Source organism: Paraburkholderia dilworthii (assembly GCF_000472525.1).
GTDB classification, from domain to species: domain Bacteria; phylum Pseudomonadota; class Gammaproteobacteria; order Burkholderiales; family Burkholderiaceae; genus Paraburkholderia; species Paraburkholderia dilworthii.
The window spans coordinates 1-51,387 of sequence record NZ_AWZT01000047.1; the positions used below are offsets into that span (position 1 = coordinate 1).

Genomic DNA, 51,387 nt, shown 5'->3' on the forward strand with positions numbered 1-51,387 from the left:
GCCTGCTCAGCCTGCTCAGCCTGCTCAGCCTGCTCAGCCTGCTCAGCCTGCTCAGCCTGCTCAGCCTGCTCAGCCGGGCATAGCCGATGCTGGCTTGCTGAGCCTGGCCGCGAGGTTCGTGTGAGTCGCCTGGCGCCTGCGCGCCTACCGGAGCCCGAAATGAGCTTGATCAGCACCATCACACCCTTGCAAGGCCCGCTGAGAACCAGCCGGCTGCACGTCAAGCGGCGAAGCGCGTTGGCGCGCGTCTGCGCCGGGTGGGCATTGATAGTCGCGTGTGCCTGGTTGCCGGACGCGCCAGCTGCCACGGTAACTGCCGGCGCGAACAACACCAGCAACACCAACAACACACGCGATGCCGGCGACGCCACGCGCGCGGCCGTCCACGATGATCTGGCCGCCTATCGTTGCGCCGGCTACAACCCGGTCGCCGACGAGATCAACTATCCCGCCGACGTCGAAGCGGCGCGCGACCGCCTGCAAAGCTCCGGCTGCGAACCTGCCGCGGGCAAACCGGTCGCGCCCGTCAACGGCCCCGCCAGGCAACGCGATGCACAGACCCGATAGGGCATCGCCTCGAAATCGAACTGCGCGAAGCCGGAACGCAAGTGCTGGGATCCCGCCCATCCGTACAGGAAACACACATGAACCGACCGTTCGCCTGCGGCTGCCGCCGCGCTTTCACGTCGTCGATATTCAAGGGCATGTTGATGCTGCCGTTCGCGGGCCTGTTCATGCCCGGCGCACGGGCGCAGCACAAAGCGGAGGTGCCGCCGCCCGGCTCGCAAAGAAGCACGAAGAGCAAGATTCTCGACACCGGTGCCGACGTCTTGCAAAACAAAAAACCGATCGACGCGATGAGCGCCTATCTGAACGGCTTCCATTTTTACGCCGACGACATGGGCCGGCAGGTGGAAGCGCATCACTTCTGCACGCATCTGACGGAGGATTTTCACCAGTGCGTGATTTTCGATTCCAATGAGAGCAACGCGAAGCTGATCGGTATTGAATACATCGTCAGTGAACGCGTATTCAGGGCGCTTGGCGACGACGAGAAGAAGCTGTGGCACAGCCATAACTACGAGGTGAAATCCGGCGAACTGATCGCGCCGCGCGTTCCCGATATCGCCGAACATGCGCTGATGCAGGATCTCGTGACGACTTACGGCAAGACCTGGCATACATGGCAGATCGATCGCGACGCGAGCTTCCCGCTAGGCATCCCGCAACTGATGATGGGCTTCACGCGCGACGGGCAGATCAACGTGCAGATGGTCGAGGACCGCGACAAGCGGTTCCATGCGTCGACTGCCGGGCAAAAGCGCAAGCGCGCGGACATTCCGGAGCCGTCGGTGGTGAGTGGCGCGAATGCCTGGCAAAGCGGAACGTCTGTGCAATTGACGCTGGCCGAAGTGCAGGTGAGGAATCTGCGGCGCTGACGGTTGCCGTGCGGCTTGTCCGCGTTCGGCTGCGTCTGCGGCTTGCGGGCGTCGCGAATGTCGGGCTCACAGCGAGGCTAGCCCAGCGTCCGCGCGTAACGAACGCTAACGGGATTTTCACGTATCGTCGCCGTGCGGCCGTCGCTACAGCGCCTTCCATTTGCGCCGTCGCCCATTAGCGGTCGGGTGTGGACGGTGTGGACACAGCAGCGAGCGTCGACGAAGTGCCGCCATCGGCTGTGGTCGCAAGATCGCCAAGCGCGATGATGCCGACGAGATGCTTGTCCCGATCCACCACCGGCAGCCGGCGAATCTGCGCATCTTCCATTTTTTTGCGGGCGATCTCCACATCTTCGTCCTCGAAACACCAGTTGGCGGGGCCGCTCACGATGTCCTCGATGGGCGACTCGGGCAGCATTCCCGCCGAGATCGCGCGCACGACGATATCGCGATCGGTCACCATGCCGACGAGGTGCTCCCCATCGCAGACGGGCAACGAGCCGACGTTCAGTTCGTCCATCATTTTCGCCGCCTGTTGAATGCTTTGCGATGGGCCGATGGTTGCAGCGTCACGAGTCATTACTTGCGCAACAGAGGTCATGGTTTGCTCCTAAGAATGGTTGAACGGCTGCACCAGTGAAGAGGCAGCATCGCCCATTCCATGAGGCGGTCCCACGGTCGCTCCACGCGGCCGCACGCCTGATATGCATGAATCGTAGTCACGGCGCGCGGTCGCTGCGAACGGCATGAAGCCGGAATGCGCCTTGCTGCTCAATCATGCACATGCAACGCATCCGGGCATCTTGCGTAAGCGTTGAAATTCCAACTCATCCAATGGAGGACCAGATGACGCATGAACGATTCAAGTCCTGTATTTCAGCGTGCGATGCATGCGCGCTCGCATGCGGTCACTGCGCCGGCTCCTGCCTCGCGGAAGGGCGGGCTGACGAGATGGCCGAGTGCATCAAGCTCGATATCGATTGCGCCGAGGCCTGCCATTTCGCGTCGGGCGCGATGGCGCGCGGCAGCAGCGAGGCAGGCACGATCTGCCGGATGTGCGCGGACCTCTGCGATACCTGCGCGCAGGAATGCGAAAAACACGACGCCCAGCACTGCAAGGATTGTGCTGCCGCTTGCCGCGCTTGTGCGAAAGAGTGCCGCGCAATGGCCTCGTCGTGACGTGCGGAGCAAACAAAGCAAAGGTCTACGATGGACGAATCAATATCGGATGACGAAGCGTTTGACAAAGCACGGCAGTACATGGTCGAGAGCCAGATTGCGTCGCGCGGCGTGCGCGATGCGCGGGTGCTCGACGCCATGCGCGAAGTTCCGCGACATCGGTTCGTGCCGCCCGCGTTAGCCGAGTTTGCGTACAGCGACACGCCGTTGCCGTTGGCCGATGGCCAGACCATCTCGCAGCCCGTGATCGTCGCGCGGATGCTGGAAGCGGCCGAGCTAGCGCCGGGCGACCGCGTGCTCGACATCGGCACCGGATCCGGCTATGCCGCGGCCGTCGCCGCGCGGCTCGCCGCGCATGTGGACAGCATCGAGCGTCATCAGGTGCTCGCCGAGCGCGCCCGGCATACGCTGCGCGAGCAGGGCTTCGACAATATCGGCGTGCATCATGCCGATGGTACGCGCGGCTGGCCGGCTTGCGCGCCGTTCAATGCGATCATCGCGGCCGCCGGTGGCCCCGATGTGCCGCCCGCATGGCGCGAGCAACTGGCAGTGGGCGGCAGGTTGGTGATGCCCGTCGGTGAATCGATGGAGACGCAGCGGCTCATCAAGATGACGCGCCGCAGCGACACGCAGTTCGACGAGGAAGATCTCGGCGGCGTGCATTTCGTGCCGCTGATCGGCGAGCAGGGCTGGCCCGATGACTGCGATGCAACATCCGCTGAACGATCCGGCGAATCGCAGCGCCTCATGCCGGCAATGCAATCGCCGCAGCGGCCGCGAACACAGACTAAGCGGCTAGCCCCGCAGCGGCCCCAGTCGCTTGCTGGTCTTATCGCTGCGTCCGCGCGCCCGTTGCCGGAGCCCGAAGACGAAGCCTTCGCCGACGCATTCGATCATCTGCGCGCGAAACGCGTCGTGCTGCTCGGCGAATCCAGCCACGGCACGTCCGAGTTCTACCGGGCGCGCGCGGCAATCACTCGACGCCTCGTCGAGCGGCATGGCTTCACGATCGTCGCGGTGGAAGCGGACTGGCCCGATGCAGCCGTGATCGACGGTTATGTGCGCTCGCGCGAGCCGCGCACGAACGAGCCGCCTTTCCAGCGCTTTCCCGTGTGGATGTGGAGAAACGAAGAGTTCGCGGCGTTCGTGCGCTGGTTGCGCGCGCACAACGAGCACGAGGCCGACGCACGACGCTGCGGTTTTTATGGCCTCGATATGTACAGCCTGTCGGCGTCGATTGCAGCGGTCCTCGATTATCTCGATCGCACGGATCCGGAAGCGGCGAAGATCGCACGCGAACGCTACGGCTGTCTGACGCCGTGGCAGAAGGATCCGCAGGTGTATGGACGCGCGGCGTTTTCAGCAGGTTTCACGACCTGCGAAAACGCGGTGGTGCAGCAGTTACAGGACCTGTTGCGCAAGCGGCTGGAAGAGGCCAACGGCGACACGGACCGCTGGTTCGATGCCACGCAGAATGCGCGTCTCGTTGCATCGGCCGAGCGCTATTACCGCATCATGTACCGCAGTTCGGCGCAAAGCTGGAATCTGCGCGACACGCACATGTTCGAGACGCTCGAAAGCCTGCTCGATTCGCAAGGGCCCGACAGCCGCGCGGTGGTGTGGGCGCATAACTCGCACATCGGTAATGCGGCCGCGACCGAAATGGGCCGCGTGCGCGGCGAGCTGAACGTAGGTCAACTGTGCCGCGAACGTTTCGGCGACGCCGCCGCGTTGATCGGCTTCGGCACGCACTCCGGAACTGTCGCCGCCGCGACGGACTGGGACGGCCCGATGGAAATCAAGGCCGTGCGTCCTTCGCGCGAGGACAGCTACGAGTATCAGTTCCATGCATGTGGCGAACCGCGCTGTCTGGTCGATGTGTCGCGCGGCGCTGATCCGTTGCTGCGCGAGCATTTGCGCGAGGCGCGGCTCGAACGTTTTATCGGCGTGATTTACCGGCCGGAGACGGAACTGCATAGTCACTATGCTGAAGCGGTGCTGCCCGAGCAATTCGATGCCTATGTATGGTTCGACACGACGCGCGCGGTGCAAGCGCTTGCCACGCGCGCGACCGAGCGTGCGCCCGACCTGTATCCGTTTGGCGTTTGAAGTGGGTTTGGCATAGCTGATCGTTTCGCGTGTTTCGCGGCCCGACGCTCAATGCCGTGGATGCGAACCATGACCATGCGAGTGCGCGTCATGCTCATGCGCGTCATGGCCGCTCGTGTGATGCCGATGTTCTCCGTGCGCCATGTCGCGCATCATCTGTACGCCACCCGTGCGGAAAAATACAGCCGCGAGCCCCACGAACACCACGCCGAACACGATGTTGAGCACGGTCGTGTAGTTAAAGGTAATCGCAGCGTCGATAACCGCCGTATGACGCTGCTGCGGCAACCAGCCGAGCAGTTGGAAAAGCGTTTCGACGATGAGCGCGGCCACGACCATCGCAATGTAAAAACTCACCGCCATGAACGCGGTCATTCGCGTGCCGTAGTACTTGCGGTAGATGTTCAGGATCGGAAGGATGATGAGGTCGCCGAAGATGAAAGAGGCGACGCCTCCAAAACTGATGCCGCCTTTCCACAGTACCGCGGCCAACGGCACGTTGCCCACCGAGCAGGTGAACGACGCGACTGCAATCAGCGGTCCGACAAAAGCGCCCCATATCATTGCGAGCGTCGGATGACTGACCAGGAAGAACTTCTGCCAGAAGGTGTCGGGCACCCACGCCGCGAGCGCGCCCGCAACGACGAGACCTGCGCCGATATCGCGCCACAGCATCGCCCAGTTCATCACGTAGCTATGGCTGATTGCTATCCAGCCATCCCGGGAAGCGAGGCGTTCGTGCCAGCTGCCGTGCTGTGCGCTCATCGACATGGCTGCATGTCCCTCCATGCTCCCCGCGACACCTTTATCGGCCTGGTCGATTGCTTGCCGCTTCAGCGAGTCGCGCAGAAACACGCGCAACAGCAGCACGAGTACGACGATCATGATCGGTCCGCCGATGAACTCGGCCGCCGCGAACTGCCACGAAATGAGCACCCACATGAGCACGCCGAGTTCGAGCACGAGGTTGGTCGCGTCGAACTGGAACGCCATCGACGCGGTAAAGTCGCCGCCTTTGCGCACGATGCTGCGCGCCATTGCGACAGCGGCGTACGAGCACGACGACGATGCCGCGCCGAGCAGGCTCGCGAGCGTCAATGAGCGCGGCGACGCGTCTGGAAGGAGCCTCGACATTTCGGACTTCGACACCGTCACTTCGATGATTGCGGAGAACAGGAATCCGAGGCTCAAACCCCAGAATATCTGCCACAGCATGGTGAAGGCCATCCAGAGTGCGTGGCCGAATGCGCTGAGAAGGTGCATTGGAATCTCCCGCATACGCCAGGGTACAAGCGAGCGTAAAACGTATGAGGCTTCATGCTGAACCTTACCGCGGCGGTAAGCTCAAGCGCCTGCGCCGCTGTATGGTGTCTTCGTGCTTGCGCGGCGGCATAACATCATGGTGGACCTCCGTAGCAAAGCCCAGGCCCGCGGCGTTGGCCGACTCGCATCGCGAACCTGACCCGATGAGTTCGAGGTCAAGAAGCACGGCACCTTCATGTATCACCCGCATGCCGGCGAAATGGCGTAGATGGCGATGCGCATGATGGGCACATTGTCGTGCATCCGAAAGACCGTACCGTGATACCGGTGGAGCGCGACTTCGGCCTCGCGGTAAAAATAAATTTGTCAGGCAATGGAATAGCTGCACGCCGGCGATGTTTACGTCAGTAACACCGCTCGTTTCTTCGCAGCTATCAACCACGAGGCCGCTTTGAGTTACACCACGATTCAACCCGCTTGGGTCCGTATCGCACACTGGGTCAACGCGTTAGCCGTCGTGCTGATGATGATGAGCGGCTGGCAGATCTATGACGCATCGCCGATCTTTCCCAGCTTACAGTTTTCCCCCGCTATCACATTGGGCGGTTGGCTCGGCGGAGCCTTGCAATGGCACTTCGCGGTCATGTGGGTGTTGGTCGTCAATTTTCTTGTCTACGTCGGGCTCAATATTGTTTCCGGACGTCTGCGCCGCAAACTGCTGCCGGTGAACATCAGGTCGCTTGCGGCCGATCTCGCGGCTGCGCTGCGCGGCAAGCTGGGGCATGAAGACCTCACGCACTACAACGCGGTGCAGAAGTTTGCGTACCTGATGGTGATTGTCGATATCGCGCTCGTCATCGTGTCGGGGCTCGCCATCTGGAAGTCCGTGCAGTTTCCGCTGCTACGCACGCTAATGGGCGGATACGACAACGCACGAGTCGTGCATTTCGTCGCGATGAGCGTGCTGGTCGCATTCTTTGTCGTGCACATTGCGATGGTCGCACTCGTGCCGCGCTCGCTGCTCGTGATGATTCGGGGACGCTAATCATGACGCTTCGTAACAAGTCCGGAAAGCTCACTGCGTTTGCGCAGTCTCACGCGGAGACTATCGTCAAGGATGCGCGAAACGAACTGAAAAATCCTGCGCGTCGCTTGCTCGGCAAGCGCATTCTCACGCTCGGCGGCATCGCGATGCTGTCGGGTTGCGATCTGTCCAACGACAAATCCGTGAATACGATGCTGCGCAAAATGTCCTCGTTCAACGACGACGTGCAGGCATTGCTCTTCAATCCGAACACGCTCGCGCCGACATATCCCGAGTCGATGATCACGCGGCCATTCCCGTTCAACGCGTTCTACGATATCGACGACGTGCCCGAGGTCGACGCCGCCAGCTACCGGCTGGAGGTGAGCGGCCTCGCGAACGGTAAGCGTGTGTGGACGCTCGACGAGTTGCGTGCGTTGCCACAGGAAAGCCAGATCACGCGCCATATCTGTATCGAAGGATGGAGTGCGATCGGCCGTTGGGACGGCGTGCGCTTTGCCGGGTTCCTGAAGCGCGCGGGCGCCGACATGACGGCGAAATATGTGTCGCTGCATTGCGCGGACAACTACTGGACGAGCATCGACATGCCGACGGCGCTGCATCCGCAGACGCAACTCACGCTTGGCTACGACGGCGGGCCGCTGCCGCCGAAATACGGCTTCCCGATGAAGCTGCGCATGCCGACCAAGCTCGGCTACAAGAATCCCAAACATATCGTCGCGATCAGCGTGACGAACGATTATCCCGGTGGTTACTGGGAGAACCAGGGTTACAACTGGTTCGGCGGTTCCTGATGTTCATTGGCCCGTTAAGGGCTTTGCAGTCCTCTTAACCGTTTTCTCATGGAGCATTCATGTCTATTCGCCTGAAACTCGGCGTCACGCTTGCGGCACTGTCTTTTGCCGGTGCTGCGTTTGCACAGACGCCTGCCGCGAAACCGTCGCGCATCCGTGGCGATATCGTCGCGCTGAGCGGCGACGTGCTGAAGGTGCATCGCCGCAGCGGCGACACGGTGTCGATTGAACTGAAGCCGGCCGTCACGGTATCCGCAGTCAAGTCGATGCAGCTTTCCGACATCAAGCCGGGCTCGTTCGTCGGCACTGCGGCCACCACTGGCACCGACGGCAAGCTGACGGCAACGGAGGTGGTGGTATTCCCGGAAGCCGCGCGCGGCACGGGCGAAGGCCATTATGACTGGGACCTCGGTCCGAACAGCACGATGACCAATGCGAACGTCGACACGGTCGTTCAGGGAACGAGCGGCAGAAACCTGAAGCTGTCGTACAAGGGCGGCAATAACGAAGTGACAGTGCCTCCGAACGTACCGATCGTGACCTTCACGCCGGCCGCGCGCACCGATCTGACGCCGGGCAAGAAGGTGTTCGTCGTGGCAACGGCGGCGTCGCAGGGCACGTATGTCGCTCAGCGCGTGGTCGTGGAAAAGGATGGCGTTGCGCCGCCGATGTAAAGCGCGTTGATGTGTGGAGGGCTGGCCTGTCAGCGTGTCTGTATTTCGCCGATGGGCACGGCCTTCCAACGGGCGACACGTGAAGCTTCCAACAAAGTACCCGATGAATCACCCAGGCAAGCGCAAGACCACGCGCGCGAACAGCGAATCGCGAGTCAAAGCCTGAATTAAAGCCCGACCCGAAGCCCGACTCAAAGCCCGACTCAAAGCCCGAGGCAAACCGCGCCGCCCGCAACCACCACGCAGGCGAGCCAGCGCTTGCCGCTCACCGCTTCGCCGAGAAACACGCGTCCGATCAGCACCGCGAACACTACGCTGGTTTCGCGCAACGCAGAGACTGTGCCCATCGCGCCCGACTGCATCGCCCAGATCACGATGCCATACGCCGCGATCGACACAAGACCGCCTGCGAGCGACGAACCGACCGCCATCGGCGTCGCGCGTATCGGGGCCCATAGCGCGGGCAGACCGCGCATCGCGACGAACAGCACCGGCATCAGCCAGTAGAACAGGAACATCCACGCGGTGTAGGCAAGCGCTTCGCCGCCCGACAGACGCACGCCGACGCCGTCGATCACGGTATAAAGCGCGATCGTCGCGCCGGTGGTCAGCGCGGCCAGCACACCCGCGCGCGACACACGGCCTGCTTCGAGCGCGATGGCAATGATGCCACCCGATATCATCGCGATGCCGACCGCGCGCAGCGGACCGATCGCCTCATGCGCGAACAGCGCCGCGCCAAGCGTGACGAGAAGCGGCGACGAGCCGCGCGCGATCGGGTACGCTTGCGCCAGATCTCCACGCCGATAGGCACGCACGAGGCTCGCGTTATAGCCGATATGCACGAGCCCCGATGCGCCGATATACGGCCATGCCGCGGCGGCCGGCAACGGCGTGAAGGGAATGATGAGCGTGGCGATCGCCGCGATGGCGACGCTCATCCACGTCATCGAGAGGAAGCGGTCCCGGTTGCCGTGCAGCAACGCGTTCCAGCTTGCGTGAAGCAAAGCCGCAAAGAGGACGAGACCGCCGGTATAGCTGAGCATGCGCGATCAGGCCGCGGGCGCGACCGATGCGCCAGCAATCCCATGCCGCGCGAGCGACTCGGCCACGAAGCCGGACGCCTTCATTTCCTCGACGAAGCTGGAAAGCGCGAAGGCCGCCGCTTCGCCGCGGCTTTTCGGTGTGCCCATTGCCTGTTGAATCACCATGAAGCGCTCGTCGAGAAGCCGCAGTCCCGATGTGGTTCGCGCATCGGCTTCGAGTTGCTGCTTCACGCCGGCCGCGACTTCGAGACCCTGTTCGACGAATGTCTGCACGACCGTCGGCGAGGTAGGCGCGCGAACGATCTGCGCAGCCTTCAGTTCGCGGGTGAGGAAGAGGTCATAGGCACTGCCTTTACCGACTGCGACGCGGTTATGCGGCTGGTCGACGTCGTCGTTGGTTCGGACGGGCGACTCGTCGCGCACCAGATAAAAGCCTTCGATCAACACATACGGCGCGGTAAATGCGATGGTTTCGCCACGCAGCGGATCGACGGCAAAAAAACCAAAGTCGGCACGCTCCTCGCTCACCGCCTGCACCGATTTACCCGCTGCATCGAACACCACCAGTTCCAGTTCGACGCCCAGCCTCTGCGCGAACGCGCGCGCGAGGTCGACCGATACGCCGAACGGCTCGCCGGTATGCGGATCGCTGTTGGCGAGAATGGGATTGCCCAGATTGATCGACGCACGCACCTTGCCGGCAGGCGTGAACGCAGAGACAACGGCTTGATCGATGGTCATGGTGTTCTCGTTGCGACCGCGTCTTGCGCGGGTCATATCGGTTGAGGAATCGTTCAGCCTTCGACGCATCTTTCTGGTGCGCGATAGTGCGTCAAGCGCTCCATCTTAGAGGGAATTCGCGGACTTGCCCAGGCGGCGGGTCTGCCATGCCGACCAGGGCGACACCGATTGTGGCTTCAACTCGCGTAAGCTGTTCGCAGACTCCCTCATGGCCGCCCGCCGCCGTGACCAAGCAATTTTCTATGGCGACCACAAGGGCGGAAGTGTCGTGCGTCTACACGGCCGGCGACTACTCGGGCGCTCGCTCGCCGCACTATAACCAGGCCACGCTCGCCATCGACTATCTGCTTTCCAAACGCACAGACACATTTCTGACCGGCGTCTATCAGCGCGCGAGCGGCCCCGGTGCTTTCGCGCAGATCTATACGACGGCTGCATCGAGCAGCAACAGCCAGACTCTCGTTCAGAGGGGATACGGCAACCCTTCTGAGGCGAGGCCGCATGGCTGCCGCAGCGCGGCGCATTGCATGGTGACTCGCGAGCCGCCAGCGGTGACTACGCTGCGGCTTGCGGCTGGATAACGGAGCTGCGCTAGTCCTTTCGTTCAGGTTTGGCGCGCTTGTTTTCGCCGTCATCCTCGTCTGCGTCGCGCCGTTTTTCGTCGCGGACAGCGCGATTGTCGACGAACGGCGAATCGGTGTCGCTGCCGCCTTCACGCAGCGCGATTCGCGCTTCTTTGGCGAGGTTTTGATACTGCCTGCGAAAGCGTGTCAGGTCCTTCTCCTCGAGTTCCTCGAGATCGAGCAGCGCGTTATGCGCGCCTTCGAACGCCCGGATCAGTTCGTCGAGCTTGATCTGCATGGCGGCCGTGTCCCGGTTTTGCGTGTTCTGGATCAGGAAAACCATCACGAACGTGACGATGGTGGTCGACGTGTTGATCACGAGCTGCCATGTGTCGCTGTAGTGAAAGAACGGCCCGGTGATTGCCCATACGATCACGAGCGACACGGCTACCACGAACGTGCCCGGCCGGCCGGTCATAGTGGAAAGATAGCTGGCGAAGTTCGAAAACCATTTGCTGCTCATCGCGATCTCCGTTGTTGGTCTGGTTCATAAGATGATCGCATAGGAGGCGCCGCCGGGTTCACCGTTCTTCGGTGTATCCGGTGCGCATGCACATGCACATGCACATGGTCCCGATGCCGCCTGTCTGCCGGTGATATTCTTTTTCCATTGGAAGCGCTCGCCCGCCGGTTACGGCAGCGATGCTGCCATCGGCAAGGCGACGCATGAAAGCATGGTGTGCGCGAGGCCAAAAAGTGGCAGCCCTGATACCCGCACGCTGCTACAGTGCGTGGACTTGCATTTGCGTACGCGCTCGCGAACTAGCGACGACACTGCGCTTTCCCGCATCGCGTGAACGGAACACGAACAAGGAGGACCGGCAGTCATGAACGATCAGCGAGACATAGCACCGGAGAGTACCGCGGCCCGCGTCGCGCTATGGCGTGCGCTGCATAACGAGGCCGACGCCCCGCCGCATGTTTTCGAAGACTCAGTCGGTCTCGAACTGCTGTCCCCGGGCGACGACTGGCGCGAGCGCGGCGACATGGACCCGCAGTTCACGCGCCCGTTTCGCGCGTCGATCGTGGCGCGCGCGCGTTTCATCGAAGATCTGGTTGTCGAACAGGCCGCGCGCGGCGTCGACCAGTATGTGATTCTTGGCGCCGGCCTCGACAGCTTCGCGCAGCGCAGGCCGGAGATTGCTTCGCGCCTCAAGGTGTTCGAGATCGACCAGCCTGGGCCGCAGGCGTGGAAGCGTCAACGGCTGGTCGAGCTCGGTTACGGCATTGCGCAATGGCTGCGCTTCGTCCCGGTTGACTTCGAGGCAGGCGAAGCATGGCCGGACCGGCTCGCGGCAGAGGGCTTCGACCACGGTAAGCCGGCGATTGTGGTTTCGACGGGCGTCAGCATGTACCTCACGCGCGATGCAAACCTGGCCACACTGCGCGAGGTCGCGGCCTTCGCGCCCGAATCGACGCTCGCCATGACGTTCCTGCTGCCGCTGGAGATGGCGGACCCCGAAGTGCGCCCCGGACTCGAGATGGCGGAGAAGGGCGCGCGGGCAAGCGGCACGCCTTTCCTCAGCTTCTTCACGCCGGCCGATATTCTCGCGCTTGCTCACGAGGCCGGCTTCGCGCAGGCGCGGCATGTCCCGGCGGCCGACCTCACGCGACGCTATTTCGCGGACCGGACCGATGGCTTGCGTCCGCCGAATAATGCCGAGGAGCTACTGGTCGCGAACACTTGATCATTCTTCGTGATTGACGCCGCTCTGCAAACGGATGACTCGCGCGTCATGCAAGCAGCCGGATTGCGAGCCCCGCCGCGCCGCAAACCAGCACCACTGGTATCACGCCGGCCTTGAAGCGAAAGAGCGCAACCGCAGCCGCCAGCCCGATGACGAGCGACGGCCAGTCGAAGCGGCCATGCACGCCCTGTGGCCACAAAACGTGCAACGCAAAGAAGACCGCGAGATTCACAATGACGCCGACCACCGCGGCGGTAATCGCAGTCAGCGGCGCGGTGAATTTCAGATTGCCGTGCGTGGTCTCGATGAACGGCCCGCCGAGCAGGATGAACATGAACGAAGGCAGGAAAGTGAAGAACGTCACGACCGTCGACGCGACGACCGCGGAGAGCAGCACTGCGTCCTGGCCGAATATCGCCCTCGTCCATCCGCCGACAAAGCCGACGAACGCGACCACCATGATGAGCGGTCCGGGTGTCGTCTCCCCGAGCGCGAGACCGTCGATCATCTGGAGCCCCGTCAGCCAGTGCTGATGCTCGACTGCACCCTGGTAGACGTAAGGCAAAACGGCGTACGCGCCGCCGAACGTAAGCAGCGCCGCCTTCGTGAAAAACCAGGCCATTTGCGTGAGTGCGCCATTCGATCCGGAAAGCGCGACGAGCGCACCGATCACCGCCAGCCATATGACGGCGAAGCTTGCCAGCACGATAAAAAAGCGCTTCCAGGTGAAGAGCGCGTGGGCAGGCGTCGGGGCGTCGTCGTCGATCAGTGCGGGGCCGTGAAGTTCGGCAGCGGCGGCGTGCTTGCCGCCAATCGCAAAAGTGCCCGGCACATACTTGCCGCCGACGTAACCGATGATTCCAGCCACGAGGACGATCAACGGAAACGGCACCTGGGCGGCGAAGATCGCGATGAACGCCGCGGCGGCGATCGACCACAGCCACACGTTCGTGAGCGCGCGTGAGCCGATGCGGTACGCCGCGAACACGACGATCGCGGTCACGGCCGGCTTGATTCCGTATAGCACGCCGGCCACGGCTGGAACGCTGCCGAACACCAGATAGACCCATGAAAGGCCCATCAGAATAAAGAGCGACGGCAGCACGAAAAGGCCGCCCGCGATCACGCCGCCCCATGTGCGATGCATGAGCCAGCCGATGTACGTAGCCAGTTGCTGTGCCTCGGGTCCGGGAAGGACCATGCAGTAGTTCAATGCATGCAGAAAGCGCTTTTCGGAGATCCAGCGCTTTCTTTCAACGAGTTCCTGATGCATCAACGCGATCTGCCCGGCCGGACCGCCGAAGCTCATGAAGCCGAGCCTTAGCCAGTACCAGAACGCAGTGGGGAGCGAGACCCGCGCGATGTTGTGTTTCATTGAAATGGTCCGGTTTGGTTTTGTTGGCGGCGGGCTTCGTGGGCTTCGAGATTTGGAGGCGATGGCGGGACGTCGCTGAAGCTTGCGTTAGCGGGTCTTTAACGTTCCGGTCGTTGACGAACCCCGCGCCCCAGGGTCGAGCGTGGCGCCGTGTCGGCGCAGTCTAGCAGCTACGGGATACGGCGCGGTTCGCCTTGCATTGGTGCCGCGAGTTCAAGTGTGCGCGAGTGTCTCGCTGATGCCGCCCAGTACTTTGTCTCGGGCGAAACCATGCTGCTGACGCAAGGCGAACGAGAGGTGATACGTCGCGACACGCCCAGCCGCGTTCGAGTTTGAAGTAGAAGCCGCGCATGAGCTTCACGATCTTCTCAGGCGCGAAGCGCGCGGCACGTTGCTCGAACATCGGTCGACGCAGTACTCACAGTCGTACGCAAAGGAATTGAAGAACAGGATTTTCAGCAGCGACACGCAGCGACTGTCTGCCATGAAGCTGTAGCAAATGCGCGTGCCCATGCCGTCCCGGTGGTGCGCGCCCCCCGGTGCGGCGCTCGCTGCGCGTAGGCGCGCCACTGCTGGCGCACAACGCGTCGTGTCTTGGTGCGCCTGCTTACACCTCGAGTTTTTTCTGCAATTCCACGTTGCCGTCGATACTGTATGAATGTACAGTTGTGCTGTGGGCTATGCGGAGGCGGAAGCGGTTTCTGGCGGGTTTGGCGGCTCGGTTCCGAGGCGTGCTGGTGCCTGTGGACGCCGCCGATGGTTGCTGACGTCTATTGGTAACCGCTGGTAGTCGCTGGTATTGGCCAGCCAGATCAATAGGAAGGGGGATTCGTGTAGATGCCGGCTTTCAGCACGCAGGAGCAAGATGCCTGAACAACTGTGGTTGCCCGGGCTAGAGGCGCCGCCCACGCCAACGGACGGTCTGTTTTTCGCTGTCTTTCCGGACACCAACACGGCGGCCAACATTTCAAAGCTCGCGCAACAGCTTTGCGAGGAGGCGCGCGTCCGCAGTAGGCCGCTCGCCGCTAACCGTTTGCACGTCACGCTGCATCATCTCGGCATTTTCGCGGGCGGGCTGCCGCAGGCTCGCGTGGACGCAGCGATGCAAGCGGCCGGTTCTGTCCGCATGGCGCCGTTTAGCGTCGAATTCGATACGGTGGCGAGCTTTGCTTCGAAACCCCGACCGGGCCCGTTGGTGTTGACAGGCAGTGAAGGCGTCGGCGGTCTGCATCGGCTTCACGATGCGTTGACAGGCGCGCTGCATGACAGTGGCATCGAAAGTCGCGCAGGTTCGGCGGCAATGGCTTATACGCCGCATGTGACGTTGGCTTACGGGCTGCCTTGGGCAGCGGCGCGTCCGGTGGAGCCGGTGTGCTGGAACGTGCGCGGCTTCGCGTTGATACACAGCTTATTGGGGCGTACGCGGCATATCGTGCTCGCGCGCTGGCCGCTCGAAGGTGCCGCGCTCTAGAGGAGCGCGGGCGCGCCGTTCGTTGGCAGCGCAACCGGTTGTGATCGGACGTGCGCCTAGAAGCGTAGGCCAGCCGAGCAAGCACCGGCGAAGCCGCCGCCGCTCCCGCCGGCTCCACCGCAGAAAACTCCGCAACCGGAAAGCAGGGTGCACATGGCCGCGGCTGCGCATGCGGCGCGCAGGGCTGCTGTGTTGAGTGAGGACCTGTCGACGCGGGCACGGCGAGTGGGCCTCGCGGTGAAGAGCGCGCAGGTAAGCGTTGTCGGCTGGGACGCAGCATTGGGTGCAGCGTCGTTGGGGCGTGAATCTTTCGGTGAATGTGTCAGTGAGTGTGTCGTTTTAATTCGCATAATGACTAGCCAGCGCAGCAGGAGCGGACGAGAAGGAGGGGGGCAAAGCGCGCCGGGAAAAGCCTGCAAGCCTAGCTTGCGTCCAGACGGGCCCCCAATACGCAAAATCCGAAAAACCGGGAAGAGGACGGGTCGGGCGGAAGAATCCCTCGTGCGCTCCCTGATAGAATGCTTGGGCCGCAACGTAGTGGATTGCAAATGAGATTGCTTGATGCGTTAGTCGAACAGCGTATTGCCGCAGCCGCCGCGCGCGGTGAGTTCGACGATTTGCCGGGTGCAGGGGCGCCGCTCAGCCTGGAGGACGATGCACTCGTCCCCGAAGAAGTGCGCGTCGCCAACCGGATTCTGAAAAACGCGGGGTTTGTGCCGCCCGCAGTCGAACAGCTACGCGCGTTGTGCGACTTGCAGACGGAGCTGAATGCCGTCAGCGATCAGGCTACGCGCTGCCGTCTCCAGGCTCGCATGCTGGCGCTAGATATGGCGCTCGAATCGCTGCGCGGGGGTCCTTTGATGCTGCCGCGTGAATATTGTCGCCGGATTGCCGAACGACTGTCCGAGCGTGCTTCCCACAAGGATGCGTCCCGGCTGCCAGGCTCCGGTGCTGTGGCGTCCGGCGCGGACGTGGTCGCCGCGGGGACGCGGTGAGCGAGCCCATCATCCGTCGCGGCGCGTCTGATGTGGACGCGGACCGCATCGACGGCACGAGACCAGTGGATATGCTGCCTGCGGCATCCGAGTGCGTTGGCGCCGTCGTCGGTGACTCGGTTGTAGGTGAGCCAGGTTCGGCCGATCCTGATCCAGCCAAGCTCGAAGCAGCCCGTCCCCACCCAGTCAATCCCGACGCAGCCTCGTCCAGTCTTGCGGCGCCCGAACGCATCGCGTCCGCCCCGACCGCGTCCGCCCCAACCGCATCCCCCACAACCGCGTCCCCCCCAGCCGCGCAGGCTCCCGCCGTCTCCGACCGCGACCGCCGATTCATGGCCCTCGCTCAGGCAGCAGCCGAAGAAGCGCGAGCAGCCGGCGAAGTACCCGTCGGCGCAGTGCTCGTGCGTGGCGACGAAGTGATCGCGAAAGGTTTCAATCATCCGATCGGCGCGCATGATCCTTCGGCGCACGCGGAGATGGTCGCATTGCGTGCCGCGGCGCAGACCGTCCAGAACTATCGCTTACCGGGCTGCGAACTGTATGTGACTCTCGAGCCGTGCCTGATGTGCGCCGGCGCCATCATGCACGCGCGCATTGCCCGCGTGGTGTTCGGTGCGCGCGATCCGAAAACGGGCGCGTGCGGCAGCGTCGTCGATGCATTCGCGAACCCCCAGTTGAATCACCACACTGTAGTAACCGGCGGCGTGCTCGAAAGCGAATGCGGCGCCGTGCTCAAGTCGTTCTTTGCCGAGCGGCGGCGCGCGAGTCGCGAAGCGCGGGCGACCGCACGCGCGGCCGTCGGCGCAGACAGAGACCCGCCCGAGCCGCTCTGAGCCGCAACCGCTTACCAACCGCTCCGAACACTACGACGAGACCCTGACGATGACCGTCCACCGCACCTTCGATCTGATTGCGCCGTCCGGCTACCCGCACGACGCCGACGTGCTCAATCGCGCGTTGCAGCGCCTGCACACACAAGGGCATCGCGTGGAAGGAGCGGACGCGGCGCGGCGCCGTTATCAGCGCTTTGGCGGCACCGACGGCGAACGCGCAGCGGACCTGAACCGGCTCGCCGATGCTTCCCGCGCCTTGCCGGACATCGTGCTGGCCGTGCGCGGCGGGTACGGGGCGGCGCGCATCCTGCACGGCCTCGATTACGATGGGCTGCAACGTCGTCTGACCGGCCAACCGGTCGCGCTGGTCGGCCACAGCGACTTCACTGCAATTCAGCTTGCGCTGTTCGCGCGCGCCGGGCTGAAAACGTTCAGCGGCCCGATGTTGATGAGCGACTTCGGCGCGGAGCATGTCAGCGACTTCACCATGCAGCACTTCTGGTCGGTGCTGACAAAGCCGACCGTGACCATCGCGAGGAACGTGCCGCAAACGCATGCGGTAGACGTCAAAGGTACCTTGTGGGGCGGCAACCTGGCGGTTCTCGCGTCGCTCGTCGGCACGCCTTATATGCCGCCGGTGCAGGGCGGAGTGCTGTTCGTCGAAGACGTCAACGAGCAACCGTTTCGCATCGAGCGGATGCTTTATCAACTGCACCTGTCCGGCATTCTGGGGGAGCAGCAGGCGCTCGTTCTCGGCGATTTTTCGGGCGGCAAGCTGTACGACTACGACAACGGCTACGACCTGCAAGCCATGATCGAGCACATGCGGTCCGTAATCGGCATTCCGATCGTGACCGGTTTGCAGTTCGGCCACGTGCCGGACATGCTGACGCTGCCTGTCGGAGCCGACGCGCACCTCGTTGCGGATGCGAACGGCTTCCAGCTGACCTTATCCAACTATCCCTGCTTGCGCTGAACTGCCGGTTAGCGAAGCGGGTTCCAGCCCGCTTTTTCGCCAATTCTTCACGCAACTAACGGCCGGACGTTACGGCATGCCAGTGACGCGCAAAGCCACTGCGCATGCGAGCATTTGTCGACAAAATCGACGCCGCCGGCAACGCCAATCATCATATCGAATCCCACATCGCCCAATAGCGACAAGGGCTTGAGCCGGGCGGCCGGTGTTCATCGCGTGCCTAGTCACAAAGATTGTCGAAGATGCCAACAAAAATTGTTGACAATCTTTATGTCCATCCTATTATGACCTCCATAGACAGACACATATCATGTCCGACACCGAATCCGTCAACGCAAATAGTTCGAGGCCCGAAGCAATTGCCGAGCGCATCCGCGCCGCGATTCTTGAGCATCGGCTGGCGCCGGGTGCGAAGCTGACCGAAGCGCAGTTGTGCGAAGTGTTCGGGGTCAAACGTGGTCCGATCCGGCAAGCGCTGGCGCAACTGGCGACCGATCATCTGGTGGACCTGGAGCCGAACCGCGGCGCATTTGTCGCGAGTCCATCGCTTCAGGAAGTGCATGAGGTGTTCGAAATGCGCCGCATCATCGAGTTGGCGGTCGTCGAAAAGATCTGCAACGGGCACGGCATGCGGCGATTGAAAAGCATCGGCGGCATGATCGGCCGTGAACGCAAGGCGTTCGAGACGCGCGACTTTTCGTCGTGGATTCGTCTGTCCGGCGAATTCCATACGGAGTTGGCTCAGCTCACCGGCAACACGGTGCTATGCGATTGTCTGAACGGACTGGTGGCGCGCTCCACGCTGATCTCGGCGTTGTACGAGTCACTGGGGCGAAGCCCATGTTCGTTCGAGGACCACGAAGCGATTCTCGCCGCGCTCGACGCCGGCAATGCAAAAGAGGCGGCGGCGCTGATGTCGCGCCATTTGCAAAGCGTCGAGTTGAAGATGCTGGAGCGGCCCGCGCGCGGCGCAGCCGATCTGCACGAAGTATTCGGCGCGCTTAACGGCGCCGGTAAAGCGTCATCTAAAGAATCAGCCAAAGAATCATCCAGAAGCAAGTCCGCGCCAAGCTGAGGCAAGCGGCCGGCGTGCGCCCGTTGCTGGTGCGCGCCGCACTGAACTGAGCCGGATTGATCGAGCGTCGCAAGGCGGCCCTGCACGGGCGCTGCCCGCAGGCGCGCGCACGCCCGTCGCTATATGACGGACGTCTAAAGCAGTAACGCATTGCCGGACATTCGCGGAAAGCCGGCAATGCGATAAGCACAAGTACTTCAGTACGGAGACAACCGCGGCGAGGTCATGGCGGGGCTCGAACTTCTTCGCTCCAGACGGACAGGAAGCGCGAGCGAGGCGGCAGAGCCGCAACTGGCATGACCAATGCAATGCCCTTCGATTCGCAATCGACGGTCCCATCACAAGGAGGAATCATGGCTCAGTTCAGCGCAGCGCCCGGCAGTTCCGCAATCCCCCCTTATGCAGACGGTGACGCATCCGGCGATCCGTCGATGCCGGCCGGTTACAGCGAGCGGTTATACAACAAGGACCTCGCGCCGTTGCGTCATCAGACCTGGGGCGCCTACAACATCTTCGCGTTCTGGATGTCGGACGTGCACAGCGTCGGCGGCTATGTGTTCGCCGGCAGTCTGTTCGCGCTCGGGCTGACCAGCTGGCAGGTGCTGATCGCGCTGCTCGTCGGCATCGGGATCGTCAACGTGCTGTGCAACATGATCGCGAAGCCGAGCCAGGCCAACGGCGTGCCGTATCCGGTTGCGTGCCGTGCGACCTTCGGCGTGCTTGGCGCAAACATTCCCGCGGTGATTCGCGGTCTGATCGCGGTGGCGTGGTACGGCATTCAGACCTACCTCGCTTCGAGCGCGCTGGTGATCGTCGTGCTGAAGTTCGTGCCGCAACTGTTGCCGTATGCGGACGTCCATCGCCACGGCTTCATGGGTCTGTCGGCGCTCGGCTGGTCCGGCTTCATGTTGCTGTGGGTGTTGCAGGCACTGGTGTTCTGGCACGGCATGGAGACGATCAAGAAGTTTATCGACTTCGCGGGCCCGGCGGTTTATGTGGTGATGTTCATTCTCGCCGGCTACATGGTGTATCGGGCCGGTTGGCGCAACATCGGCATCAACCTGGGCGGCGTCAAGTATCACGGCATGCAGGTATTGCCCGTGATGATCACGGCAACCTCGCTGGTGGTGTCGTACTTCTCCGGGCCGATGCTGAATTTCGGCGACTTTTCCCGCTACGGCAAGAGCTTTCGCAGCGTGCAGCGCGGCAATTTCTGGGGACTGCCGGTCAACTTTCTCGCGTTCTCGCTCGTGACCGTAATCACGACCGCGGCCACGCTGCCCGTATTCGGCGAACTGATTACAGACCCGGTCGAAACGGTGGGCCGCATCGACTATCCCACGGCGGTGATTCTCGGCGCGCTGACTTTCACGATTGCGACTATCGGCATCAACATCGTCGCGAACTTCGTGTCGCCGGCCTTCGACTTCTCGAACGTCGCGCCGCGGCTCATCAGCTGGCGTGCGGGCGGCATGCTCGCGGCGGTCGCGTCGATCTTCATCACGCCGTGGAATCTGTTCAACAATCCCGCTGTGATTCACTACACGCTGGACGTGCTCGGCAGCTTCATCGGACCTTTATATGGAATCCTGATCGTCGATTATTACCTCGTGAAGCGCCAGAAGGTCGTGCTCGATGATCTGTACACCGTCGCGCCGACGGGTTCGTACTGGTATCGCAACGGCGTCAACTATCGGGCCGTCGCTGCGCTGCTGCCGGCCGCGGTCATCGCCGTGCTGTGCGTAATGGTGCCGTCGCTCGACGGTATGGCGAATTTTTCGTGGTTCATCGGCGCGGGGCTCGGGGCGCTGTTCTATCGCGTGCTCGCACGCTGAGCATCGGCGCCTGGAGACAGCAGTGATTGTGAGCCGCTAATGCAATCGTTATCGCAGCCGTCAATACAGCCGCTATTGCAGCCCTTATTGCAGTTGAAGGAGGAGCCGAGATGCGTATCAAACTGATCAACCCGAACACCACCCAACGCATGACCGACGCAATGGGCCGCTGCGCACGCGAAGTGGCCGCGCCGGGCACGGAGGTGATCGCAGTCAGTCCGACGATGGGGCCGCCGTCCATCGAAGGCTACTACGATGAAGCGCTCGCCACGCCGGGTCTGCTCGCCGAAGTGATGGCAGGCGAGCGCGACGGCTGCGATGGCTACGTGATCGCCTGTTTCGGCGACCCCGGGCTGCATGCGGCGCGTGAGCTCGCGCGCGGGCCGGTGATCGGCATCGCGGAGGCGGCGATGCATGCGGCGAGCGTGCTCGCGCCCGGCTTCTCGGTTGTCACGACGCTGGCTCGTACCTGCGGAATGGCGTGGCATCTCGCCGAACGCTACGGCATGCGGCGCTTCTGCCGTAACGTGCGCGCAACCGACGTCGCGGTGCTCGACCTCGACAAGCCCGGCTCGGCGGCGCGCCGCATCATCCTCGACGAATGCCGGCGCGCGCTTGCCGAGGACGGCTCCGACGCAATCGTGCTCGGCTGCGCCGGCATGGCCGAATTGTGCGCAGAGATCGAGGACGCGCTCGGCGCGCCGGTGATCGAAGGCGTGACGGCGGCCGTCAAATGGACTGAGGCGCTGGTCTCCCTACGTCTTTCGACAGCCAAGCGCGGCGACTATGCGCGGCCGCTGCCAAAGCGCTACGACGGCGCCCTTGAATCGTTCAGTCCGTCCGCGACAGATCCGAATCCTGCGCCGCCGCGTGTCGTCAAGGCGGATTCGCTGCGGGTAAACACCAGCGAATCGGATTCGCACATACATTCAGTCTGACATGCACTATCTGCCCGGGTGTATGGGCGCATCCGGGCGTTTTCGCTACACTGGTCCCACTCGGCGCAGGTTGCCCGACGTGCCTTGCGACGCTGCCGCGGCTGCTGTTGCTGTCGCTGTCACGCGAGGCGGAGGGCCTTCAGCAGTTTTCGCACCGTGCCTTGCGAGCACAACGTAACGTCACCACGCATTCGTCAAACCATGCCACTCGACCCCAACTATCCACGCGATCTGATCGGCTACGGCCGCCACCCAGTGCAGGCGAACTGGCCAGGGCAAGCGCGCGTCGCGGTGCAATTCGTCCTCAACTATGAGGAGGGCGGCGAGAATTGCGTGCTGCACGGCGACCCCGGCTCAGAGCAGTTCCTGTCGGAAATTGTCGGCGCGGCGGCGTATCCGGCGCGTCACATGAGCATGGAGTCGATCTACGAATACGGCTCGCGAGCGGGCGTGTGGCGCATTCTGCGCGAATTCGAGAAACGCGGGCTGCCGCTGACGGTGTTTGGCGTCGGCATGGCGATCGAACGACATCCCGAACTCGCGCGTGCTTTCGTCGAACTGGGCCATGAGATCGCGTGTCACGGCTATCGCTGGATTCACTATCAGGACGTATCGCCGGAAAAAGAAGCGGAGCATATGCGGCTCGGGATGGAGGCGATCGAACGCGTCACGGGCGAGCGGCCGCTTGGCTGGTACACCGGCCGCGACAGTCCCAACACGCATCGCCTGGTCGCCGAATATGGCGGCTTTCTGTACGACTCCGATTACTACGGCGACGACCTGCCGTTCTGGATGGACGTCGAAGTGGCCGGCGGCGCGAAAGTGCCGCAACTGATCGTGCCGTACACGCTCGACACCAACGACATGCGCTTCGCGAGCCCGCAGGGCTTCAACACCGCGGACCACTTCTTCACGTATCTGCGCGACGCGTTCGACGTGCTTTACGAAGAAGGCGGCGAAGCGCCGAAGATGCTGTCGATCGGCATGCATTGCCGGCTGCTCGGACGCCCTGGGCGTTTTCGCGCGCTGCAGCGGTTTCTCGACCATATCGAACAGCACGATCGCGTATGGGTAACCCGGCGCGTCGACATCGCGCGGCACTGGCGCGAACATCATCCCTACCAGCAAAACAACCTCGGGGCTGCGGCATGAAGGCGATGCAATACACACTGGACCAACTCAACACCATTTCGACCGACGCGTTCGTCGCGGCGCTCTCGGGCATCTTCGAGCATTCGCCGTGGGTCGCGGAAATCGCGGCGCGCGAGCGGCCATTTGCGAGCATCGACGAATTGCATCGCAAGATGTCGGACATTGTCGAGACGGCGGGCGAGGAGAAGCAGTTGGCGTTGATCAACGCGCACCCTGAGCTCGCCGGCAAGGCAGCGGTGCGCGGTGAACTCACCGCGGAATCGACACGCGAGCAGAGCGGCGCAGGTCTCGCGCAGTGTACGCAGGAAGAGTTCGACAAGCTGCTCGCGCTGAACGCCGCATATCGCGAGAAGTTCGGTTTTCCGTTCATTCTCGCGGTGCGCGGCTACGATCGTCACGGCATCATCGCGAACTTCGAGGCGCGCGTGAACAACAGCCGCACCGACGAACTGCGAGCGAGCCTCGATCAGATCTACCGTATCGCACGTTTCCGGCTTGAAGACCTGATCGACGCGTGATGAACGCGTGACGAACGGGATCGCCGCCGCGCTTCGAGCTTCGGCTTCGCGTTGCGGCTTCACCGGAAAATTTTCTCGCACTTACAAACATCAAGGAAGACAAAGATGGCACTCCCGATTCTCGACCCCAACGCTCCCGAATTCACGCGCCGCTATGTGAACCTGGCGGACCCGCGCCTGGGTGCGCAGGCGCTCGAGGCGAGCGACGACTTCTTCGCCCCGAAGGAGCGCATGCTGAACCCGGAGCCTGCTGTCTTCATTCCGGGCAAATACGACGAACATGGCAAGTGGATGGACGGCTGGGAAACGCGCCGCAAACGCGTTAGCGGTTACGACTGGTGCATCGTCGAGCTGGCGCGGCCGGGCGTGATCAAGGGACTCGACCTCGACACGAGCCACTTCACGGGTAACTTCCCGCCGGCGGCGTCGGTGGAAGCGGCGCGCGTGGTGGACGGCGTGCCGAACCAGTCGACGCAATGGACCGAAATCGTTGCATCTACCACGCTCCAGGGCAACAGCCATCACTACCTGGAAGTCAGCGACGCCAACGCCTATACGCACTTGCGTGTGAACATTTACCCGGACGGCGGCATCGCGCGTCTGCGCGTGTACGGCCAGCCGCAAGTCGACTGGGCCGGCGCGAGCCGCACCGAGCAGTTCGATCTGGCCGCGATGGAAAACGGCGCGTATCTGGTCGCCGCGAACAACCAGCACTTCGGCGCTGCGTCGACCATTTTGATGCCGGGCCGTGGCGTGAACATGGGGGACGGCTGGGAAACGCGGCGCCGCCGCGAACCCGGCAACGACTGGGCGATCGTCGCGCTCGCACAGCCGGGTGTGATTACGAAGATCGAAGTGGACACCGCGCACTTCAAGGGCAATTATCCGGACCGCTGCTCGATTCAGGCTGCGTACGTAACGGGCGGTACCGACAGTTCGCTGATTACGCAAGCCATGTTCTGGCCAGTGCTGCTCGGCGAGCAGAAGCTGCAAATGGACAAGCAGCACTACTTCGAAGGAGAGATCGCCGCGCTCGGTCCGGTCACGCACGTGCGCTTTAACATCATTCCGGACGGCGGCGTGTCGCGTCTGCGTCTGTGGGGCACGCTCGCATCATGAAGACGCTCGCAATCGAACCGTTGACGAAGGAAGCGTTTGCCGCATTCGGCGACGTGATCGAGCTCGAAGGTGCGAAGCAGGTTCCGATCAACCTCGGCACGACGATCCGCTATCACGATCTGGCGAAAGTGGACGTGACGGACGAGAACGGCCGCGCGCTCGTAAACCTGTTTCGCGGGCAGCCGCGCGTGTTGCCATTCGAGGTAAAGATGCTCGAACGTCATCCGCTCGGTAGCCAGGCTTTTGTGCCGCTAAACGACAAGCCGTATCTGGTGGTGGTCGCGCCGGCGGGCGAGCTCGACGAGTCGAAGATCCGCGCGTTCGTGACGAGCGGCTGGCAAGGCGTCAATTATGCAAAGGGTGTGTGGCACCATCCGCTGATCGCGTTGGGAGAAGTGAGCGACTTTATCGTCGTGGATCGCGGCGGCGAAGGCCTTAACCTCAATGAGCAGAATCTGGCAGAGCCGCTCTGGCTGACTGAAGATGCACTGAGCGCGGTGACGGTCTAAGGTTGTTGCTTCGGCATTGCTGTTCGTTGATGTTCAGGAGCCCACGGCAGGAATGCCGTGGGCTCTTCGCTTTTGGCGACGCGTGCTTGCGTGGCTGCCCTCAACGCAAGTTGGCCGCGCGCCGTTCCAATCGGTCCGCGGATGATAGCTGACATGCTGATATCGTTCGGCTCCTGGGTCGCAGAAGCGCTGCATCGCGGTCGTTCAGCGAGGCGTATGAAATCGGAACTCGTTAACGTAAGTGCGGGCTTGTTGATCGCGCTGTAGTGCTTGCCAACATCGGGTCCCGGCTGTGCGCGCGACGAGCGCAAACCTGCAATTCACGACGCTTTCGGCCGCACTACGAGAACCGCGGAGCCACGGATCCACGGACCCACGCTCAGCATCGCCGGCGCGCTTGTTATTCACGCGGCCGTGATCTCGGCAAACGGCAAACCGCAACCAGCAAGAGATAAAAAGCAGCGAATAAAAAAGCGGGCTTCCCGCTTCCGCGAAAAGCCCGCTTCATGACGCTCGATCACACCGGACTCGACAAACACCAACGCCCGATTACTTCGCCGCGCCACCCTGGAACCAGGCGGCGATCTTCATCCGCTCGTCGTCGGTCATATGAGTGACGTTGCCGAGCGGCATCGCCTTCAGCGTCACCGCTTGCTGGTAAATCCGCTGTGCATTCTGCGAGATTTCATCCGGCGTATCGAGCAGCACGCCGGCGGGCGCGCTGCCCATCATCGTCGGATGCGCAGAGTGGCATGCCACGCAGCGCTGTTGCAGCACCGGCGCGATGTCGGCCACTTTCAGCGTCGGCGCGTTGGCCGCTTGCGCTTGCGGCACCATCGGCTTCGGCATGGTCCAGAAGAGCGCGCCGAACATCAGCGCAATGCCGACGAGCGGCAGATACCACAGCACCTGGCCGCGATGACGCATCACGAAGAATTGACGGATCAGCGCGCCGGCCAGCATGATGACGAGCAGCACGGCCCAGTTATATGGATGCGTGTAGGTCATCGCGTAGTGGTTCGACAGCATCGCGAACACGACGGGCAATGTGAAATACGTGTTGTGCACCGAGCGCTGCTTGCCGCGCTTGCCATAGATCGGATTGGGCGTGTCGCCCTTGAGCATCGCGTCGACCATCTTACGCTGGCCCGGAATGATCACGAAGAACACGTTGGCCGACATGATGGTCGCCAGCATCGCGCCCATGATCAGATACGCCGCGCGGCCCGCGAAGATATGGCATGCAAGCCATGCCGCGATCAGCACATACACGCCGACGCAGATGCCCAGTACCCGATCCTTGTTGCCGAGAATGCGGCACAACGAGTCGTACACGATCCAGCCCGCGGCCAGGAAACCGAGCGCCGACGCGACGGCAACCACCGGGCCCATATCGAGCACATTCTTGTCGATCAGATATGTGGACGGCGAAAACAGATACAGCACCGTGAAAAGGCCGAAGCCCGACAGCCATGTGGTGTACGACGGCCACTTCGACCAGTGCAGATCATCGGGCATTTCGGGCGGCGCGACGGTGTACTTCTGCATGTTGTAGAAGCCGCCGCCGTGCACGTGCCACAGCTCGCCGAACACGCCGCGTTTGCGCTGATTCGGGTCGTGCGGCGGTTTCAAGCTGTTGTCGAGTGCGACGAAATAAAACGACTCGCCGATCCATGCAATCGCGGCGACGACGTGGAACCAGCGAATCGCGAGATTCAACCAGTCGGTGATAAAGCCTTCCATGAAACTCCTCCACTTCTGATTCGTTGCTCGCGCGGCGACGTTCGGTGTCTTTTAAACCCGACCAATGGACGGGAGCAGGCGAAACGTCACCACGCGGACTGCGGGGTGAAAGACGCGGTGCGCTCAGTTCGCACGACGTCGTTTATTGTTGATGTCTTCAGAGATGCGCGCGCGTTCGGTGGACGCCCGTCAACTGCCGCGATACGTGCTGTACGACCACGGCGACACGAGCAACGGCACATGATAGTGCGCACCGGCATCGGCCACGCCGAAGCGCAATACAACACGATCGACGAAACGCGGCTCCGGCACCTTCGTGCCGATCGACGCGAAGTAATCGCCTGCGGCGAACACCAGTTCGTATTCACCCGCGACTAGCGCGTCGCCTTGCAACAGCGGTTCGTCGCAGCGGCCGTCGTCATTGGTGATGGTGGTTTTCAGCGCGCGGCGCGTATCGCCCGAGAGCGCGAAGAGTTCGACCTTGATGCCCGCGCCGGGACGGCCGTTCGCGGTGTCGAGCACATGGGTAGTGAGCTTTCCCATTCGCAATTTTCCTTGTCTGTTTGCGAGGTTTCGGCGGCGGCCCGATCCAGATACGTTTGCGGCGGATCGAGGCTCCACGTCAGTGGCTACATACCCGTCGGCGAAATGAAGCGAGCGCCGTGGCAGCCATTGTAAAAAGCTTATTCGGTCCTGCGCGCGCGAGATAGGAAAGATAATAGCTGGCGCATGACGGACAGTCTGCCGAAAGGCGCAGCGGGTAGATTCGCGCGACCGTCGCAGCGCATCGCATTCCCGTCGGATCGTACCGGCGTCAAAAATGACCCACTATATCGGCAGGCTGAAGATGGTTATCGCAACGGTGCGAGTTGCCAGCGTTATTTTGGCCGTCGAAGGTTACGCCTGTGCGCCGCAGCAACGGCAAGCCCGAGGGCTTTCATGCGGCACACGTCCCGAAGACGGCGAATACGCTGGGTAACCGGGCCAACGGCGTTCGACGGGGCGCGACGGCGCGGCTCATGCGCCGTCACATCGCGTTCGGACGACTTTGCACGGAAGCAATCAGGCGGAGAAACGGATGACGATGGAACAGGCGGCACAGGCTCATGGCAAGCCGACCAGAACAATGCTGGTGAAACACGCGGACGTGCTGGTCACAATGGACGGCGCACGGCGCGAACTGCGCGACGGCGGTCTCTATATCGAGGACAACCGCATCGTCGCGGTCGGCCCGACAGCGGAGTTGCCGCAAACCGCCGACGAAGTGCTGGACATGCGCGGGCATCTGGTGATTCCCGGCCTCGTAAACACGCATCACCACATGTATCAGAGCCTGACGCGCGCGATTCCCGCCGCGCAGAATGCTGAGTTATTCGGCTGGCTCACGAGCCTCTACAAAGTATGGGCGAATCTCACGCCGGAGATGATCGAAGTCTCCACGTTGACCGCAATGGCGGAGCTGCTGCTGTCCGGTTGCACGACGTCGAGCGATCACCTGTATATCTATCCGAACGGCAGCCGGCTCGATGACAGCATTGCCGCGGCGCGCCGCATCGGCATGCGTTTTCATGCAGCGCGCGGCAGCATGAGCGTGGGGCAGAAAGACGGCGGCTTGCCGCCGGATTCAGTGGTCGAGCGGGAAGCGGACATTCTGAAGGACACGCAGCGCCTGATCGAGACGTATCACGACGAAGGCCGTTACGCGATGCTGCGTGTGGTCGTCGCGCCGTGCTCGCCGTTTTCGGTGAGCCGCGATCTGATGCGCGAGTCGGCGGCGATGGCGCGGCACTACGGCGTGTCGCTGCACACGCATCTTGCCGAGAACACGAACGATGTCGCGTACAGCCGCGAGAAGTTCGGCATGACGCCCGCGCAGTATGCGGAAGAACTCGGCTGGGTCGGGGGCGACGTGTGGCATGCGCACTGTGTGCAGCTCGACGACGCGGGCATCGAACTGTTTGCGCGTACGGGCACGGGCGTCGCTCATTGTCCGTGCTCGAACATGCGGCTCGCGTCGGGGATCGCGCCCGTCAAGCGGATGCGGCTCGCGGGTGTGCCGGTGGGTTTGGGTGTGGACGGTTCGGCGTCGAACGACGGCGCGCAGATGGTCGCCGAAGTGCGTCAGGCGTTGCTGTTACAGCGCGTCGGCTTCGGCCCGGACGCGATGACCGCGCGCGAAGCGTTGGAGATCGCCACGCTCGGCGGCGCGAAAGTGCTCAACCGCGACGATATCGGCGCGTTGGCACCTGGCATGGCGGCGGACTTCGTGTCGTTCGATCTGCGTCAGCCGCTCTTTGCCGGCGCCTTGCATGATCCGGTCGCGGCGCTGGTCTTCTGCGCGCCGTCGCAGGTGAGCCATAGCGTGATCGGCGGCAAGGTCGTGGTGAAGGACGGACGGTTGACGACGCTCGAACTCCGGCCAGTGATCGAGCAGCATAACCGGTTGGCGGAGACGCTTTGCGAAGCGGCGGCATGACATCAAACGTATCGGCGCCTGCGCACAGCGGCGCGCGTAAGCGCCGCCGATCACTCGAGAGAGCCTTTGAGCCTCAAGGCTTGTCGATCAGCGTTCTGGTCGCTTCGGCGACGAGGCTGCGCAGCCAGCGCACTTCGTCGGAGTAATGCACGCGCTCGTGCCACAGCTGGTAGTACTGCATCGGCGGAAAATCGAGCGGCGCGGGCACCACGGTCAGTGGCAGGAACTTGGCGTAGTAATCGGCGAAGAGGCGCGTCGTCGTGAAGATCAGGTCCGACTTGATCAGCACATACGGCGCGAGATTGAAGTACGGCAACGTGACGACCACATGGCGCTTCAGGCGCTCGCGCGCGAGATGCACGTCGATCGCGCCGCGCTGGCCCACCGAGTACGGCGTAGGTGCGAGATGCGGCGCGTTCAGATACTGGTCGAGCGTGAGCCCGCCGCGTTTGGCGAACGGATGCGCGTTGCTCATCAGGCAAACGATCTGGTCGACGAACAGGTTCGACAGATGTAGTTGCTCAGGCGGCTCCGGCCAGTTGCCTACGACGATGTCGAGCTTGCCGTCTTCGAGCGCGAGTTCATAGTCGAACGCGGGGCCGAGCGAATGAAATTCGAGCGTCGCGTTCGGCGCGGCCTGGCGAAAACGTTCGACCACCGTCGGCACGAACAGCACGTTCAGATAGTCCGGGCAGCCGATGCGGTAGCAGCGAATGGACGTGGCCGGATCGAAGTTGTGCTGCTGGAACTTGATGCGTTCGATTTCGCGCAGCGCGTTCTGCACCGGTTCAAGCAGACGCAGCCCGTACTCCGTGGGCACCATGCCCGATTTGCCGCGCACCAGCAACGGATCGCCGGTGATGTCGCGCAGCCGGCGCAGCGCGGCGCTGATGGCGGGTTGCGATTGATTCAGTTTGACGGCCGCGCGCGTGACGCTGCGCTCCATCAACAGGGTATGCAAGACGCGCAGAAGGTAGGTATCGATCGCCTCGCGTTGCTGACTCATGACTTCTCCGAAATATATGTGCTGGCTGATCGAGCGGGGGTGTGGGTATATGCGTTTTAATATGAACGAAAAACGGCGTCAAGGGAGACATACCCGCAGAGCTTGCTGTGGCGCGGGTTTCGGCGAATTTTGGCGGCTCGACTGAGCGGGTCGAATTAGGTATTGTCATCCGGTTGTGGTGACGGATCGCCCGCCGGCAAGGTGGACGAACGCACGGCAACCGCAGTCACTGACGCACTACGGAATCACATGAGCGACTCTTCTTATAGCAACGGCGCCGCCGCGCAGCCGGCAACGAGGCCGGAACAGGCGGCGCCCCGGCTGATGCTCAAGGGCATCACCAAACAATATCCGGCCGTGCGGGCCAACGACGACGTCACGCTGATCGTCGCGCCGGGCGAGATCCACGCCGTGCTCGGCGAAAACGGCGCGGGCAAGAGCACGCTGATGAAGATCATCTACGGCGCGGTGCGGCCGGACGCCGGCGAGATTTACTGGGAAGGCCAGGCAGTCGATATCGCGAGCCCGGCTGCGGCGCGCAAGCTCGGCATCGGCATGGTGTTTCAGCACTTTTCGCTGTTCGAGACGCTTACGGTCGGCGAAAACATTGCGCTCGCACTCGATGAGCCGTTCGACCTGAAAGCGCTTTCCAAACGCATCCGCGAAGTGTCCGCTGATTACGGCCTCGACATCGACCCGCAGCGTCATGTGCATAGCCTGACGGTCGGCGAGCGGCAGCGTGTCGAGATCGTGCGCTGCCTGTTGCAGAACCCGCGTTTGCTGATCATGGACGAACCCACCTCCGTGCTCACGCCGCAGGCGGTGCGCAAGCTCTTCGCGACGCTGCGGCGACTGGCCGCCGAAGGCTGCAGCATTCTCTACATCAGCCACAAGCTCGATGAAATCCAGGAACTGTGCGACACCGCGACGGTGATGCGCGGCGGCCGCGTAACCGGCCACGTCAAGCCGAAAGAGGAAACACATGCGTCGCTCGCACAGTTGATGGTCGGCCATTCGTTGCCCGACTACACGCGCCGCGAGCACAATCCGGGCGCGGTGCTGCTCGACGTGAAGGAATTGTCGGTGGCAAGCGACGACCCGTTCGGCACGTCGCTGGACAAGGTGTCGTTCGCCGTGCACGCGGGCGAGATCTTCGGCATTGCGGGCGTCTCGGGCAACGGTCAGGCGGAACTGCTGTCGGCGTTGTCAGGCGAGAAGCGGGGCGTGCGCGCCGACGCCGTCGCGATTTGCGGCAAGCCCGCAGGGCGTCTTGGCGCAGGCGGCCGGCGTGCATTAGGCTTCGGCTTCGTGCCGGAAGAGCGCTTGGGCCGGGGCGCTGTGCCCGCGATGACGCTGTCGGAAAACGCGCTGCTCACCGCGCATCGGCAGAAGATGGTGAGCTCGGGCTGGATCAAGGCGGGCGCAATGCGCGCGTTTGCAAAGCGCTGCATCGAAGCCTTCGACGTGCGTTGCGGTGGGTCGGAAGCGCTCGCGCAAAGTCTGTCGGGCGGCAATCTGCAAAAGTACATCATGGGCCGCGAGATTCTCCAGGCGCCGAAGGTGCTGGTGGTCGCGCAGCCCACATGGGGTGTCGACGTGGGTGCAGCGGCTTTCATTCGCCAGCAGCTACTCGATCTTTCGGCAAGCGGCGTGGCGATCCTCGTGATCTCCGAGGAGCTCGAAGAACTGTTCGACATCTGCGATCGCATTGCGGTGCTCGCGGGTGGCAGGCTCTCGCCGGTACGCGCGACGGGCGCGACCAACGCCGAGGAAATCGGCCGCTGGATGGCGGGCCTGTTCGGCGGACGCGAGGGCACGGCGCCTTCGGCGGAACAGCCGGCGCACGTCTGAGCCGCGTCTCGCGGCATCGATTTACGCTTCAGATATCAGAACCTGAAAAAAACACACGCTACCCATGATTCTTCCGTATCGACTCGAAGCACGCACAACGCCCTCGCGCACCATGCAGATCGCCGTGCCGCTGATCGCCGCGTTGCTCACACTCGCAATTGGCTTCGTGATCTTCGGCCTGGTGGGCCGCGATCCGCTGCAAGCCATGCACGCGTTTTTCATCGAACCGCTTTCGAGCGTGAACGGCTGGTCGGAGCTTCTGCTGAAGGCCTCGCCGTTGTGCCTGATCGGCCTTGGCCTCGCGATCGGCTATCGCGCGAACGTCTGGAACATCGGCGCTGAAGGGCAGATGCTGCTCGGCGGCATTGCCGCGAGCGGCGTCGCGATCTATTTCGATCAGGCCACCGGCTGGTGGATCCTGCCGCTGATGATGATCGCCGGTGCGATCGGCGGCATGTTGTGGGCGGCAATTCCCGCGCTGCTGAAAAGCCGCTTCAACACCAACGAGATTCTCGTGAGCCTGATGCTCACGTATGTGGCGACGCAACTGCTGATCTATCTGGTGAGCGGTCCGTGGCGCGATCCGCAGGGCATGAATTTCCCGCTCTCGGAGATGTTCAGCGGCGACGCGCTTTATCCCACGTTTTACGGCGACTGGCACTGGAAATGGCTGCGCGGCACGCGCCTGAATGCATCGATATTCGTCACGCTGATCGCGATTCCGCTCGTGTGGCTCTTCATGCGTAAGAGCTTCGCCGGCTACCGGATGAACGTCGGCGGCCTTGCGCCGCTTGCCGCTCGTTATGCGGGCTTCTCTGACAAGAAAACCATCTGGATGTCGCTGTTGATCAGCGGCGGCCTCGCCGGTCTCGCGGGCATGGGCGAGATCGCCGGGCCTATCGGTCAGTTGCAGGCGACGTGGTCGCCGGGCTACGGCTTCACTGCGATCATCGTCGTGTTCGTTGGGCGGCTGCATCCGGTCGGCATCGTGCTCGCGAGTCTTTTGATGGCGCTCCTGTATCTCGGCGGCGAAGCGGTGCAGACCTCGATGCAATTGCCGCAGGCGCTCTCCGGCGTGTTCCAGGGACTGCTGCTGTTCTGTCTGCTCGGCGCCGATCTGTTCGTGAATTACCGTGTGCGCCGGCGCTCCGTTGCCGCGCAAGCCCACTGACCGTCTATCGTTTTTCTACCGGTTCGCTGCCGCATTTATGGATATTCAACAAGCCAGCGCGCTCACTTCGAGCGCCGTTACCGCCGCGATTCCGCTGATGTTCGCGGGCGCGGGCGAACTCGTCACCGAAAAATCAGGTGTTCTCAATCTCGGCGTGGAGGGCATGATGCTGATGGGCGCGGTGACCGGCTACGCGGTCACCGCGATCACCGGCAGCCCGTGGCTCGGCGTGCTCGCCGCGATCGGCGCGGGCCTCGCGATGTCGCTGCTGTTCGCGTTCCTCACGCTGACCATGCTCGCCAACCAGGTCGCGACCGGTCTCTCGCTGACGATCTTCGGCATCGGTCTCTCGGCCTATGTCGGCAAGCCGTACACGTCGGCGGCGGTGCGCGCGACCATCGACACGTGGACCATCCCGGGGCTCTCGAAGATTCCGGTGCTCGGGCCCGCGCTCTTCAGTCTTACGCCGCTCGATTACCTCGCATTCCTGATGTTCGCGGTTATCGGCTGGTTTTTGTATCGCACCCGCGCGGGACTCGTGCTGCGCTCGGTCGGCGAGTCGCCGCAGGTCGCGCATTCGGTCGGTTTTCCGGTGGTCGGCGTGCGTTATGGCGCGGTTGCGTTCGGCGGCGGCATGGCGGGGCTGGCTGGCGGCTACTACTCGATTGTCAATCTGCACTTGTGGCAGGAACAGCTCACGTCGGGCCGCGGCTGGATCGCGCTCGCGCTCGTGGTCTTCGCGACCTGGCGGCCGGGGCGTCTCCTGATCGGCGCGCTGCTGTTCGGCGCCGTGACTGGCCTGCAGTTCTACGCGCAGGCGATTGGCGTGCCTGTGCCCACGCAATTCCTCGCGATGCTGCCGTATGTCGCGACGGTCGTGGTGCTGGTGCTTATTTCGCGCAACCCGAACACGATTCGCCTGAACGCGCCGGCATCGCTTGGCAAGCCGTTTTTCTCGGCGGGCTGAGAGTCGGCGGCACAGGATCACAACTTTCAATCATTCGATAAACACGACAGGAGAAAACATGAAGAGAAGAAATCTGCTGACCGCTTTTGCCTGGGGCGCGGCGTCGCTCGCGCTGGCTGCGCCGCTTTCGCAGGCCGCGCAGGCAGCCGACGCGCCGGGCGTCGCATTCGTCTATCTGGGCAATCCCGGCGATGCCGGCTGGACCTTCGCGCACGACCAGGGCTCGAAGGAAGCCGAAGCGAAGTTCGGCAACAAGATCAAGGTCACGCGTATCGAGAACGTGCCCGAATCGGCCGACTCAGAGCGCGTATTCCGCGATCTGGCGAACAAGGGCAACAAGGTCATCATCGGTTCGAGCTTCGGCTATCAGGACTTCGAGCTGAAGGTCGCGAAGGATTTCCCGGACACCGTTTTCCTGCACGCAACCGGCTACAAGAAGGCGCCGAATTTCGGCACCTACGACGTGCGCATGTACCAGGGCGCATATCTGGCCGGCGTCGCCGCGGGCTACGTGACGAAAACAAACACGCTCGGCTTCGTCGCTTCGGTGCCGATTCCGGAAGTGGTCCGCAACATCAACGCGTACACGCTCGGCGCGCGTTCGGTGAATCCGAAGGTGCATACGAAGGTCATCTGGATCAACAGTTGGTTCGATCCGGGCAAGGAGAAGCAGGCCGCCGAAACGCTGATCGGCCAGGGCGCCGACGTGCTGTTGCAGAACACCGACTCGAGCGCGACGCTCGCGACCGCATCGGAGAAACACGTACACGCGTTCGGCTGGGATTCGGACATGAAGAAGTTCGGCCCCAGCGCGCATCTCGGCTCAGTGGTCGCGCATTGGGGCGTGTACTACAGCGCGGCGATCCAGCAGGTGCTCGACGGCAAGTGGAAGAACGACCCGGTGTGGTGGGGCATTCCGCAGAAGGCCGTCGACCTGGAAGATCTGAACACGTCGGCGATTCCGGCTGACGCGCAGAAGAAGGTGGCCGCAAAGCGCGACGAGCTGGCGGGCGGCAAGTGGGATGTGTTCGCGGGCCCGATCAAGGATCAATCCGGCGCGGTGAAGGTGCCGGCCGGCAAGACGCTGACCGATCCGGAGTTGCAACGTCTGAACTGGTACGTGGAAGGCGTGGACGGTTCGTTGCCGAAGTAAGGCCGTTGTACTGCGCTGCGCTGCGCCGCGTTGCGTTGCGTTGCGGCAGTGGCGATACCAGTGCCAGTGCCAGCGGCGGTGCCACCGCCGCTGCACAAAACTGAAAGAGCCGCTTCCGCGACGGATGCGGCTCTTTCTTTCACTCGTGCGCCGCACCGCGGCGCGCGGATATCGGCAGCATCAATCGTCGATGCGCAAGCCCACCTTGATCGTCACCTGCCAGAAGGCGACTTTGTCGTTTTCGATCTGGCCCCGGGTTTCCGTCACTTCGAACCAGTGCAGATTGCGCAGCGTTTTCGCTGCTTTGGCGATCGCCGTGCTGATCGCGTCGTCGATCGATTTCGTCGATGAGCCGGTTAGTTCGATCTGCTTGTAGACGTGGTCTGACATGAAATCTCTCCTTTGATCCTGGTTGGCGTTCAGGAAGTATAGGTAACGCGGACAGGTACACCGTTCGTCGCATGGATAGGCGAGTCGCACGCCGCGTGCCCGATGCCCACGCGTGGCGCGCGTCGCTATCATCTCCATTCGATGCCGCCTGAAATGTGACGACATGCGGAAGTGGAGATGGGTCTTTCCGGCGAGGGCCGGCCGGCGGCCCGATGATCCGAGATCCGCTGCACGCCGGCTGGATTCGCGATAACCTGCTAAAATATTGGGTTTTTCGCCGATATCACATTCAAAGGGACGCGCCGTGCTGTCTACTGCCAACATCACCATGCAATTCGGGCCAAAGCCCCTGTTCGAGAACATCTCGGTCAAATTCGGGGGAGGGAACCGCTATGGCCTGATCGGTGCTAACGGCTGCGGCAAATCCACCTTCATGAAAATCCTGGGTGGGGATCTGGAGCCGAGCTCGGGCAACGTGATGCTCGAGCCGAACGTGCGCCTCGGCAAATTGCGCCAGGACCAGTTCGCTTACGAAGACGTGCGCGTGCTCGACGTCGTGATGATGGGCCACGCCGAAATGTGGGCTGCCATGACCGAGCGCGACGCGATCTACGCGAACCCCGACGCCACCGACGACGACTACATGCACGCGGCCGAGCTCGAAGCCAAGTTTGCCGAGTACGACGGCTACACCGCCGAGGCGCGCGCGGGTGAACTGCTGCTCGGCATCGGCATCGCGATCGAGGACCACAACGGCCCGATGAGCAACGTGGCGCCCGGCTGGAAGCTGCGCGTGCTGCTCGCGCAGGCGCTGTTCTCGAAGCCGGATGTGCTGCTGCTCGACGAACCGACCAACAACCTGGACATCAACTCGATCCGTTGGCTGGAAGACGTGCTCAACCAGTACAACTCGACGATGATTATCATCTCGCACGACCGCCACTTCCTGAACCAGGTCTGCACGCACATGGCCGACATGGACTTCGGCACACTGAAGGTTTATCCGGGCAATTACGACGACTACATGCTGGCCAGCACGCAGGCGCGCGAGCGTCAGCAGAACGCGAATGCGAAGGCCAAGGAGCGTGTCGCCGACCTGCAGGACTTCGTGCGCCGCTTCTCGGCGAACAAGTCGAAGGCGCGTCAGGCCACCAGCCGTCTGAAGATGATCGACAAGATCAAGATCGAGGAATTCAAGCCGTCGTCGCGGCAGAATCCGTTTATCCGCTTCGAGTTCGAGAAGAAGCTGCACAACATCGCGGTGGTCGCGGACAGCATCTCGAAGAAATACGAGCGCACGATCTTCAATAATTTCAGCATCAGCGTGCAGCCCGGTGAGCGCATCGCGATCATCGGCGAGAACGGCGCCGGTAAGACCACGCTGCTGCGCTCGCTGCTCGGCAATCTGCAGCTCGATCACGGCAAGGTGAAGTGGGCGGAAAACGCGAACGTCGGTTACATGCCGCAGGACACGTACGAAGAGTTTCCGAACGACGTCACGCTAATGGACTGGATCGACGCCTACCGCAAGGAAGGCGACGACGAGCAGATGGTGCGCGGCACGCTCGGTCGTCTTCTGTTCAATGCGGACGATATCCGCAAGTCGGTCAAGGTGCTCTCGGGCGGCGAGAAGGGCCGCATGATCTGGGGCAAGCTGATGCTAGGCCGTCACAACGTGCTGCTGATGGACGAGCCGACCAACCACATGGACATGGAATCGATCGAGTCGCTGCAAATCGCGCTCGACAAGTTCGAAGGCACTCTGATTTTCGTGTCGCACGACCGCGAGTTCGTTAGCGGTCTGGCCAACCGGATCATCGAAGTGAAGACCGACGGTACGCTGAACGACTTCGGTGGTAATTACGAAGACTTCCTGCTCAGCCAGGGCGTGCAGTAAACCATCCTGAAACATGAATTTTTGACGCCATCGGTCCTCGGGTTTTCTCCGTTGGACTCATGACTCACCCAGAACGGCGGTCCGCATGCGCAGAGCATGCCGGACCGCCGTTTTTTATTTTGCTGGCGGCTGACCCGACGACAGAATCGTGCTCAGCTTCGTGCCGCCGATGGATTCGCAATCCACTTGCTTTGGTTCCGTCCACTGCACGGCGACGCCGCGCACGACGGGTCTCACCATCCGCCACGGCCAGAAGCCGAAGCGCTGCGAACCGGTGTATTCGACGATCGCATCCGCTCCGCGCAACTGCGCGTACTCCGCCATTTGCGGCAGAATGTCCGCAACGCCGCCGTAAGTGCCTTTGCCTATCTTCACATTCCTGATGACCTTGTACTTCTGACTGGCAGGCGGCAGGCGTGCAAAAAAGCAGAAGTCGGCAAGCCCGCTGGGAAGGTCTGCCGCTGGATGCGCGGCGTCTTTGGTCAGGTTCAGTTCGGTTTCCGATGCGGCGTCCGTCGCCGACTCCGCCGCGTGGGCGGCGCCTGCTGTCACGGCGATTGCAACCAACGCCAGGATCAGCGCAAGTTTGGGGTGTGGTGTGGGGTTCATGGGTGGCCTCAACGTGTACGCGCCGCGGGCGGGCGCTTTCTTATGAAGTCGGATAGTAAGCGAGCCCGGCGTTGTTGGCTAGCCGGGCTTCGAGCCAGGTCGGCACCCAGTTCGCGCACTCAACCCTTCGTCCGACGCTGGTTAGAATAGAACCATCAATGTCCGCAGACAGAGGCCAGCCATCATGAAAACCTACGACAAACTCTATATCGACGGAAAATGGATTGCGCCCTGCGGCACTGGCACGATCGACGTGATCGACTCGGGCACCGAGGAAGTCATGGGGCGCATTCCCGAAGGCGTGGAAGCCGATGCCGAAAGCGCGATTGCCGCCGCGCGCGTGGCCTTCGACAGTTGGGCCGCGACGCCCGCCGCGCAGCGCGGTGAGCATCTGGCGCGCATCGCGGCGAATCTGAAATCGCGCACCGACGAACTGGCCACGCTGATCGCAGGCGAAGTAGGCATGCCGCTGAAGCTCTCGCGCGCCATTCAGGTCGGCAGTTCCGTGTACAACTGGAATGCCTATGCAAAGCTTGCCGGCGACTTCGAATTCGAGGCGCGCGTCGGCAATTCGCTCGTCGTGCGCGAGCCGGTCGGCGTGGTCGCGGCCATCACGCCGTGGAACTATCCGCTCAATCAGATCACGCTGAAGGTCGCGGCGGCGCTCGCGGCCGGTTGTACGGTCGTGCTCAAGCCTTCGGAAATCGCGCCGTTGAATGCGTTCGTGCTCGCCGAGGCGATTCACGAAGCCGGGCTGCCTGCCGGTGTGTTCAATCTCGTCAGCGGTTATGGGCCGGTCGTCGGCGAGATTCTCGCCAGCCATCCGTCGGTCGATATGGTCTCGTTTACCGGCTCGACGCGCGCCGGCAAGCGCGTGTCCGAACTCGCATCGGCGACGATCAAGCGCGTCGCGCTCGAACTCGGCGGCAAGTCGGCCTCGGTCATTCTCGACGACGCCGATTTTGCTGCCGCCGTGAAAGGCACCGTCAGCGCGTGCTTTTTGAACTCCGGGCAAACCTGTTCCGCGCACACGCGCATGCTGGTTCCGGAAGCTCGCTACGACGAAGCACGCGCGCTCGCGAAACAGGTGGCCGAGACCTACGCAGCCGGCGATCCGCGCGACGAAAAGACACGCCTCGGTCCATTGGCATCCGCGGCACAGCAGGCGCGCGTGCAGCAATACATCGCAAAGGGAATCGAGGAGGGCGCCGAACTCGTGACCGGTGGCGCGGGGCTGCCAGACGGCGTGTCGAAGGGCTTCTTCGTGAAACCGACGGTATTCGGCCGCGTACATCCGAAAGCGACCATCGCGCAAGAGGAAATCTTCGGCCCGGTCTTGTCCATTCTGACCTACAAGGACGAAGACGAAGCGATTCGGATTGCCAACGATTCGCCGTATGGCTTGGGCGGCGCGGTATGGGCCGGCAGTGACGAGCACGCGCAAAGCGTCGCCCGCCGCATCCGCACGGGCCAGGTCGACATCAACGGCGGCGCATGGAATATGGCCGCGCCGTTCGGCGGTTTCAAGCAATCGGGCTTTGGACGCGAAAACGGTGTCTACGGGCTGGACGAATATCTCGAACTCAAGTCGATGCAGTTCAATCTTTGATCCGGATGATCGGCATCAAGCAATCGCACACGCGGCGACGTCATTCGCACGCGGTTTGATCTGACGCAGCCCCGGCCGCGCTCGACGGACGATGATTCACGGTTCGATAATCGTCCGTCGGGTCAGCCATGCTCAACTCTCACTCCTTTTCACCGCTAGTCATCCGCGGCCGCTCGCTACTGCCTATCGTGCAAGGCGGGATGGGCGTCGGTATCTCGGCGCACCGGCTCGCCGGCAGCGTCGCGCGCGAGGGCGCGCTCGGCACGATTGCCAGCATCGACCTGCGCCACCACCATCCGGATCTCGTCGACCATTGCAGCCAGGCACCGGATCGCGCCACGCTCGAACAGGCGAATCTCACCGCGCTCTCGCGCGAAATCCGTGCGGCGAAGGCGCTGAGCGAAGGACGCGGCATGATCGCCGTCAACGTGATGAAAGCGGTCAGCGCGCAGGCCGATTACGTCCGCGTAGCCTGCGAAAGCGGCGCCGACGCAATCGTGATGGGCGCGGGCCTGCCGCTCGACTTGCCGGACATGACGCAAGGCCACGATATCGCGCTGATTCCGATTCTGTCGGACAGCCGCGGGGTCGCGCTGGTGTTAAAGAAGTGGATGAAAAAAGGCCGCTTGCCCGACGCTGTCGTGATCGAGCATCCGGCGCACGCGGGCGGGCATCTGGGCGTCACGAGCATCGCCGATATGAACGATCAGCGCTTTGACTTCATGCGGATTCTGCAAGAACTCGACGCGGTGTTCGCCTCGCTCGGGCTCGATCGCAACCAGGTGCCGTTGATCTTCGCGGGTGGCATCAATAGTCATGAGGCCGTGCGCACGCTGTTAAACGCGGGTGCTAACGGCGTTCAGCTCGGTACGCCATTCGCCGTCACCGAGGAAGGCGACGCGCATCCGAATTTCAAGCGTGTGCTGGCAGAGGCGGCGCCGGAAGACATCGTCGAATTTGTCAGCGTGACGGGCTTGCCCGCGCGTGCGGTCAAAACGCCGTGGCTCGTGCGCTATCTGCGGCATGAAAGCAGGATTCGCGAGAAGGTCGGCGCGCTCAAACACGCGTGCCCGACCGCGCTCGAGTGTCTGAGCGTATGTGGCTTGCGCGACGGCGTCGAAAAGTTCGGCCATTTCTGCATCGACACGCGTCTCGCCGCGGCTTTGCGTGGCGACGTCGCAAATGGGCTCTTTTTTCGCGGCAAGGAAGCGCTGCCGTTCGGCTCGGCGATTCGCAGCGTGCACGATCTGATCGAACTGCTGCTGACCGGTGCGACGCGACCGGCTGTCGCAGGGCGCTGGGCTTTCTCCCTCGGTTGATGCGAGTCAAGTTGTCGCGCGGCTGAAGCTTCGACAATCCCCGCATCACCAACAATCGGGGAAGCAAATGAAACTCTCGCTCAGCAACAAGATCAGGACCGCCGCCATCGCATCGGGTCTGCTATGCGCGGCTGCGCTGGCTCCGCAGGCGCATGCCGCCGGCGACGACACAATGAGCGGCATTCACGCCGGCGACGTGCTGGTGCGTTTGCGCGCGATCAGCATCGTGCCGAACGTCGAAACAACGGGCACGTTGTCGGCGCTGAGCGTCGGCGTCAATAACGCGACGGTGCCGGAACTGGATCTGACTTACATGATCCGCGACTATCTCGGCGTCGAACTGATTCTCGGCACGTCGCGTCATCAGCTCACGTCGAGCATCGGCGGTCTTGGCGGCGTGAACGTATTGCCGCCGACCTTGCTGCTGCAATATCACTTCAACCATGCAGGGCGCGTGCGTCCGTATGTCGGTGCGGGTCTGAACTACACGTTGTTCTACAACAATGGTCTGCACGCCGGCGATCAACCGGTGTCGATCAACAATCACAGCTTCGGTCCGGCGTTGCAGGCGGGCGTCGATGTTCAGGTGACCAAGTCGCTGTTTGTCAACGCGGACATCAAGAAAATCTGGATGCACACGGATGCGTCGCTGGGTGGCCAGTCGCTCGGCCGCGTCAGCATCGATCCGGTCGTGGCGGGGCTGGGTGTCGGTATGCGCTTCTGAGCGCATTGCTCTGGGGCAGTGAGGGCAACCTTAAAGCCCTCTTCGAACTCACGAGCCGCTTCGGCGGGACGTCCTGACTGACTGTCCCGCGAATGTCTCAAAGCTTGTCGTTCTGAAACCGCATGGCCGTGCCTTCCTGCTCGATGCGCACCCACACGGCCCTCTTTTCTTCGTCGCTCAGAAAAACCCAATTGGACACTTCGCTGGCGGTGCGGCCGCAACCCTTGCAGATTTCGTCGAACAGTGTCGAACAGACGCCAATGCAGGGACTGTCGGGAAGAGCGTGGAGATTCGAAGCCATCGGAAACCTTGCAGCAGGGAAGCGGAGTTCCGCTATGTTAACCGATACGCGGCGTGAGCCGCGCCGACTCCAGCAGCGCATCGAATAGCGCAGCCGACGGTGCACGGGGCAGTGCACCGGGCAGTGCATCGGACCCCGCGCCGCTGCATGGCCCACAGTGTCACCGCGCAATGCTGTAGCCGATTCGCGCCATCCAGTGCTGACGGTTGTTGTAGTCGAGCAGATCCTCGCCGTAGCCGTTGAAATATCCGATCCACAAGTAGCCGCCCCATGCGCTGCCGAGCAGCTTCGCGAGCGGATAGGTGAATTGCGTATCGACGCTGCCATACCAATGCTTGGTGCCTTTGCGCAGCGTGGTCGCGAGTTGCCAGCCGTCCGGGCTGCCGTATTTGACGAGCAGATCGACGTAGCCGCGATAGTCCGCAATATCAGGATTGCTCTGCTTGCCGAGGTAGTAATAGATTTTCGGCGACACCGTCAGGTGGTTGGCCGTCAGATCGCCGAATTCCCAAGTCGGACGGACGAACGGCATGTTGATGCTGCGCGAATCGGTTCCTCCTTTGCCGTTCGATTCGTGTGCGACGCCGGCGGCGAATCCCATCCGCGTAAAGAATGGATTGCGCCAGCCCGTGTCCGGCACGTAGTAGAACAGTTGCGGCGAGTAGGTCGTGTCGCGGAACGGCCGCGACTCGGCGGACAGATCCCATATCGAAGTCTGCGTGTATGCGAAGTAAAGATTGTCGATGAACGCCTTCGAGCGCAGGTCGTCCGGAATGCGCAGGCGGTACTTGAAGCTCAGTTGCAGCCGCGCGTTCGTGTCGCCGTTGTGGCCGGCCGCGAAATACATCGGCTCGTAGTAGGAGACGTGTGCGAATACGCCACGTCCGGTCGTCGACAGCGAGTCTCCGGGCGGCGAAATGGCGTCCCCGGTGGGGCCGTCGAGCGCCGCCGCCGTTGCCGCCGCCTGCGCGGGCGTGCTGGCCTGGCTCTCACTGCGTTCGGCCTGCACGATCGCATCCTGCTGCGGGCCGCGATTGAGCACCACGAGCGCAGGCGAAGCATCGAAGCCTATTGGATCGATACGCACCTCGCCGCGCGCCGATTCCGGCCACGGCGCCGAAAAGCGCACCTTGCGGAACTGTCCCGGCCGCAGGCGCAGCGTGTCGGGCACGCCTGCTTCGCGGGTCAGTTCGAGCGGCTGCGGAGATTGCTCGCCGCCCGTCAGGGTCACGTGCAAGGTTTGGGGCACGGTGACGCTCAGGGCGCGGGCGTCGTCGGCGGAATAGAGCAGCGTGAGCTGCAGCGGTTCCTGGGCCGCCGCAATGCGCGCGGGTTGCAGCATCGCGACGGTGGCGGCCGCCTCGCCCGGCAAGGCGCTCGATAAGGCCAGAACGGCGAACGCCAAAGTAAATCTGTTGAGGCGCGGATAGCCATGAGCGTGGCGAATCGTCATGAAGATGCGGCGAGCGAAGCGGTCGAATGAGGCAACAAGGTGCATGGGTCGTCGTCCAGGAGCGAGGCGGCAAGCGAAACGGCGCGGCGCGGGTCGAGTGAGGCCATGCGCGGCACATGCTTTCGCCGCTGCCTCGGTGCGAGAAACTCGGAGGTGGCAAAACAATGGCCGCCGCAAGACAGCAGGCAGCCACCGGAATTCACGGCAACAGGGGGCGGCTCGACGCCACGGCGATCGGCCGCCGCCCAAGGTGAAATACTAAAAGATTATTTACAAATTCACTGCAACCGTAGGCGAATTCCGAGCAAGGTGCAAAGCCCCGATGCGTCAGTCGCCGAATGCGACCTGCCACAGCAGTGCGCCGTTGAGCATGATGATGAAGGTCGCCGACAGCCAGGCGAGCACCAGCGGCACGCCATGCACGCGCCAACCGCGCATCAGCCGTGCATCGGATGCGTAGCGGATCAGCGGCACGACGGCAAGCGGCAATTGCAGGCTGAGCACCACCTGGCTTGCCACAAGCAACTTATTGGAGCCTTCCTGGCCGAACATCGTCACGGCCACCAGTGCGGGACCGATTGCAAGTGCCCGCGTCAGCAGCGCGCGCTTCCAGCGCGGCAGCCGCAGTTGCAGGAAGCCCTCCATCACCGCCTGGCCCGCCAGTGTGCCGGTGACGGTCGCGCTCAGGCCGCAGGCAAGCAGTGCCGCTGCGAACAGAATGCCGGCCCAGCGCGTGCCGAGCAGTGGGGCGATCAGACGGTGCGCATCCGCGAGATCCGTGACGTCGCGATGGCCGCTCGCATTGAACACGGCGGCCGCGACGATCAGAAGCGCCGCATTGATCACGAAAGCAAAGAGGAGGGAGCCGATGGTGTCGATATTGACGACATGCAACGCGGCCTTGATCTGCGCGTCGCTGCTGTCGGGCGCATGGTGCTTGACGAGCGACGAGTGCAGATAGAGGTTGTGCGGCATTACCGTCGCGCCGACGATGCCTGCCGCGAGCCACAGCATCCCGGCGTTGCGCACCAGTTCGATGCTCGGCGCCGTGCCCGCCAGTGCCGCATGCCAGTCGGGGCGCGCTAGCGCCAGTTCGATCACGAAGCACAGGCCCACGAAACCGATCAGCGACGCGATCACCGCCTCCAGCTTGCGGCCGCCTTTCTGCTGAAGCGCGAGCAGCGCGAATGTGCAGACGGCCGACATCAGCACCCCGACGGTCAGCGATACGCCAAGTAGCAATTGCAACGCGACGGCGCTGCCCACCACCTCGGCGACGTCGCAGGCGATGATCGCGACCTCGCTGGTAAGCCACAGAAAGATCGTGCGGCGCCGTCCAGAACGTTCGCGGCACACCTGCGCGAGATCGCGCCCGGTTACGACGCCGAGCCGCGACGACAGCCACTGCAGCAGCATCGCCATCAGGCTGGAGAGCACCACCATGCCGAGCAGCTGATACCCGTAGCCGGCCCCCGCGCCGAGCGCCGTGGCCCAGTTGCCGGGATCGATATAGCCGACCGCGATGAGCGCGCCCGCGCCGACGAACGAAAACCAGTGCGCGGGTCCGCCTTCCGGCAGGCGCCGGCGGCGGTTGGGGCGCAGCGCGAACGGATTGGTGTTCATGAATGCCTGAGGTCAAAGACTGCCTGGTTTCGCAAGGCCTGTGCCCGCCGCTCTCATCTGCGCGCCACCAGGCGTGGGCGGGCCGCGAAGACCATGTCCGTCGCGTCGCGTTGCCGACGCGCGCAGGCGGCCCTGCGCGCGTGACGGAGCGTGCGGCCGCTATTGCTCGTCAGCTATTGTGCTCCGTCGCACGGCATCGCGTTGCCTTGCGATGATGCCGGCGCCACGCTTGCATCGCGGCGTCCAGGCGGTCCGCAACGGGCTCCACTGACCGGCCGGCAGCGCTGTCCTGGCGGCAAGCTCGCAACGCGGCACGACGCGGGGTTTTTTTCGGGTAGACACGCGCCGATAACCCGCTAAAATTGCGCCCATTTTCCGGCGGCGCGGCTTACGCTGTACCGTTTGCGCGACAATGCGGCGTTTTTTTTGGACCGCGCAATAATTGATGGTAGTTTTCGGGTTTTTCAGGGGAGCCGCAAGCGCTGCATCGGCGCTATATCGCGGCATGCGTGAGGACGGCCGGCTCGGACCGGTCACGATCGGAGAACGGGATGAAAAGACGGGTAGTGGGGCAAGTGGCTGCGCTGGTCTTGTGCGCGGCGCCGTGGCTGACGGCGGCAGCGAAAGATACGCAGCTCAACGTGTATAACTGGTCCGATTACATCGCCAAGGACACCATTCCGAACTTCACCAAGCAGACCGGCGTCCAGGTCAAATACGACAACTACGACAGCGACGATACGCTGCAAGCCAAGCTCCTGACCGGCAATTCGGGCTACGACATCGTCGTGCCGACCAGCAATTACGCCGGCAAGCAGATCGCAGCGGGTATCTTCTCGCCGCTCGACAAATCGAAGCTGCCGAACCTGAAGTACCTCGATCCGTCGCTGATGGCGCTGGTCGCTGGCGCCGATCCGGGCAACAAGTTCACGGTGCCCTGGGCATACGGTACGACTGGCCTTGGCTACAACGTCACGAAGGCGCAGCAGATCCTCGGCAAGAACGTGCCGCTCGATAGTTGGGACGTGCTGTTCAAACCGGAAAACATCTCGAAGCTGAAGGCCTGCGGCGTGTCCGTGCTCGACGCACCGGACCAGATGTTCGCCGCCGCGCTGCATTACATCGGCAAGGATCCGATGAGCACGAATCCGGCCGACTACCGCGCCGCGCTCGCGATGCTCAAGAAGATCCGTCCGTACATCACGCAGTTCAACTCGTCGGGCTATATCAACGACCTGGTAGGCGGCGACGTGTGCTTTGCATACGGCTGGTCGGGCGACGTCGTGATCGCGAAGCATCGCGCGATCGAGGCGAAGAAGGCGTACAAGATCGAGTACTACATTCCGAAGGGCGGCGCGCCTGTGTGGTTCGACGTGATGGCGATTCCGAAAGACGCGAAGAACAAGGAAGCCGCTCTCGAGTGGATCAACTACATCGAAACGCCGCAAGTCCACGCCGCGATTACCAACGCTGTCTACTATCCGAGCGCGAATCTCGAAGCGCGCAAGTACGTGGACAAGGACGTCGCCAACGATCCGGCTGTGTATCCGCCGCCTGAAGTCATCAAGACGTTGTTCCTGTTGAAGCCGCTGCCGCCGGAAATCCAGCGGCTGCAGACGCGGCTCTGGACTGAATTCAAGTCCGGCCGCTGACCTTCGGCCAGAGTGAATGGGTAAGCATCATCAAGAAGCCCTCGGTGTCCACCGGGGGCTTTGTTCGTCAACGCCGGAGTGAAGCATTGTGATGAGTAGTGAGCAGTCGGGCGCGCTGGACCGGGCGGCCGTGCCGTCCGCTGGCGGCAACGCCGCGATGAACGACGCGGCCGACAATTTCGTGCAGGTCGTCGACGTCGTAAAAAAGTTCGGCGAGACCGTGGCGGTGAAAGAGGTCAATCTGTCGGTGAAGAAGGGCGAGTTGTTCGCGCTGCTCGGCAGTTCCGGCTGTGGCAAGTCGACGTTGCTGCGCATGCTCGCCGGGCTCGAAAGCGTGACTTCGGGAAAGATTCTGATCGACGGCGAAGACCTCGCGCAACTGCCGCCGTATCGGCGGCCGGTCAATATGATGTTTCAGTCGTATGCGCTCTTTCCGCACATGACGGTCGAGTCGAACGTCGCGTTCGGGCTGAAGCAGGAGGGGGTGCCGAAGGCCGAATTGCGCGATCGCGTGCAAACAGCACTCGAACTCGTGCAGATGGGCCGCTTCGCAAAGCGCAAGCCGCACCAGTTGTCAGGCGGGCAGCAGCAGCGTGTCGCGTTGGCGCGCTCTCTTGTGAAGCGCCCCAAGCTGTTGCTGCTCGACGAGCCGATGTCCGCGCTCGACAAGCAGATCCGTCAGCGCACGCAGATCGAGCTCGTGAACATTCTCGACAAGGTCGGCGTGACCTGCATCATGGTTACGCACGATCAGGAAGAAGCAATGACGATGGCGGGCCGCCTCGCGGTGATGAGCGAAGGCGAGATCGTGCAGCTCGGCACCCCGCACGAGGTCTACGAATATCCGAATAGCCGCTTCTCGGCCGAGTTCATCGGCTCGACGAATCTGTTCGAAGGCCATACGGTCGAAGACGAGCCCGATCACGTGTTTATCGAAACGCCCGATCTCACTTGCCGCCTTTATGTGAACCACGGCATTACCGGGCCGCTCGGCATGCCAGTGACGATTTCGGTGCGGCCCGAGCGCATCGCCCTAACGCGTAAGCCGCCTGAGGGCGCGTACAACTGGGGCAAGGGCGTCGTCACGAATATTGCGTACATGGGCGGGTATTCGCTGTATCACGTGAAGCTCGACGGCGGCAAAGCGGTGATCGCCAACGTGACGAGCCTCGCGCTCACGGAGATCGATCCGCCGACCTGGGGCGACGAGGTCTATGTGCGCTGGAGCGCATCGGCCGGTGTGGTGCTGACGTCATGAAGCGCCAGTTCAACGCGTTCGTCGCGTGGCCGGTGCGACGCTTCGGGCTCACTGGCCGCACCGCGGTGGTGGCCGGCCCGTTCGTCTGGCTGCTGCTGTTTTTTCTCGTGCCGTTTCTGCTCGTCGTCAAGATCAGTTTTGCCGATTTGCAACTCGGCATTCCGCCGTACACGGAACTGACGAGTTTTGTGGATGGCGCGATCAACATTAAACTCGACCTGTCGCATTACGCGTTTCTCGTCACGGACAGCCTTTATTTCGCGACGTACGTCAATTCGGTGGTGGTCGCCGCAATTTCGACGCTGCTGTGTCTGTTGATTGGTTATCCGATGGCGTATTACATCGCGCGTTCGAATCCGGCGCGTCGCAATCTGCTGATGATGGCCGTGATGCTGCCGTTCTGGACGTCGTTCCTGATTCGCGTCTACGCGTGGATCGGCATTCTTAAGAACAACGGATTGCTGAATAACTTTTTGATGTCGATCGGTCTGATCCATTCGCCGATCGAGCTGTATCACACGAATACGGCCGTCTATATCGGCATGGTGTATTCATATCTGCCGTTTCTCGTGATGCCTTTGTATGCGCATCTGGTGAAGATGGACATGACTTTGCTCGAAGCCGCATATGATCTTGGCGCAAGGCCGTGGAAAGCGTTCTGGCAGATTACGTTGCCGCTCTCGAAGAACGGCATTATCGCCGGTTGCCTCCTCGTGTTTATTCCCGCGGTGGGCGAGTACGTGATTCCTGAATTGCTGGGCGGCGCGAATACGCTGATGATCGGCCGCGTGATGTGGAATGAGTTCTTCGACAATGCGGACTGGCCGATGGCCTCGGCCGTGACGTGTGCGATGGTGCTGCTGCTGTTGGTGCCGATGGCGTTTTTCCAGTACGCGCAGGCGAAGGCGATGGAGGAACGACGCTAATGAAGCCGAACCGGATTTTGCAGTTCACTGCGTTGGGATTGGGCTTTCTGTTTCTGTATGTGCCCATTGTGAGTCTGATCGTTTATTCGTTCAACGAATCGCAACTGGTTACGGTATGGACGCGCTTTTCAACACGCTGGTATGAGGCGTTGCTGCACGACGATGAACTGATCGCCGCGGCGTGGCTGTCGTTGAGGGTGGCGGTGCTGACGGCGTTTGCGTCGGTGATTATCGGTACGTGGGCAGGCTTCGTGCTCGCGCGTATGGGACGTTTTCGCGGCTTCACGCTTTATACCGGCATGATCAACGCGCCGCTGGTGATTCCCGAAGTGATTCAGGGCATTTCGTTGCTGTTGCTGTTCATCGAAATGGCGAAGTGGCTCGGATGGCCGGCCGGGCGCGGCATTTTCACGATATGGGTCGGGCACGTGATGCTGTGCATTTCCTACGTGGCGATTATCGTGCAATCGCGTGTCAAGGAATTGCATCCTTCGCTCGAGGAAGCGGCGCTCGATCTTGGGGCTACGCCGCTGCGCGTGTTTTTCTCGATTACGTTGCCGTTGATTTCACAGGCGCTGGTGTCGGGGTGGTTGTTGTCGTTTACGTTGTCGATCGACGATCTGGTTTTGTCGGCGTTTTTGTCCGGGCCGGGGTCGACGACGTTGCCGCTGGTTGTTTTCTCACGGGTGAGGCTCGGGTTGAATCCGGAGATGAATGCGTTGGCGACTTTGTTTATTGCCGTGGTGACTGTTGGGGTTGTGGCGGTTAATTATTTTATGCAGCGGGCGGAGAGGAGGAGGGTGATGGTGTAGGTTTTGTTTTTTTGCCTTTCTTTTGTGGTTCTGTAGTGGTTCGTAGTGCTCCGTAATGGGTCGTAGTGGTCTATTAGTGTTGCCCCTGTGCGGGGCGGCACTTACTTTCTTTGCCGCCGCAAAGAAAGATAAGCAAAGAAAGCGGCTCAAACCGCTAGCTCGTAGGTGAGTCCCCCGGCTTGGAGGGGGCAGTGGTGCATCTGGAATCCGTGTTCCCGCACACTCCGCGTTCGTGACAAGGCAGTCATGCTTCCCGCCTCGCGCTACGCGCTCGTCGGAAGGGTCGGGCCTGGCCGACCACTTGCGCTGTCGTGCGGCGGGGGCATCCAAACCTCGCTAATCAAAGCGCGCCTCGCGAGGGCCAGTCCGCGTTGCTGCTGATTCTGAAGGAACTGATCGATCAGCTCGCGAAACGCCCAATGACCGCCGGAGCTATACAAACTGCTTCGGTCGCCCCGGCGCTTAGCGCTGCATAGATCGGCTGTTCGCAATTCCCATCCTGCAGCGCTCTTTCCGTGCCCACATATCGCAGCACGTTCCGCATCAGATGCACGATGCAAGTCTGCAGCCGGCTGCGGAAAAATGCGTTTTGCACGCTATCGCGACAATGCATTGAAGTACATTGCCCTTAAGCGTCCCGCCGACGCGAAGCCTATGGCCCCCGCCGAGCGACAGCGCAAGTGGTCGGCCAGGCCCGACCCTTCCGACGAGCGCCTAGCGCGAGGCGGGAAGCATGACTGCCTTGTCACGAGCGCGGAGTGCGCGAGGGCACGGATTCCAGATGTACCACTGCCCCCTCCAAGCCGGGGGACCCACCTACGAGCTAGCGGTTTGAGCCGCTTTCTTTGCTTATCTTTCTTTGCGGCGGCAAAGAAAGTAAGTGCCGCCCCGCACAGGGGCAACACTAATAGACCACTACGACCCATTAGGAACCACCCGAACCACAAGGAAAACCCGAACCACAAGGAAAACCCAAAAAACCTAGACCCTATACCCAACCCTAACCCCACCCCAATGCCGCCCCCGCACAAAAACCGGCGCGGACGCGTC

The 51,387-nt window shown here is 62.4% G+C and carries 47 protein-coding genes and 1 pseudogene; 34 read left to right on the forward strand and 14 right to left on the reverse strand.

The genetic code is table 11. The annotated features are described in order from the left end of the window. The first annotated feature begins 159 nt into the window (after positions 1-159). Both F759_RS38885 and F759_RS0128840 read left to right on the forward strand, forming a co-directional pair. Positions 160-567 carry a DUF4148 domain-containing protein gene (locus tag F759_RS38885; protein ID WP_036025489.1) on the forward strand — a complete coding sequence of 136 codons (408 nt, stop codon included), beginning with the start codon at positions 160-162 and terminating at the stop codon, positions 565-567. 77 nt (positions 568-644) lie between these two features. Further along, entirely contained in the window at positions 645-1,439 is a 795-nt protein-coding gene (locus tag F759_RS0128840; protein ID WP_027802911.1) for an OBAP family protein, read from the forward strand. A gap of 175 nt (positions 1,440-1,614) precedes the next feature. Here F759_RS0128840 and F759_RS0128845 read toward each other — a convergent pair whose 3' ends face one another. Further along, positions 1,615-2,040: a CBS domain-containing protein gene (locus F759_RS0128845; RefSeq protein ID WP_027802912.1), complete on the reverse strand. Its 426-nt coding sequence runs from the start codon at positions 2,038-2,040 to the stop codon at positions 1,615-1,617. Between the two features lie 245 nt (positions 2,041-2,285). Here F759_RS0128845 and F759_RS44440 point away from each other — a divergent pair, with 245 nt between their 5' ends. Next, positions 2,286-2,618, forward strand: a complete 333-nt coding sequence (locus F759_RS44440; RefSeq protein ID WP_084534377.1) for a four-helix bundle copper-binding protein — start codon at positions 2,286-2,288, stop codon at positions 2,616-2,618. Between the two features lie 30 nt (positions 2,619-2,648). Continuing rightward, positions 2,649-4,727: a protein-L-isoaspartate(D-aspartate) O-methyltransferase gene (locus tag F759_RS0128855; protein ID WP_051377493.1), complete on the forward strand. Its 2,079-nt coding sequence runs from the start codon at positions 2,649-2,651 to the stop codon at positions 4,725-4,727. A 48-nt stretch (positions 4,728-4,775) separates the two neighbouring features. Here F759_RS0128855 and F759_RS0128860 read toward each other — a convergent pair whose 3' ends face one another. Continuing rightward, positions 4,776-5,990 (reverse strand): permease, encoded by a 1,215-nt coding sequence (locus tag F759_RS0128860; protein ID WP_027802915.1) that lies wholly within the window; start codon positions 5,988-5,990, stop codon positions 4,776-4,778. 205 nt (positions 5,991-6,195) lie between these two features. Between F759_RS0128860 and F759_RS44445 the strand changes: the two are divergent. From F759_RS44445 to F759_RS0128875, 4 genes and pseudogenes are all read left to right on the forward strand, one after another. Next, positions 6,196-6,332 (forward strand): annotated as a pseudogene (locus F759_RS44445) (copper oxidase); the annotation flags it as partial. A gap of 109 nt (positions 6,333-6,441) precedes the next feature. Next, complete coding sequence (locus tag F759_RS0128865) at positions 6,442-7,035, forward strand: cytochrome b/b6 domain-containing protein (RefSeq protein WP_027802916.1); 594 nt, start codon at positions 6,442-6,444, stop codon at positions 7,033-7,035. Positions 7,036-7,037: 2 nt separating this feature from the next. Further along, on the forward strand, positions 7,038-7,829 hold the full coding sequence (locus F759_RS0128870; RefSeq protein WP_027802917.1) for a molybdopterin-dependent oxidoreductase: 792 nt from the start codon (positions 7,038-7,040) through the stop codon (positions 7,827-7,829). Between the two features lie 59 nt (positions 7,830-7,888). Beyond that, positions 7,889-8,503: a hypothetical protein gene (locus F759_RS0128875; protein ID WP_027802918.1), complete on the forward strand. Its 615-nt coding sequence runs from the start codon at positions 7,889-7,891 to the stop codon at positions 8,501-8,503. Between the two features lie 203 nt (positions 8,504-8,706). On the opposite strand, the gene F759_RS0128880 is transcribed toward F759_RS0128875, so the two are convergent. Together F759_RS0128880 and F759_RS0128885 are read right to left on the reverse strand one after the other, a co-directional pair. Beyond that, positions 8,707-9,549, reverse strand: coding sequence for a DMT family transporter (locus F759_RS0128880; protein WP_027802919.1), 843 nt, complete (start codon positions 9,547-9,549; stop codon positions 8,707-8,709). A 6-nt stretch (positions 9,550-9,555) separates the two neighbouring features. Next, positions 9,556-10,290 carry an ABC transporter substrate-binding protein gene (locus tag F759_RS0128885; protein ID WP_027802920.1) on the reverse strand — a complete coding sequence of 245 codons (735 nt, stop codon included), beginning with the start codon at positions 10,288-10,290 and terminating at the stop codon, positions 9,556-9,558. A 242-nt stretch (positions 10,291-10,532) separates the two neighbouring features. Between F759_RS0128885 and F759_RS0128890 the strand changes: the two genes are divergently transcribed. Then, entirely contained in the window at positions 10,533-10,871 is a 339-nt protein-coding gene (locus F759_RS0128890) for a hypothetical protein (RefSeq protein ID WP_036025492.1), read from the forward strand. Positions 10,872-10,881: 10 nt separating this feature from the next. Here F759_RS0128890 and F759_RS38890 read toward each other — a convergent pair whose 3' ends face one another. Beyond that, on the reverse strand, positions 10,882-11,376 hold the full coding sequence (locus F759_RS38890) for a low affinity iron permease family protein (protein ID WP_036025494.1): 495 nt from the start codon (positions 11,374-11,376) through the stop codon (positions 10,882-10,884). 364 nt (positions 11,377-11,740) lie between these two features. Between F759_RS38890 and F759_RS0128900 the strand changes: the two genes are divergently transcribed. Then, complete coding sequence (locus F759_RS0128900; protein ID WP_027802922.1) at positions 11,741-12,601, forward strand: class I SAM-dependent methyltransferase; 861 nt, start codon at positions 11,741-11,743, stop codon at positions 12,599-12,601. Between the two features lie 46 nt (positions 12,602-12,647). On the opposite strand, the gene chrA is transcribed toward F759_RS0128900, so the two are convergent. After that, positions 12,648-13,976, reverse strand: a complete 1,329-nt coding sequence (gene chrA / locus F759_RS0128905; protein ID WP_027802923.1) for a chromate efflux transporter — start codon at positions 13,974-13,976, stop codon at positions 12,648-12,650. Between the two features lie 865 nt (positions 13,977-14,841). On the opposite strand from chrA, the gene F759_RS0128915 reads away from it, so the two are divergent. The 11 genes from F759_RS0128915 (at position 14,842) to F759_RS0128965 (ending at position 25,397) form a co-directional block, all read left to right on the forward strand. Then, entirely contained in the window at positions 14,842-15,447 is a 606-nt protein-coding gene (locus tag F759_RS0128915) for a 2'-5' RNA ligase family protein (RefSeq protein WP_027802924.1), read from the forward strand. 548 nt (positions 15,448-15,995) lie between these two features. Next, positions 15,996-16,442, forward strand: a complete 447-nt coding sequence (locus F759_RS0128920) for a DnaJ family domain-containing protein (RefSeq protein WP_027802925.1) — start codon at positions 15,996-15,998, stop codon at positions 16,440-16,442. Positions 16,443-16,672: 230 nt separating this feature from the next. After that, positions 16,673-17,275 (forward strand): tRNA adenosine(34) deaminase TadA, encoded by a 603-nt coding sequence (tadA, locus tag F759_RS38895; RefSeq protein ID WP_084534378.1) that lies wholly within the window; start codon positions 16,673-16,675, stop codon positions 17,273-17,275. A 49-nt stretch (positions 17,276-17,324) separates the two neighbouring features. Next, positions 17,325-18,251, forward strand: a complete 927-nt coding sequence (gene ldcA, locus F759_RS0128930; protein WP_027802926.1) for a muramoyltetrapeptide carboxypeptidase — start codon at positions 17,325-17,327, stop codon at positions 18,249-18,251. Positions 18,252-18,561: 310 nt separating this feature from the next. Further along, positions 18,562-19,326 (forward strand): GntR family transcriptional regulator, encoded by a 765-nt coding sequence (locus tag F759_RS0128935; protein ID WP_027802927.1) that lies wholly within the window; start codon positions 18,562-18,564, stop codon positions 19,324-19,326. A gap of 353 nt (positions 19,327-19,679) precedes the next feature. Further along, positions 19,680-21,161: an NCS1 family nucleobase:cation symporter-1 gene (locus F759_RS0128940; protein ID WP_027802928.1), complete on the forward strand. Its 1,482-nt coding sequence runs from the start codon at positions 19,680-19,682 to the stop codon at positions 21,159-21,161. Between the two features lie 110 nt (positions 21,162-21,271). After that, on the forward strand, positions 21,272-22,099 hold the full coding sequence (locus tag F759_RS0128945; protein ID WP_027802929.1) for an aspartate/glutamate racemase family protein: 828 nt from the start codon (positions 21,272-21,274) through the stop codon (positions 22,097-22,099). A gap of 201 nt (positions 22,100-22,300) precedes the next feature. Then, entirely contained in the window at positions 22,301-23,251 is a 951-nt protein-coding gene (gene puuE, locus F759_RS0128950; protein WP_027802930.1) for an allantoinase PuuE, read from the forward strand. Beyond that, the gene (gene uraD / locus F759_RS0128955) at positions 23,248-23,769 is read left to right on the forward strand and encodes a 2-oxo-4-hydroxy-4-carboxy-5-ureidoimidazoline decarboxylase (RefSeq protein ID WP_027802931.1); all 522 of its coding nucleotides are present in this window, start codon (positions 23,248-23,250) and stop codon (positions 23,767-23,769) included. The genes puuE and uraD overlap by 4 nt, the downstream gene beginning before the upstream one ends. Before the next feature lie 105 nt (positions 23,770-23,874). Next, a complete protein-coding gene (gene alc, locus F759_RS0128960; RefSeq protein WP_027802932.1) occupies positions 23,875-24,888 on the forward strand; it encodes an allantoicase in 1,014 nt (337 codons plus the stop codon). Beyond that, complete coding sequence (locus F759_RS0128965) at positions 24,885-25,397, forward strand: ureidoglycolate lyase (protein ID WP_027802933.1); 513 nt, start codon at positions 24,885-24,887, stop codon at positions 25,395-25,397. The genes alc and F759_RS0128965 overlap by 4 nt, the downstream gene beginning before the upstream one ends. A 549-nt stretch (positions 25,398-25,946) precedes the next feature. Here the strand turns inward: F759_RS0128965 and F759_RS0128975 are convergent. Together F759_RS0128975 and uraH are read right to left on the reverse strand one after the other, a co-directional pair. Then, entirely contained in the window at positions 25,947-27,140 is a 1,194-nt protein-coding gene (locus tag F759_RS0128975; RefSeq protein ID WP_027802935.1) for a urate hydroxylase PuuD, read from the reverse strand. Between the two features lie 189 nt (positions 27,141-27,329). Continuing rightward, positions 27,330-27,683, reverse strand: coding sequence for a hydroxyisourate hydrolase (gene uraH / locus F759_RS0128980; RefSeq protein ID WP_027802936.1), 354 nt, complete (start codon positions 27,681-27,683; stop codon positions 27,330-27,332). 535 nt (positions 27,684-28,218) lie between these two features. Between uraH and F759_RS0128985 the strand changes: the two genes are divergently transcribed. Then, positions 28,219-29,616: an 8-oxoguanine deaminase gene (locus tag F759_RS0128985; protein ID WP_027802937.1), complete on the forward strand. Its 1,398-nt coding sequence runs from the start codon at positions 28,219-28,221 to the stop codon at positions 29,614-29,616. A 73-nt stretch (positions 29,617-29,689) separates the two neighbouring features. Here F759_RS0128985 and F759_RS0128990 read toward each other — a convergent pair whose 3' ends face one another. Then, positions 29,690-30,622: a LysR substrate-binding domain-containing protein gene (locus tag F759_RS0128990; protein ID WP_007181594.1), complete on the reverse strand. Its 933-nt coding sequence runs from the start codon at positions 30,620-30,622 to the stop codon at positions 29,690-29,692. A 249-nt stretch (positions 30,623-30,871) separates the two neighbouring features. Between F759_RS0128990 and F759_RS0128995 the strand changes: the two genes are divergently transcribed. The 4 genes from F759_RS0128995 (at position 30,872) to F759_RS0129010 (ending at position 35,764) form a co-directional block, all read left to right on the forward strand. Next, a complete protein-coding gene (locus F759_RS0128995; protein ID WP_027802938.1) occupies positions 30,872-32,473 on the forward strand; it encodes an ABC transporter ATP-binding protein in 1,602 nt (533 codons plus the stop codon). A 64-nt stretch (positions 32,474-32,537) separates the two neighbouring features. Next, positions 32,538-33,644: an ABC transporter permease gene (locus F759_RS0129000; protein ID WP_027802939.1), complete on the forward strand. Its 1,107-nt coding sequence runs from the start codon at positions 32,538-32,540 to the stop codon at positions 33,642-33,644. Positions 33,645-33,681: 37 nt separating this feature from the next. Beyond that, on the forward strand, positions 33,682-34,611 hold the full coding sequence (locus F759_RS0129005) for an ABC transporter permease (RefSeq protein ID WP_020070179.1): 930 nt from the start codon (positions 33,682-33,684) through the stop codon (positions 34,609-34,611). Between the two features lie 58 nt (positions 34,612-34,669). After that, positions 34,670-35,764 (forward strand): BMP family ABC transporter substrate-binding protein, encoded by a 1,095-nt coding sequence (locus F759_RS0129010; RefSeq protein ID WP_027802940.1) that lies wholly within the window; start codon positions 34,670-34,672, stop codon positions 35,762-35,764. A gap of 180 nt (positions 35,765-35,944) precedes the next feature. Here F759_RS0129010 and F759_RS0129015 read toward each other — a convergent pair whose 3' ends face one another. Beyond that, a complete protein-coding gene (locus tag F759_RS0129015; RefSeq protein WP_027802941.1) occupies positions 35,945-36,154 on the reverse strand; it encodes a dodecin in 210 nt (69 codons plus the stop codon). Between the two features lie 304 nt (positions 36,155-36,458). Between F759_RS0129015 and F759_RS0129020 the strand changes: the two genes are divergently transcribed. Further along, positions 36,459-38,051: an ABC-F family ATPase gene (locus F759_RS0129020; RefSeq protein ID WP_036025505.1), complete on the forward strand. Its 1,593-nt coding sequence runs from the start codon at positions 36,459-36,461 to the stop codon at positions 38,049-38,051. A 114-nt stretch (positions 38,052-38,165) separates the two neighbouring features. Here the strand turns inward: F759_RS0129020 and F759_RS0129025 are convergent, their stop codons facing one another. Beyond that, positions 38,166-38,660, reverse strand: a complete 495-nt coding sequence (locus tag F759_RS0129025) for a hypothetical protein (protein ID WP_027802943.1) — start codon at positions 38,658-38,660, stop codon at positions 38,166-38,168. A gap of 184 nt (positions 38,661-38,844) precedes the next feature. On the opposite strand from F759_RS0129025, the gene F759_RS0129030 reads away from it, so the two are divergent. The 3 genes from F759_RS0129030 to F759_RS0129040 all read left to right on the forward strand — a co-directional run bounded on the left by F759_RS0129030 (position 38,845) and on the right by F759_RS0129040 (position 42,312). Continuing rightward, positions 38,845-40,269 (forward strand): aldehyde dehydrogenase family protein, encoded by a 1,425-nt coding sequence (locus F759_RS0129030; RefSeq protein WP_027802944.1) that lies wholly within the window; start codon positions 38,845-38,847, stop codon positions 40,267-40,269. 128 nt (positions 40,270-40,397) lie between these two features. Beyond that, on the forward strand, positions 40,398-41,588 hold the full coding sequence (locus tag F759_RS0129035; RefSeq protein ID WP_027802945.1) for an NAD(P)H-dependent flavin oxidoreductase: 1,191 nt from the start codon (positions 40,398-40,400) through the stop codon (positions 41,586-41,588). A 67-nt stretch (positions 41,589-41,655) separates the two neighbouring features. Then, complete coding sequence (locus F759_RS0129040; protein WP_027802946.1) at positions 41,656-42,312, forward strand: OmpW/AlkL family protein; 657 nt, start codon at positions 41,656-41,658, stop codon at positions 42,310-42,312. A gap of 97 nt (positions 42,313-42,409) precedes the next feature. On the opposite strand, the gene F759_RS0129045 is transcribed toward F759_RS0129040, so the two are convergent. The 3 genes from F759_RS0129045 to F759_RS0129055 form a co-directional block, all read right to left on the reverse strand. Next, positions 42,410-42,613: a DUF1289 domain-containing protein gene (locus tag F759_RS0129045; RefSeq protein ID WP_027802947.1), complete on the reverse strand. Its 204-nt coding sequence runs from the start codon at positions 42,611-42,613 to the stop codon at positions 42,410-42,412. A gap of 160 nt (positions 42,614-42,773) precedes the next feature. Beyond that, a complete protein-coding gene (locus tag F759_RS0129050) occupies positions 42,774-44,111 on the reverse strand; it encodes a phospholipase A (RefSeq protein ID WP_027802948.1) in 1,338 nt (445 codons plus the stop codon). Positions 44,112-44,393: 282 nt separating this feature from the next. Then, a complete protein-coding gene (locus F759_RS0129055) occupies positions 44,394-45,689 on the reverse strand; it encodes an Nramp family divalent metal transporter (RefSeq protein ID WP_027802949.1) in 1,296 nt (431 codons plus the stop codon). Positions 45,690-46,240: 551 nt separating this feature from the next. Here F759_RS0129055 and F759_RS0129060 point away from each other — a divergent pair. The 4 genes from F759_RS0129060 to F759_RS0129075 all read left to right on the forward strand — a co-directional run bounded on the left by F759_RS0129060 (position 46,241) and on the right by F759_RS0129075 (position 50,337). Beyond that, a complete protein-coding gene (locus F759_RS0129060) occupies positions 46,241-47,341 on the forward strand; it encodes a polyamine ABC transporter substrate-binding protein (RefSeq protein ID WP_027802950.1) in 1,101 nt (366 codons plus the stop codon). A 157-nt stretch (positions 47,342-47,498) separates the two neighbouring features. Then, the gene (locus tag F759_RS0129065) at positions 47,499-48,599 is read left to right on the forward strand and encodes an ABC transporter ATP-binding protein (RefSeq protein ID WP_152530734.1); all 1,101 of its coding nucleotides are present in this window, start codon (positions 47,499-47,501) and stop codon (positions 48,597-48,599) included. Further along, positions 48,596-49,525 (forward strand): ABC transporter permease subunit, encoded by a 930-nt coding sequence (locus F759_RS0129070; RefSeq protein WP_027802952.1) that lies wholly within the window; start codon positions 48,596-48,598, stop codon positions 49,523-49,525. The genes F759_RS0129065 and F759_RS0129070 overlap by 4 nt, the downstream gene beginning before the upstream one ends. Further along, complete coding sequence (locus F759_RS0129075) at positions 49,525-50,337, forward strand: ABC transporter permease subunit (RefSeq protein ID WP_027802953.1); 813 nt, start codon at positions 49,525-49,527, stop codon at positions 50,335-50,337. The genes F759_RS0129070 and F759_RS0129075 overlap by 1 nt, the downstream gene beginning before the upstream one ends. The last annotated feature ends 1,050 nt before the right edge of the window (positions 50,338-51,387 follow it).

Bases quoted from the DNA above. Each gene is read 5' to 3' on its own strand.
- F759_RS0129035 (WP_027802945.1), top strand. From the start codon at position 40,398: ATGCTCAACTCTCACTCCTTTTCACCGCTAGTCATCCGCGGCCGCTCG.
- F759_RS0128840 (WP_027802911.1), top strand. From the start codon at position 645: ATGAACCGACCGTTCGCCTGCGGCTGCCGCCGCGCTTTCACGTCGTCG.
- F759_RS0129025 (WP_027802943.1), bottom strand. From the start codon at position 38,660: ATGAACCCCACACCACACCCCAAACTTGCGCTGATCCTGGCGTTGGTT.
- F759_RS0129065 (WP_152530734.1), top strand. From the start codon at position 47,499: ATGAACGACGCGGCCGACAATTTCGTGCAGGTCGTCGACGTCGTAAAA.
- F759_RS0128995 (WP_027802938.1), top strand. From the start codon at position 30,872: ATGAGCGACTCTTCTTATAGCAACGGCGCCGCCGCGCAGCCGGCAACG.
- uraH (WP_027802936.1), bottom strand. From the start codon at position 27,683: ATGGGAAAGCTCACTACCCATGTGCTCGACACCGCGAACGGCCGTCCC.
- puuE (WP_027802930.1), top strand. From the start codon at position 22,301: ATGCCACTCGACCCCAACTATCCACGCGATCTGATCGGCTACGGCCGC.
- F759_RS0129070 (WP_027802952.1), top strand. From the start codon at position 48,596: ATGAAGCGCCAGTTCAACGCGTTCGTCGCGTGGCCGGTGCGACGCTTC.
- ldcA (WP_027802926.1), top strand. From the start codon at position 17,325: ATGACCGTCCACCGCACCTTCGATCTGATTGCGCCGTCCGGCTACCCG.
- F759_RS0129030 (WP_027802944.1), top strand. From the start codon at position 38,845: ATGAAAACCTACGACAAACTCTATATCGACGGAAAATGGATTGCGCCC.
- F759_RS0128935 (WP_027802927.1), top strand. From the start codon at position 18,562: ATGTCCGACACCGAATCCGTCAACGCAAATAGTTCGAGGCCCGAAGCA.
- F759_RS0128870 (WP_027802917.1), top strand. From the start codon at position 7,038: ATGACGCTTCGTAACAAGTCCGGAAAGCTCACTGCGTTTGCGCAGTCT.
- F759_RS44440 (WP_084534377.1), top strand. From the start codon at position 2,286: ATGACGCATGAACGATTCAAGTCCTGTATTTCAGCGTGCGATGCATGC.
- F759_RS0129010 (WP_027802940.1), top strand. From the start codon at position 34,670: ATGAAGAGAAGAAATCTGCTGACCGCTTTTGCCTGGGGCGCGGCGTCG.
- F759_RS38890 (WP_036025494.1), bottom strand. From the start codon at position 11,376: ATGAGCAGCAAATGGTTTTCGAACTTCGCCAGCTATCTTTCCACTATG.
- F759_RS0128845 (WP_027802912.1), bottom strand. From the start codon at position 2,040: ATGACCTCTGTTGCGCAAGTAATGACTCGTGACGCTGCAACCATCGGC.
- F759_RS0128880 (WP_027802919.1), bottom strand. From the start codon at position 9,549: ATGCTCAGCTATACCGGCGGTCTCGTCCTCTTTGCGGCTTTGCTTCAC.
- F759_RS0128855 (WP_051377493.1), top strand. From the start codon at position 2,649: ATGGACGAATCAATATCGGATGACGAAGCGTTTGACAAAGCACGGCAG.
- F759_RS0128975 (WP_027802935.1), bottom strand. From the start codon at position 27,140: ATGGAAGGCTTTATCACCGACTGGTTGAATCTCGCGATTCGCTGGTTC.
- F759_RS0128945 (WP_027802929.1), top strand. From the start codon at position 21,272: ATGCGTATCAAACTGATCAACCCGAACACCACCCAACGCATGACCGAC.
- F759_RS0128860 (WP_027802915.1), bottom strand. From the start codon at position 5,990: ATGCACCTTCTCAGCGCATTCGGCCACGCACTCTGGATGGCCTTCACC.
- F759_RS0128990 (WP_007181594.1), bottom strand. From the start codon at position 30,622: ATGAGTCAGCAACGCGAGGCGATCGATACCTACCTTCTGCGCGTCTTG.
- F759_RS0128920 (WP_027802925.1), top strand. From the start codon at position 15,996: ATGAGATTGCTTGATGCGTTAGTCGAACAGCGTATTGCCGCAGCCGCC.
- F759_RS0129050 (WP_027802948.1), bottom strand. From the start codon at position 44,111: ATGCACCTTGTTGCCTCATTCGACCGCTTCGCTCGCCGCATCTTCATG.
- F759_RS0128915 (WP_027802924.1), top strand. From the start codon at position 14,842: ATGCCTGAACAACTGTGGTTGCCCGGGCTAGAGGCGCCGCCCACGCCA.
- F759_RS0128900 (WP_027802922.1), top strand. From the start codon at position 11,741: ATGAACGATCAGCGAGACATAGCACCGGAGAGTACCGCGGCCCGCGTC.
- F759_RS0129040 (WP_027802946.1), top strand. From the start codon at position 41,656: ATGAAACTCTCGCTCAGCAACAAGATCAGGACCGCCGCCATCGCATCG.
- F759_RS0128885 (WP_027802920.1), bottom strand. From the start codon at position 10,290: ATGACCATCGATCAAGCCGTTGTCTCTGCGTTCACGCCTGCCGGCAAG.
- F759_RS0128875 (WP_027802918.1), top strand. From the start codon at position 7,889: ATGTCTATTCGCCTGAAACTCGGCGTCACGCTTGCGGCACTGTCTTTT.
- F759_RS38885 (WP_036025489.1), top strand. From the start codon at position 160: ATGAGCTTGATCAGCACCATCACACCCTTGCAAGGCCCGCTGAGAACC.
- F759_RS0129055 (WP_027802949.1), bottom strand. From the start codon at position 45,689: ATGAACACCAATCCGTTCGCGCTGCGCCCCAACCGCCGCCGGCGCCTG.
- F759_RS0128890 (WP_036025492.1), top strand. From the start codon at position 10,533: ATGGCGACCACAAGGGCGGAAGTGTCGTGCGTCTACACGGCCGGCGAC.
- F759_RS0129045 (WP_027802947.1), bottom strand. From the start codon at position 42,613: ATGGCTTCGAATCTCCACGCTCTTCCCGACAGTCCCTGCATTGGCGTC.
- chrA (WP_027802923.1), bottom strand. From the start codon at position 13,976: ATGAAACACAACATCGCGCGGGTCTCGCTCCCCACTGCGTTCTGGTAC.
- F759_RS0128965 (WP_027802933.1), top strand. From the start codon at position 24,885: ATGAAGACGCTCGCAATCGAACCGTTGACGAAGGAAGCGTTTGCCGCA.
- F759_RS0129075 (WP_027802953.1), top strand. From the start codon at position 49,525: ATGAAGCCGAACCGGATTTTGCAGTTCACTGCGTTGGGATTGGGCTTT.
- F759_RS0129000 (WP_027802939.1), top strand. From the start codon at position 32,538: ATGATTCTTCCGTATCGACTCGAAGCACGCACAACGCCCTCGCGCACC.
- F759_RS0129060 (WP_027802950.1), top strand. From the start codon at position 46,241: ATGAAAAGACGGGTAGTGGGGCAAGTGGCTGCGCTGGTCTTGTGCGCG.
- F759_RS0129005 (WP_020070179.1), top strand. From the start codon at position 33,682: ATGGATATTCAACAAGCCAGCGCGCTCACTTCGAGCGCCGTTACCGCC.
- F759_RS0128940 (WP_027802928.1), top strand. From the start codon at position 19,680: ATGGCTCAGTTCAGCGCAGCGCCCGGCAGTTCCGCAATCCCCCCTTAT.
- uraD (WP_027802931.1), top strand. From the start codon at position 23,248: ATGAAGGCGATGCAATACACACTGGACCAACTCAACACCATTTCGACC.
- F759_RS0129015 (WP_027802941.1), bottom strand. From the start codon at position 36,154: ATGTCAGACCACGTCTACAAGCAGATCGAACTAACCGGCTCATCGACG.
- F759_RS0128985 (WP_027802937.1), top strand. From the start codon at position 28,219: ATGACGATGGAACAGGCGGCACAGGCTCATGGCAAGCCGACCAGAACA.
- alc (WP_027802932.1), top strand. From the start codon at position 23,875: ATGGCACTCCCGATTCTCGACCCCAACGCTCCCGAATTCACGCGCCGC.